Source organism: Lachnoclostridium sp. An181, assembly GCF_002160325.1.
Lineage (GTDB): Bacteria > Bacillota > Clostridia > Lachnospirales > Lachnospiraceae > An181.
The window spans coordinates 1-57,671 of the sequence record NZ_NFKJ01000010.1 but is presented as its reverse complement, the minus strand read 5'-3'; the positions used below and the strand labels follow the sequence as shown (position 1 = coordinate 57,671).

General features: G+C 44.5%; 43 protein-coding genes and 3 riboswitches (1 of these 46 running past the window's edge). Of the genes, 34 read left to right on the top strand and 9 right to left on the bottom strand.

Features of this window, described 5'->3' with window-relative positions; all coding sequences use genetic code 11:
* The 5 genes in view from B5F18_RS07755 to B5F18_RS07735 are tightly spaced (at most 38 nt apart) and all read left to right on the top strand, a layout consistent with a single transcriptional unit that may run on beyond the window.
* Window positions 1-115: the final stretch of an SCP2 sterol-binding domain-containing protein gene (locus tag B5F18_RS07755; RefSeq protein WP_087157113.1), read on the top strand. 212 nt of this gene lie to the left of the window's left edge; only the last 115 of its 327 coding nucleotides appear in the window; its start codon lies beyond the left edge, outside the window; its stop codon occupies window positions 113-115.
* A 38-nt stretch (window positions 116-153) separates the two neighbouring features.
* On the top strand, window positions 154-1,095 hold the full coding sequence (locus B5F18_RS07750; protein WP_087157112.1) for an alpha/beta hydrolase: 942 nt from the start codon (window positions 154-156) through the stop codon (window positions 1,093-1,095).
* 5 nt (window positions 1,096-1,100) lie between these two features.
* Window positions 1,101-2,501 carry a condensation domain-containing protein gene (locus B5F18_RS07745; protein WP_087157154.1) on the top strand — a complete coding sequence of 467 codons (1,401 nt, stop codon included), beginning with the start codon at window positions 1,101-1,103 and terminating at the stop codon, window positions 2,499-2,501.
* 13 nt (window positions 2,502-2,514) lie between these two features.
* Window positions 2,515-2,742: an acyl carrier protein gene (locus tag B5F18_RS07740; protein WP_087157111.1), complete on the top strand. Its 228-nt coding sequence runs from the start codon at window positions 2,515-2,517 to the stop codon at window positions 2,740-2,742.
* A gap of 21 nt (window positions 2,743-2,763) precedes the next feature.
* Window positions 2,764-4,272, top strand: coding sequence for an AMP-binding protein (locus B5F18_RS07735; RefSeq protein ID WP_087157110.1), 1,509 nt, complete (start codon window positions 2,764-2,766; stop codon window positions 4,270-4,272).
* 103 nt (window positions 4,273-4,375) lie between these two features.
* On the opposite strand, the gene B5F18_RS07730 is transcribed toward B5F18_RS07735, so the two are convergent.
* A complete protein-coding gene (locus B5F18_RS07730) occupies window positions 4,376-4,795 on the bottom strand; it encodes a PPC domain-containing DNA-binding protein (protein WP_087157109.1) in 420 nt (139 codons plus the stop codon).
* Window positions 4,796-4,998: 203 nt separating this feature from the next.
* Window positions 4,999-5,117, top strand: a riboswitch (cobalamin riboswitch).
* Window positions 5,118-5,273: 156 nt separating this feature from the next.
* On the opposite strand from B5F18_RS07730, the gene B5F18_RS07725 reads away from it, so the two are divergent.
* Genes B5F18_RS07725 through B5F18_RS07700 form a run of 6 tightly spaced genes read left to right on the top strand, consistent with a single transcriptional unit; the run spans window position 5,274 to window position 15,375 of the window.
* On the top strand, window positions 5,274-8,054 hold the full coding sequence (locus B5F18_RS07725; RefSeq protein ID WP_162607564.1) for an Ig-like domain-containing protein: 2,781 nt from the start codon (window positions 5,274-5,276) through the stop codon (window positions 8,052-8,054).
* A gap of 26 nt (window positions 8,055-8,080) precedes the next feature.
* Entirely contained in the window at window positions 8,081-10,762 is a 2,682-nt protein-coding gene (locus B5F18_RS07720; protein ID WP_087157107.1) for a hypothetical protein, read from the top strand.
* On the top strand, window positions 10,759-11,529 hold the full coding sequence (locus B5F18_RS07715) for a DUF4430 domain-containing protein (RefSeq protein ID WP_087157106.1): 771 nt from the start codon (window positions 10,759-10,761) through the stop codon (window positions 11,527-11,529). Before B5F18_RS07720 ends, B5F18_RS07715 begins: the two co-directional genes overlap by 4 nt.
* Window positions 11,529-12,422, top strand: a complete 894-nt coding sequence (locus B5F18_RS07710) for an energy-coupling factor transporter transmembrane component T (RefSeq protein ID WP_087157105.1) — start codon at window positions 11,529-11,531, stop codon at window positions 12,420-12,422. The genes B5F18_RS07715 and B5F18_RS07710 overlap by 1 nt, the downstream gene beginning before the upstream one ends.
* Window positions 12,395-14,080 (top strand): ABC transporter ATP-binding protein, encoded by a 1,686-nt coding sequence (locus B5F18_RS07705; RefSeq protein WP_087157104.1) that lies wholly within the window; start codon window positions 12,395-12,397, stop codon window positions 14,078-14,080. The genes B5F18_RS07710 and B5F18_RS07705 overlap by 28 nt, the downstream gene beginning before the upstream one ends.
* Window positions 14,053-15,375 carry an ECF transporter S component gene (locus tag B5F18_RS07700; RefSeq protein WP_087157103.1) on the top strand — a complete coding sequence of 441 codons (1,323 nt, stop codon included), beginning with the start codon at window positions 14,053-14,055 and terminating at the stop codon, window positions 15,373-15,375. Before B5F18_RS07705 ends, B5F18_RS07700 begins: the two co-directional genes overlap by 28 nt.
* 32 nt (window positions 15,376-15,407) lie before the next feature.
* On the opposite strand, the gene B5F18_RS07695 is transcribed toward B5F18_RS07700, so the two are convergent.
* On the bottom strand, window positions 15,408-15,743 hold the full coding sequence (locus B5F18_RS07695; protein WP_087157102.1) for a winged helix-turn-helix transcriptional regulator: 336 nt from the start codon (window positions 15,741-15,743) through the stop codon (window positions 15,408-15,410).
* Window positions 15,744-15,854: 111 nt separating this feature from the next.
* On the opposite strand from B5F18_RS07695, the gene B5F18_RS07690 reads away from it, so the two are divergent.
* From B5F18_RS07690 to B5F18_RS07670, 4 genes are all read left to right on the top strand, one after another.
* Window positions 15,855-16,421, top strand: coding sequence for a flavin reductase family protein (locus B5F18_RS07690; RefSeq protein WP_087157101.1), 567 nt, complete (start codon window positions 15,855-15,857; stop codon window positions 16,419-16,421).
* Between the two features lie 692 nt (window positions 16,422-17,113).
* Entirely contained in the window at window positions 17,114-18,058 is a 945-nt protein-coding gene (pfkB, locus tag B5F18_RS07680; protein WP_087157100.1) for a 1-phosphofructokinase, read from the top strand.
* A complete protein-coding gene (locus B5F18_RS07675; protein WP_087157099.1) occupies window positions 18,033-19,946 on the top strand; it encodes a PTS fructose transporter subunit IIABC in 1,914 nt (637 codons plus the stop codon). The genes pfkB and B5F18_RS07675 overlap by 26 nt, the downstream gene beginning before the upstream one ends.
* A gap of 12 nt (window positions 19,947-19,958) precedes the next feature.
* Window positions 19,959-20,705, top strand: coding sequence for a DeoR/GlpR family DNA-binding transcription regulator (locus B5F18_RS07670; protein ID WP_087157098.1), 747 nt, complete (start codon window positions 19,959-19,961; stop codon window positions 20,703-20,705).
* Window positions 20,706-20,768: 63 nt separating this feature from the next.
* On the opposite strand, the gene B5F18_RS07665 is transcribed toward B5F18_RS07670, so the two are convergent.
* Complete coding sequence (locus B5F18_RS07665) at window positions 20,769-21,575, bottom strand: DUF6612 family protein (RefSeq protein WP_087157097.1); 807 nt, start codon at window positions 21,573-21,575, stop codon at window positions 20,769-20,771.
* Between the two features lie 260 nt (window positions 21,576-21,835).
* Here B5F18_RS07665 and B5F18_RS07660 point away from each other — a divergent pair, with 260 nt between their 5' ends.
* From B5F18_RS07660 to pepV, 3 genes are all read left to right on the top strand, one after another.
* Window positions 21,836-22,624: a RelA/SpoT domain-containing protein gene (locus tag B5F18_RS07660; protein WP_087157153.1), complete on the top strand. Its 789-nt coding sequence runs from the start codon at window positions 21,836-21,838 to the stop codon at window positions 22,622-22,624.
* Between the two features lie 96 nt (window positions 22,625-22,720).
* Entirely contained in the window at window positions 22,721-25,453 is a 2,733-nt protein-coding gene (gene ygjK, locus B5F18_RS07655) for an alpha-glucosidase (protein WP_087157096.1), read from the top strand.
* Window positions 25,454-25,569: 116 nt separating this feature from the next.
* A complete protein-coding gene (gene pepV, locus B5F18_RS07650; protein WP_087157095.1) occupies window positions 25,570-26,934 on the top strand; it encodes a dipeptidase PepV in 1,365 nt (454 codons plus the stop codon).
* 76 nt (window positions 26,935-27,010) lie between these two features.
* Here the strand turns inward: pepV and B5F18_RS07645 are convergent, their stop codons facing one another.
* Window positions 27,011-28,153 (bottom strand): DUF4317 domain-containing protein, encoded by a 1,143-nt coding sequence (locus B5F18_RS07645; protein WP_087157094.1) that lies wholly within the window; start codon window positions 28,151-28,153, stop codon window positions 27,011-27,013.
* A 134-nt stretch (window positions 28,154-28,287) separates the two neighbouring features.
* Between B5F18_RS07645 and B5F18_RS07640 the strand changes: the two genes are divergently transcribed.
* Together B5F18_RS07640 and B5F18_RS07635 are read left to right on the top strand one after the other, a co-directional pair.
* The gene (locus B5F18_RS07640) at window positions 28,288-29,037 is read left to right on the top strand and encodes a Tim44 domain-containing protein (protein ID WP_087157093.1); all 750 of its coding nucleotides are present in this window, start codon (window positions 28,288-28,290) and stop codon (window positions 29,035-29,037) included.
* Window positions 29,038-29,096: 59 nt separating this feature from the next.
* A riboswitch (glycine riboswitch) is annotated at window positions 29,097-29,190 on the top strand.
* Between the two features lie 157 nt (window positions 29,191-29,347).
* Window positions 29,348-30,712: an alanine/glycine:cation symporter family protein gene (locus B5F18_RS07635; RefSeq protein WP_087157092.1), complete on the top strand. Its 1,365-nt coding sequence runs from the start codon at window positions 29,348-29,350 to the stop codon at window positions 30,710-30,712.
* Between the two features lie 55 nt (window positions 30,713-30,767).
* Here the strand turns inward: B5F18_RS07635 and sdaAA are convergent, their stop codons facing one another.
* Window positions 30,768-31,643 (bottom strand): L-serine ammonia-lyase, iron-sulfur-dependent, subunit alpha, encoded by an 876-nt coding sequence (gene sdaAA, locus B5F18_RS07630; RefSeq protein WP_087157091.1) that lies wholly within the window; start codon window positions 31,641-31,643, stop codon window positions 30,768-30,770.
* 9 nt (window positions 31,644-31,652) lie between these two features.
* Complete coding sequence (gene sdaAB / locus B5F18_RS07625) at window positions 31,653-32,321, bottom strand: L-serine ammonia-lyase, iron-sulfur-dependent subunit beta (RefSeq protein WP_087157090.1); 669 nt, start codon at window positions 32,319-32,321, stop codon at window positions 31,653-31,655.
* Window positions 32,322-32,462: 141 nt separating this feature from the next.
* Here sdaAB and B5F18_RS07620 point away from each other — a divergent pair, with 141 nt between their 5' ends.
* The gene (locus B5F18_RS07620) at window positions 32,463-33,392 is read left to right on the top strand and encodes a type II CAAX endopeptidase family protein (protein WP_162607563.1); all 930 of its coding nucleotides are present in this window, start codon (window positions 32,463-32,465) and stop codon (window positions 33,390-33,392) included.
* Between the two features lie 542 nt (window positions 33,393-33,934).
* Window positions 33,935-34,270: a cyclic-di-AMP receptor gene (locus B5F18_RS07615; RefSeq protein WP_087157088.1), complete on the top strand. Its 336-nt coding sequence runs from the start codon at window positions 33,935-33,937 to the stop codon at window positions 34,268-34,270.
* Window positions 34,271-34,298: 28 nt separating this feature from the next.
* Here B5F18_RS07615 and B5F18_RS12500 read toward each other — a convergent pair whose 3' ends face one another.
* Together B5F18_RS12500 and B5F18_RS07605 are read right to left on the bottom strand one after the other, a co-directional pair.
* On the bottom strand, window positions 34,299-35,459 hold the full coding sequence (locus tag B5F18_RS12500) for a sensor histidine kinase (protein ID WP_162607562.1): 1,161 nt from the start codon (window positions 35,457-35,459) through the stop codon (window positions 34,299-34,301).
* Between the two features lie 745 nt (window positions 35,460-36,204).
* Window positions 36,205-36,867: a response regulator transcription factor gene (locus tag B5F18_RS07605; RefSeq protein ID WP_087157086.1), complete on the bottom strand. Its 663-nt coding sequence runs from the start codon at window positions 36,865-36,867 to the stop codon at window positions 36,205-36,207.
* 283 nt (window positions 36,868-37,150) lie between these two features.
* Here B5F18_RS07605 and B5F18_RS07600 point away from each other — a divergent pair, with 283 nt between their 5' ends.
* From B5F18_RS07600 to B5F18_RS07545, 12 genes are all read left to right on the top strand, one after another.
* A complete protein-coding gene (locus B5F18_RS07600; RefSeq protein ID WP_087157085.1) occupies window positions 37,151-38,080 on the top strand; it encodes a DMT family transporter in 930 nt (309 codons plus the stop codon).
* Window positions 38,070-38,792 (top strand): hypothetical protein, encoded by a 723-nt coding sequence (locus B5F18_RS07595; protein ID WP_087157084.1) that lies wholly within the window; start codon window positions 38,070-38,072, stop codon window positions 38,790-38,792. Before B5F18_RS07600 ends, B5F18_RS07595 begins: the two co-directional genes overlap by 11 nt.
* A complete protein-coding gene (locus B5F18_RS07590) occupies window positions 38,770-39,213 on the top strand; it encodes a S24/S26 family peptidase (protein ID WP_087157083.1) in 444 nt (147 codons plus the stop codon). Before B5F18_RS07595 ends, B5F18_RS07590 begins: the two co-directional genes overlap by 23 nt.
* A 44-nt stretch (window positions 39,214-39,257) precedes the next feature.
* Window positions 39,258-39,399: riboswitch (FMN riboswitch) on the top strand.
* A 103-nt stretch (window positions 39,400-39,502) separates the two neighbouring features.
* Window positions 39,503-40,129, top strand: coding sequence for an ECF transporter S component (locus B5F18_RS07585; protein WP_087157082.1), 627 nt, complete (start codon window positions 39,503-39,505; stop codon window positions 40,127-40,129).
* A 24-nt stretch (window positions 40,130-40,153) separates the two neighbouring features.
* The gene (locus B5F18_RS07580; protein ID WP_087157081.1) at window positions 40,154-41,005 is read left to right on the top strand and encodes an energy-coupling factor transporter ATPase; all 852 of its coding nucleotides are present in this window, start codon (window positions 40,154-40,156) and stop codon (window positions 41,003-41,005) included.
* Window positions 40,990-41,847, top strand: a complete 858-nt coding sequence (locus tag B5F18_RS07575; RefSeq protein ID WP_087157080.1) for an energy-coupling factor transporter ATPase — start codon at window positions 40,990-40,992, stop codon at window positions 41,845-41,847. Before B5F18_RS07580 ends, B5F18_RS07575 begins: the two co-directional genes overlap by 16 nt.
* A complete protein-coding gene (locus B5F18_RS07570) occupies window positions 41,844-42,668 on the top strand; it encodes an energy-coupling factor transporter transmembrane component T family protein (RefSeq protein ID WP_087157079.1) in 825 nt (274 codons plus the stop codon). The genes B5F18_RS07575 and B5F18_RS07570 overlap by 4 nt, the downstream gene beginning before the upstream one ends.
* Before the next feature lie 18 nt (window positions 42,669-42,686).
* On the top strand, window positions 42,687-43,451 hold the full coding sequence (gene truA, locus B5F18_RS07565) for a tRNA pseudouridine(38-40) synthase TruA (RefSeq protein ID WP_087157078.1): 765 nt from the start codon (window positions 42,687-42,689) through the stop codon (window positions 43,449-43,451).
* Window positions 43,448-44,665 (top strand): glycosyltransferase family 4 protein, encoded by a 1,218-nt coding sequence (locus tag B5F18_RS07560; RefSeq protein WP_087157077.1) that lies wholly within the window; start codon window positions 43,448-43,450, stop codon window positions 44,663-44,665. The genes truA and B5F18_RS07560 overlap by 4 nt, the downstream gene beginning before the upstream one ends.
* Window positions 44,666-44,767: 102 nt before the next feature.
* Window positions 44,768-45,424, top strand: a complete 657-nt coding sequence (locus B5F18_RS07555; RefSeq protein ID WP_087157076.1) for a PHP domain-containing protein — start codon at window positions 44,768-44,770, stop codon at window positions 45,422-45,424.
* A gap of 152 nt (window positions 45,425-45,576) precedes the next feature.
* On the top strand, window positions 45,577-47,805 hold the full coding sequence (locus tag B5F18_RS07550) for an FIVAR domain-containing protein (RefSeq protein ID WP_087157075.1): 2,229 nt from the start codon (window positions 45,577-45,579) through the stop codon (window positions 47,803-47,805).
* 252 nt (window positions 47,806-48,057) lie between these two features.
* The gene (locus B5F18_RS07545) at window positions 48,058-54,825 is read left to right on the top strand and encodes a glycoside hydrolase family 2 TIM barrel-domain containing protein (RefSeq protein WP_087157074.1); all 6,768 of its coding nucleotides are present in this window, start codon (window positions 48,058-48,060) and stop codon (window positions 54,823-54,825) included.
* Window positions 54,826-55,237: 412 nt separating this feature from the next.
* Here the strand turns inward: B5F18_RS07545 and B5F18_RS07540 are convergent, their stop codons facing one another.
* Window positions 55,238-57,025 carry an aminopeptidase P family N-terminal domain-containing protein gene (locus B5F18_RS07540; RefSeq protein ID WP_087157073.1) on the bottom strand — a complete coding sequence of 596 codons (1,788 nt, stop codon included), beginning with the start codon at window positions 57,023-57,025 and terminating at the stop codon, window positions 55,238-55,240.
* Between the last annotated feature and the right edge of the window lie 646 nt (window positions 57,026-57,671).

Sequence of the window (57,671 nt, the reverse complement as noted above, 5' to 3'; positions counted from 1 at the left end):
AAAGATTGCGTCAGGAAAACTGGATCCAATTTTGGCGGTTACTCTTGGAAAACTGAAAGTGGAAGGAAACATTGATAAAGCGCTGAAGTTAAAATCATTTCTTGGAACCAAATAACAAACAGATCGTGTCCAGGGAACAGAAATGGAGGGGCTATGGGAAAGTTATTAGGATGTGCCCTGAAAGGGGCGGGAATTTTGGCAGCGGCAGAACTTGGAGCGTCCGCCTACTTTTACAGGCGCACCATGAAACGGGGAAATGCAAAGACAGACCGTACCATCAAAATGGCCGGCACGGACTGGGCGCAGTATTTCCCCTTGATTGAGAAGAAAAAAGAATGGATGTTGGAACAACCCCATGAGGATGTATATATTCGTTCTCATGATGGACTTCGACTTCACAGTACATATTTTAAAGGCAGAGAAGGACGCAAGATTGTCATTTGTTTTCACGGGTATACAAGTGAAGGGATGAGTGATTACATCGGGCTGTCCGAATATTACCTCAAAAGAGGTTTCAGGATGCTGCTCGTGGACGAGCGGGCGCATGGGAAGAGCGATGGAGTGTACATCGGATTTGGATGTCTGGACAGAAAAGATGCGCAAAGGTGGATCAGATGGGCCATTGAAAAAATCGGTGAGGACTGCGAGATTTTTCTCCATGGAATTTCCATGGGAGGTGCCACTGTGCTCATGGCAAGCGGATTAAATCTTCCTGTGCAGGTGAAAGGGATTATCTCGGACTGTGGATTTACCTCCCCGAAAGAAGTGTTCAGCCATGTGCTGAAAACAATGTATCACATTCCTGCATTTCCGATGATACAGATTGCGGATAAAGTAAATAAAGAAAGGGCAGGGTATGGGCTGGATGAGTGCAATGCAGCAAGGGAGGTAAAAAAGGCTCAGGTTCCGATATTGCTGATACATGGGGATAAGGATACGTTTGTGCCGTGCAGTATGTGCGAGCGTATCTACGAAAACTGTGCGGCGCCTGTGAAGAAGAAACTGATCGTAAAAGATGCTGCTCATGCCGAGAGTTATTATAAGGACACAAAGGCCTATGAGGAGGCTCTGGATTCATTTATAGGAGGGATTTAAAAATGATGAGGAAAAGAAAAGGATATCCGGTATATCCGCTCACTGCTGCCCAGAAATTTCACTTCTTTTACCAGAACTACTGCCCGAAAAAAGAGGTGGTGAACATTGGAACGAGCTTGACGATCCAGGTGGAGCTTGACTGGGATGTGCTGAAAAAATCCATCTATAAAGCTTATGAAAGATGCGAATCCATGCGTCTGCGCTTTGCGCTTGACAAGGAAGGAACTTGTTATCAGTATGTGGTGGACAAAGAGGAAAGGGATATTGAGTACGTTGATTTTTCTGGAAAAACAATGGAGGAGGCAGAGGAGATCATGCGAGGGTGGACACAGGTACCGTTCAAACTTGAGGATTCTCCGATGAACCGGATCGTGATGATCCACACACCGGATGGATTCAACGGAATTTATCTTCTCGTGGACCACAAGACCATGGACGCACAGTCTTTGATCTGCTTTATGAAGGACATCATTGAGCTCTACTGCAATGAGATGTATGAGGGCGTACCTTATCCAAAGGATATGAGCTCCTACATTGAACAGTTGAAAAAAGACCTTGCCTATGAGGCAGGAAGCAAGGCACAGGAAAAGGATACGAAATTTTTTGAGAAGATCATTGAATCTTCCGAGCCGATCTACAATGGCCTGCGCGGTCCAAAACGCCTTCTGGATGCAAGAAAAGAGACGAAAAATCCAAATCTTCGGGCAGCGGTGGATGTGTCCGACTCTGTGGACTCTGCGCTTGACATCTTCCATCTGGAGGAGGAGCCTACAAAACGGTTGATGGAGTTTTGTGAGAAATATCACGTATCCCTTGTCTGTCTTCTGATGATGGGGCTGCGTACCTATTTCCAGAAGATGAACGGAAACGATGATGTGTCCATCAACTCAACCATTGCAAGGCGCGCCACACTCAAGGAAAAAAAGTGCGGAGGGACAAGGATCCATTCCTTCCCGTTCCGCACCATTATTTCCGAGGACAGAACTTTTTTGGATGGGGTCTATGAGATCCGTGAGAAACAAAACGAGATGTTTCGTCATGCCAACTATGATCCGGTTGCGTATTTTGCACACCGTGGCAAAGTTTATCCGCAGGAAAACGGGCGTACATACGAGCCGATGTCCCTGACTTATCAGCCGTTGACACTCAAGGAGAAGGGGCTGGATAAACTGGGAGATATCCGCTATAAAACCAAATGGTATCCCAATGGAGCTACGACACAAGGAATGTACCTTACCGTGATGCACAGACCGGATGACAATGGTCTGGATTTCAGCTTTGAACATCAGAAAAAAGCAGTGTCCAGGGAGGAGCTGGAGTACTTATATTATTACCTTTGCAGGATTATGTTCAAAGGTGTGGAGAATCCGGATCTGACAGTCGGTGATATCATCAAATTAGTTTAAGGAGAGAGGAAAGATGTACGAAAAATTAGTAAATATCATGTGTGAATATGTGGATGTGGAGCCGGAAAATATTCATCCGGAATCCAGGTTTATGGAAGATCTTGGATTTACATCCTTTGACTTTATGAGCATGCTTGGAGAAATTGAGGAAGAATTTGACATTGAAATCGAACAGGGCATGGCCGTGGATATCCGCACGGTGCAGGAGGCTGTGGATTACCTGGAAAAATTGACTGCATAGTGCAGAGAAAGGGAATTAAAGATGGTTTGCAGTACGATTCGTGAGATTTTAGTACGCACAGAGGAAGAATTTGGACAGGAAGATGCAGTGCGCTACAAAGTGGGGAAAAATGAGATTGAGGCCAAAAGCTATTCAGAACTTAGAAGAGACAGTGAAAGTTTTTCGCGTTCACTGGAAAGTCTTGAAGAGCAAGGCAGTCATATTGCCATAATCGGAATGACATCCTACACTTGGCTGTGCGCATATTTCGGCATTGTGAACGGTGGCAGCGTTGCAGTTCCTCTGGATGTGTCGCTGCCTGCAGAGGAGGCGTGCGAGCTTTTGGACAGGGCAGATGTGACAACGCTTGTGGTGGATGAAGTGCGGGGAGATGTGGCCGCACTCGCAAAAGAGAAGTGCCCGAAACTGAAATATATGATTTCCATGCAAAAAGAGACGGGAGATGAGAAGTCCTTTTCATTCTGGCAGCTTGTCCGTGAGAATAAAGGGAAACACGACTTCTGGCCAAAGCCGGACAATCTTTGTACTATTATGTTTACTTCCGGCACCACCGGAAAAAGCAAAGGAGTGATGCTGACGCAAAAGAATATGGCACAGAATGCGACGTGCCTGGATATGAAAATTCCTAAGCGAACAGTACTTCTTTCCGTACTTCCGATTCATCATGCCTATTGTCTTAGCATGGATATTTTAAAAGGGATCTCACTGGGCGCCGTAATCTGTGTCAATGACTCTTTGATGCGCGTGGCAAAAAATATGAAACTTTTCAAACCGGAGATGATATTGATGGTTCCCCTCATGATCGAGACATTGGCAAAGAAGATGGAGGATGTGTCCGGGCTGCCGAAAAAACTGGTGAAGAATATGATCTTTGGAAAGCAGTTCCATACCATCTGCAGCGGAGGGGCTTATTTAAATCCTGCGTACATTGACATGTTTGCAGAGTATGGCATCACGATTCTCCAGGGATATGGGATGACGGAGTGTTCTCCGGTCATCAGCAACAATGTAAGCTGGAATATCAAAAAGAAATCCGTGGGAAGGCTGATGCCAAACTGTGAGGCAAAGATCGTGGATGAAGAAATATGGGTGAGAGGCAGCAGCGTCATGCAAGGATATTACAAGATGCCAAAGGAGACGGAGGAGACACTTGAGGACGGCTGGCTTAAAACCGGGGATCTGGGATATGTGGATGAGGACGGCTTTCTGTTCCTTACAGGAAGGAAGAAAAACCTGATCATCACAAAGAACGGAGAAAATGTATCTCCGGAAGAGCTGGAGAACAAGCTTTCCGAGGCAAGGATTGTGCAGGAAGTTCTTGTAAGGGAAAATTTAGGAGTCATTGAGGCAGAGATTTATCCGGATTATGAGTATGTAAAAAAGAAAAAGATAAAGGATGTAAATCAGACGCTCCAGGATTTGATCGACGACTATAACAGGGGGGTGCCTGCTCATAAAAGGATTTACGGTTTGAAAGTAAGGGACACGGAGTTTGATAAGACGCCGTCAAAGAAAATAAAAAGATATTAACTATGAGAAGGTAAAAAGATGATGTGGAAATTTTTGTGGATTTCCCATCATCTTTTGATTTTATATGTGGAAAAAGACCTATAATACAGCTGGTTTTTACGTGTTAAAATTTCAATAGATTAAGTCCAACATGTTCATCAAAACATCGGTCTACTTCCCCGTCAATGATGCGAATCACCATTTCGCAGGTGGCGCTTACAACTGCCCGGTTTAAATGGCCTCCGAACACTTCCCCCTTTTCATTTCCAGCGCTCATGTGCACATGGGAATAGAATTCGCCGTTCATGGACGTGATGGTTCCGGTCAGGGAGACAATCTCAAAATCACCAAAGAATTCATTGGCGTGGTACTGTTTTTCCTCGGTTTTAAATACACCGACCGTGAATTCTCTTACTGCGCCAAGGGCGCTGATATCGGCGAGTCTTATCTTCTCTTTGAGGGCGATTTCTTTTAATGAATCTAAAATTTCTTCGCCTTTGTCGATTCTGGCGATGATGGTGTCTTTGAATTTTCTGTATTCCATATTTATTACTCCAATCCCAGGTTGTATAAGTATTCTGGCTATATTATAGGCGCGGAAAAGAGGTGTGTCAAATCATATCCTTTCGCAAGGTTGACCGCAGTGAAAAAACATTGACAAATAAAGGAAGAACAGGTAGACTGATAGCGCATATGAAAACGAAAAATCAATAGCTGTACAGATACAAACGTATGCATCTGCATACAGGAAGTCCGGTTAGATCCCGGCACAGCTTTATCCCTACTGTAATGAGGACGAAAGCCGTAAAACCACTGGGAAGATCCCGGGAAGGGCGGCGAGTAGGTTTGCACTTGAGTCAGGACACAAGTATCTGGGACGCACAAAAAAGAGTATCCGGAGGCATAAAGCGGATGTCTATTTTTTGTACCTTTTTTTCGGTTATGACAGGAAAAAACTGTTATAAGAGATGCAGATCAATGCCGGAAGATGGCGAAAGAAAAAGAAAGGAAAAGAGGAGACTATGAGAGCAGCAAAAAAAATGTTAAGACAAATGAGCGTATTCCTGCTGATGTTTGTCATGGTGATCGGTGTGATGACAGTGACTGTCAATGCAAATGCAGAAAAAACACCGCTTGGCCATGTGGTGGTCAGTGTGGAAAAATTTTCAATCGGACAGGGATATATGGCAGAGCCCATGATCGTGCCGTTTTATGAGGATACCAACGGAGCAGGACTGCTCATGCAGGTGTTGGAGGCGAACGGATTAGAGGCAAGTTATACCGGAAAGATTGAGAGCGGATTCTATTTAAGTTCCATCAAAGATACAAACGGGGACAGAACTGCCATATTCAATAACACCATAAAAAAAGTAATGGAAGACGATGGGGTGACACCGGACAATCCAAGAGAGTCAGACAATCTGGGAGAGTTTGACTACACATTCGCGTCCGGATGGCTGTACACGATTGACAATGTAAGGGCAGGATATGGGCTTAGCGATCTGACTCCACAAAATGGGCTGACGGACGGAAGTGTTCTCAGACTGCAGTTTTCCGCATATGGTTTTGGCGCTGACTTAGGTATCGACAATGGGGGATATGGGGAATATCTGCCGGTTGTGGACAGGGATGAACTGACAGCCCTGATCGCGCAGACAAAAGATAATTGGGAAGTTTTAAGCGCAAATCAACAGGTCATGGCAGCTTATGAGAAAGCAGTGGAAGTGATTTCCAACACAGAAAATGATTCAAACGTGACACAGAAGGCTGCCGAAACTTTAAAAAAGGCGCTTGAGGACGCGGCAAAACCGGATACAGAAGAACTGATCCAGACAGTAAAGTCCAAGATCGCACAAAAGTATGTGGGAACATTGAGTCCATGGGGAATCATTGATGCGTGCGGAGACAACAACAGAGATGCCCTGACGTCAAAAGAAGAATTTTTGCAGTCAGCGCTTGGAATTTTTAAACAAGATTCCCCGCTTGCCACGGATATAGAAAAATATATTATGGCAGTCAGCGCTCTTGGGGTGAATGCAAGGGCTGTACCGGACGGGGATCATACATTTGATGCTATAGAAAAAATGGCTCAGGTGTTCAACTCTGTTTACAATGAAGAAACACAGAGCATTGCGGTCAATTCCCTGATTTTTGCGCTGAATGCTTATGACAGCGGGGCATATGAGATTCCAAAGGAACAGGAAATCAACACAAGGGACGGTCTTATCCGTCTGATCCTTGACAAGCGCAAAGAAGACGGAGGATGGGCGTTCTACGGATCAAAATATGACCCGGATATGACGGGGATGGCTCTGCATGCACTGGCTCCGTACTATACTGCATCCAGCGCAGAGGAAGCCGGAATCGAACAGGAAACCTATCAGGCTGTCAAAGCAGCAGTCGATCAAGCGGTATCTGTATTGGCAAATGCATATCAGGAAAACGGAACATTTGGTGGAAGAAGTGCAAATTCTAACAGTCTTGCGATTGTGATGGCAGCGTTCCATGCACTTGGCATTGATTCCCATGAGGATCCAAGGTTGATCAAAGACGGTGTGAGCGCAATGGACAGCCTTTTGACCTTTGTGGTGGATACACAGGACGGATTCAAATGGATGTTGTCCAATAGTTCGGAAAATGCCATGGCCACGGAACAGGGCTACATGGCCTTGATCTCTTATGTGAATATGAAAGAGACAGGAAAACCTTACAATATCTATAACTGTGGCGTAAAGATCATTCCCCCTTTGAAAGTGGATGTAACAGGAGTTGTACTCGACAAAGACAGCGCGGTTGTGGAAGTGGGAGAAAGTCTTAAGCTGAATGCATCCATTTTCCCGGAAAATGCAACGAACAAAAATCTCATCTGGACGAGCAGCAATGAAAACGTTGCCACTGTGGATGCAAACGGATTTGTAAGCGCAGGAAGAATTGCAGGGGAGACTGTGATCACTGTGACAACAGAAGATGGAGCATTTTTCGCATCCTGCAAGATCCAGGTGAAGAATACAGCGCTTGAAAATGCGAAAGATACAGCATTAAAAGAAATCAATGATTACAAACATGCAGATGATTACAGACAGGCAGAAAAAGAACAGTTAAAAGTGATCATTGAAGATGCATCCAAAAAGATTGCAGGTGCAGTATCGGAAGAAGAAATAAACAGCATTGTAGAAAATGCCAAGACACAAATGGACAAATTGAAAACGGATGTGCAGTGGAAGGAAGAAGGAAACAAAACAGTCGTCAATAAAGAGTACGGTGCATCCATCAAAGGAGAGGACATCAGGGAAGGGATGGACCTTCAGGTTTCTCCTTTGAAAGTGACGGATGCGGCGGTAAAAGCAATGCAGAGGGAAATCCCTTCTACACAGGCGTTGGTAAGTCTTTATGAATATCAATTGCTGGATCATGGAAAAGAGGTAACGCTTACAGCGCCTGTAACACTGACGTTTCAGGTGGATGAAAAGTATAACGGAATGGAGCTTGAGGTACTTCGATGGGCGGATGGAAAGGTAGAAAAGCTCTACGGAAAAGTAGAGAACGGCATTCTTAGTGTGACAACAGATAAACTGGGAAGTTTCGCGGTTGTCGTGGATGCACAGACGATAAAACAGCCTTCAGGAACGGATGAGAGAACTCCTGTTACAAAGGGCGATGCAAGTGTGACCAAACAGACACAGACAAAAAACAAAACAATGTCATCCATAAAAACCGGGGATGAAAGTCAGGCGATGTTGTTTATTTTGATGGCAGGAGCCGCGCTTTTGACGGTGTTGTCAAAAAGAAGAAAAGCGCTGTAAATCTTTTTTGATTGTAGGGGGAAATGATGAAAAAAAGAAATCAAAGAGCAGCAGCCCTGACATTGGGAGTGCTGCTCGCAGCAGGAAATCTATTTTCAGTGTTATCTGTCAGTGCCAAGGATGAGTCTGCCAACAGTCAGGTCATTACAGGGACAAAAGACATTCCAAGTGCAGAAGGTGTAACAGGGACCAGTGATCTTTCTGACTTGGAAACCGTGACAGGCACGAGGGAACCTTCCATAGAGGAAGGGGAGGAGTCCTTGGGAAAATACGGGGAAAGGCAGGCCATGAGCGCTGCCATGGCAAAAGAGTATCTGGATCAGATATCCGCCTATATCCTCTCCACTGTGGAGAATCCGGTATGCTCTTCCACAGGAGGGGAATGGGCCGTTTTGGGCCTGACAAGGTACGGCACCATTACAGAGACATTCAAACAGAAATATTTGAACAATCTGTACGATTATATTGAAGAAAAACACGGCGTATTGTCCACAAATAAATATACGGAATACTCCAGAGTTGTCTTGGCTCTCACAGCCCTTGGGGAAGATGTACGCGATGCATCCGGCTATGATCTTCTATCTTGGCTTGCAAGGCTGGAAAAGGTGTGTTTCCAGGGCGTAAATGGGCCAATCTGGGCGCTGATCGCTCTGGACTGCGGGGATTATGAAATTCCAAAGTTGGATGAAAGCGAAAAGAAGAGCTATACACAGTCCACAAGAGAAAATCTGATCAGAGCTATTCTGGATGGAAGAAATGAACATGGACTTTGGGAGAGCAGCGGGGCCGAGGCTGACATGACAGGAATGGCACTGCAGGCTCTGGCAAATTATTATGACGGTGAACACCCGGAAGTCGTGGAAACAGTAGACCAGGTTCTCCTTCAATTGTCTGCCATGCAAAACGAAGACGGCAGTTATGGCAGCATTGAGAGCGATGCACAGGTACTCATCGCCATGACGGCGCTTGGCATTTCCGTGGAAGATGGCAGGTTTGTCAAAAATGGCCATACAGTGCTGGATGGAATGATGAGCTATTATCTTGGAGAAGGTGCGTTTGAGCATGTGCACTCCGAAGGAGCAGATGCGATGGCCACGGAGCAGGGGATGTGCGCGCTCACTGCCTATTACCGTTTTATCACAGGAGAGAATTGGCTGTATGATATGAGCGATGTAGAGAGGACGCAGAAGCCTGCCATCACAGAAGAAGAATTTTTAAGAAGGGTAGCTGCACTGCCGTCCCAAGTTCACATGGATGACAAAGAGGAAATCGAATTTTTGTTAAGGGAACTAAAGCGTCAGAGCTCGCTCAAGAACCCGGAAGATATAAGAAAAAAATTAGAAGATTTCAAAAAACAGACAGAGGATCTGGAGCGGACAATAAAAAAACTGGACGAAGATATTTGGAGCAGGATCGATCCGCTAAAGATCGACCTGACAGAAAAGGTCATGATAGAAAGCCTGAAAAAGAGGTATGATAGTCTGGACGACAAAGACAGAAAATATGTGACATACAGACAAGATCTTTTCCGGGCAGTGTCGATCATCGGAAGTATTCAAAAAGGAATGCTCCCAAAGGAAGTTTTTGAAAACATTGCCACAACCGGCGATACATTTTGGTATCACGGCGTGATCGAAGGGGAATATTCCTACACAATCTCGATCCATGGAAAGAAAGTGGAAAATAAGGCGGATATGAAAGCTGGTATCACATCCGGGAATAAAGTCGCAGTGATGATGGAAGGAGCCAAGTTTGCCTTTTCCATGGATCAGGAAGGTGCACTTCCGTCAGAGGTCACACTTGCCATTCATACGGACCTTTTGGATGGGACGTATTATGTGTACCGGAGAAATTTGGATACCAATGTCATGAAAGCGATGGAAATGGTGGAGATAAAGGGAGGAATCGTACGTTTTTCCACTAAAGCCGGAGGAGACTTCCAGCTTGTACCAAGGGAAAGTGTAGAGGCATCTGCCAACCCGTCTTTTGCGGTATACCAAATGGGAGAAACAAAAAAAGAACAGCCAAAGGCACCAGTGCAGGTACAGCGCATCCACTCTTTTGATGCGGACAAAGAGGGAAAAACGAAAGAACTGACAGTGACAGGGAATGTCATAAAAAAAGAAGAGTTCGACAAGATAAAAGGGAAAGACGAAAATTATAAGGCTGTCTGCAAAATGGAGGACGGAAAAGAATACAGCTTTACGTTTCATGGCGCGGATATCAAGACTCCAAAAGATTTTCAAACAGGCCTTTCTTTTGACAGTGAACACAAGGAGGAAGTTGCAAAACTGACGGAAGACTTTGTCCTTTTGCAGTTTGAACAGGAAGGAGAGTTTCCAGGAGAAACGCTTGTGGAGGTCCAAGTGGACAAAGAAGATGGAGAGTATCTGTTGTTTTATTATGACGACGAAAAGATGCAGGCAGAATATATCCAGAAAGTGGAAATAAAAGACAAGAAGACGAAATTTATTATCGCAAAAGGCGGAGACTATTTTATTGCGAAACGGTCAAAGACAGGTTCCCTAAAAGAACAGCAAAACGAGATATCCGGGACGGAAACGATAGAGAAGGCATCTGTGGTTCCGAATTTAAAAAGTGATAAGGAAAACCCATATGCATGGGGAATCGTATCGGGCGCGGCCGGCATTGGTATTCTTGGCGGAATTTTGCTGTTTGTATTTGGAAAGAGGCGGAATAGATCATGAAAAAGATAATGAAGATGATTCTGATAGGTATGGTGTTTTTGTTTGTGCTTGGAGGCTGCCAGACGCAGAAACTGGACGGCGGGGTGCAAAAGAAAACAGAAGATGTAAAAGAGCAGAGCACCAAACAGGAACCCGATGCAAATCAGGAAGAGGACTATTTTGATGTATCCGATGCCCGGCAAGACGAGGTTGACTATTCCAAGTATCAGGACAAAAAGGACGGCTCCAAAAGCACTGGGGAAGAAAATCCTTATGTCACCTACAGTGACGGCGCAGACACGAAGGAAGATCAGTATCAGACAGAGTCTGTTCCGGAGGGGAAACCAAATCCTGTAGAGCCGGATGAAGTGGAGATCAATAAGGAAAAGGAATACACCTGCTATCTTACGATTTCCTGCAGCGTACTTTTGGATCATATGGATGCGCTCCCACAGGAAAAGCAAATGCTGGTGCCGGATGACGGTGTCATCTATGCAAAAAAGAAAGTGAAGTTTTATGAAGGAGAGAGTGTGTTTGATGTGCTCAAAAGAGAGACACAGAAAAAGAGGATCCATATGGAATCCTCTTTCACGCCAAAATACAACAGTGCGTATGTTGAGGGAATCAACAATCTGTATGAATTTGACGCCGGAAGATACTCCGGATGGCTCTACAAAGTCAATGGCTGGTATCCGAATTACGGGTGCAGCAGATATCTATTAAAAGACGGCGATGTGGTAGAGTGGCAGTATACTTGCGATGGCGGAAGGGACGTAGGAAGAAACTGATGAGGAACGACACATTTTCCACTTACCACCCAGTGATCAATTTTACATATTTTATACTTGTGGCGGGGCTTTCGATGTTTGTCATGCACCCTGTATTTTTGGGGATTTCCATGACAAGTGGATTTGCATACTATGTGTACTTAAAGGGGAAAAAAGCGCTGAGGACAATGATCTGTTTTTTCGTGCCAATCTTTTTGCTCTCATCCATCGTCAATCCGCTTTTCAACCACAAGGGGATGACGCTGCTTTTCTATCTGAAATCCGGGAATCCAATCACCCTGGAATCCATCCTTTACGGTCTGGCTGCAGGAGTGATGATCGTCAGCGTGCTTGCCTGGTGTTCCTGTTATCAATGTGTGATGACTTCCGATAAATTTATCTATCTTTTTGGAAAGCTCATCCCGGCGCTGTCCTTGCTTTTGGCAATGGTCCTTCGGTTTGTGCCAAAATTTTCAGCTCAGATCCACAAAGTTTCCGATGCGCAGAAATGTATCGGGAGAGATGTATCGAACGGGAAACTGCCTGCAAGGCTGAAAAAGGGGATGAAGATTCTTTCGATCATGGTCACATGGGCGCTGGAAAATTCCGTGGAGACAGCGGATTCCATGAAGGCAAGAGGATATGGACTTCGGGGACGTACACAATTTTCTGTCTACAGATTTGACTCCAGAGATAAAATGATGTTTGCGGGAATGGCAGCGGCAGGGATTTTCCTTGCCGTCATTCTCATTTTTAAAAAGATTTTTGTTTATTATTACCCGATCCTGGTTCTGAATGAACATACGGCTCTGGCCCATTTGGCATACTGTGTGTACGGGCTGTTCTGTTTCCTGCCTCTTGCGGTGAATATTGTGGAGGATATAAAATGGCATTATTTGAAATCAAAAATTTAACATTCCGGTACCCGGAAACCAAATTTGACGCATTAAATGATATCAATCTTGTGATTGAGAAGGGCGAGTTTGTGGTCATCCTTGGGAAATCAGGGTGTGGGAAAAGCACGTTGATCCGGCACTTGAAAAGTACGCTTGTCCCATATGGCAAGCGAAACGGACAAATTTTGTATTTGGGTCAGGAGTTAGGAGAAGTCTCTGCGAGAGTGCAGGCAGGAGAAATTGGATATGTCATGCAAAGTCCGGATAACCAGATCGTGACAGATAAGGTATGGCATGAATTGGCATTTGGCCTGGAAAATATGGGATACGAAAAAAAACGTATCCGCCTTCGGGTCGCGGAGATGGCCAATTATTTTGGCATTCAGAATTGGTTTTCCAAAAATGTGGAGGAGCTCTCAGGCGGACAAAAACAGCTTTTGAACCTGGCTTCCATTATGGCCATGCAGCCAAAGGTGCTGATCCTGGATGAGCCTACTTCCCAGCTGGACCCGATTGCAGCCGGGGAATTTTTGGCTACCATAAAAAAGATCAATACAGAGCTTGGGACAACGATCGTGATCGTGGAGCACCGCCTGGAAGAAGTATTTCCAATGGCAGATAAAGTGCTTGCCCTGGAAAACGGAAAGCAGCTTTGTGTTGGAACGCCAAGAGAAGTGGGGAAAAAACTGGCTGGTCATGATCTGTTCCACGCAATGCCAAGTCCGGTGAAAATATACAATGGGACCGGACAGACAGGAGAGTGTCCTCTGACGGTGAGGCAAGGACGCACTTGGCTTGACACATATTTTGAACCTGAAAAAGAAGAAAGAACCAAAAAAGAGGACAGAGGAAGGCTTTTCAAAAAGAAACAAGGACCTTTTGCAGTCGAGGCAAAGGAAGTATGGTTCCGGTACGATAAAAATCTTCCGGATGTGGTAAAAGATTTGTCCATGCAGGTGCGAAGAGGCGAGCTGTACTGTATGCTTGGGGGAAACGGAACCGGAAAGACAACGACATTATCGCTCCTGGCAGGATTAAAGCGTGCGTACCGCGGGAAAATTTTTCTGTGTGAAAAGGATATCCGAAAAATAAAGGATAAGGAGAAGTTCTGGCATTTTCTTGGCATGCTGCCCCAAAATCCGCAGACACTTTTTGTTGGGAACACATTGGAAGAAGATCTGTGGGAGATGAAGGAAGGACTGCCGTTTGTTGGAAAAGAAGAATTTCTGAAACGTATGCGCATGGTGGTGGAAGATACGGAAATTGCCCATCTTCTTAAGATGCATCCTTATGATCTGAGCGGAGGGGAAGGGCAGCGGGCCGCCCTGGCAAAAGTCCTTCTTTTGGAACCTGAAATTTTATTGTTGGATGAACCGACAAAAGGACTGGATGGGTTTTATAAACAAAAACTAGCTGCTATTTTTGATCGGTTAAAAAGCAGAGGGGTGACGATTTTGATGGTTTCCCACGACGTTGAATTTTGTGCGTCCTATGCAGACACCTGTGCCCTGTTTTTTGACGGAAACATTGTGGCGGCAGAAAAGACAAAAGAATTTTTTGCAGGAAACAGTTTTTATACGACAGCTGCCAGCCGGATGGCAAGACACCTTTTTCCGGAGGCAGTGACAGTGAAGGATGTGATTGAAACATGCAGGAAAAACAGGCGGCAGGAATAGACACAAGGGCAATGCTGCCCATCCTCACAGCAATCTTTGCGGCTGCGGTGCAATTTCTGCCATGGTTCTCTCTCCCAAAACTGAAATACACGGGAGCAGATACAGCATATACCATCTGGAATTTCGAGAAGATGATCCAAACCCTTCAGGCGGGCGCGGACGATCCAAGAGGAATTCCCATGACACTGTTTTCCAAAGGCCAGATAAGCAGACTTTCCTGGAGCGCAGACATCTTGTGCATATCAGCCGTAGTGGTGACTGTTTTTGCCATTGCGGCTGCGTGTCTGGCCTACCGGAAGAAAAAGAAGTCGGCCGGATTTGTAAGAGTGGTATTTGGCGGCTTTGCTGTGCAGTCGATGGCCATTTTCGCAGAAATCGTGTGGATGAATCATCTTTTAAATGGACAGATGGGAAGGAGTACGGATTTTTTTACACTGACGATCCAAAGCAATATACAGGCAACCGCATATCCATGGGCAGTGTTTGTGCTATCGATCGTGATGGGTCTTTTTGCCGGAAAACTTTTAGATACCAAGAGAGAGGAAAAGGGGTATGAGCTTTTGGCAAGGAGCCAAAAGCCGGATAAGGGACTTTCCCGCAGGACAAAAGTGGCGGCCGCCCTCATTCTTTTGGCTATTCCGTTCACGCTTTTTGTTGGTATCTTTTTTCTGAATGACAGGAATGAAGATTTTATTGCACTTTGTATCATTGAGCTTGCCATGGTCCCGTTTTGCATGATATTTGAGGGGAGAAGACCGCAGGCAAGGGAAATCGTAGTGATTGCGGTGATGTCCGCTTTGGCGGTCAGTGCCCGCCTTGCATTTTTTATGCTGCCGCAATTTAAACCGTCCGCAGCTATCATCATTATAACCGGGATTGCTCTGGGAGCTGAGGCTGGATTTCTTACGGGAGTGCTGACCGGATTTGTCTCCAACTTTTTCTTTGGTCAAGGGCCGTGGACGCCCTGGCAGATGTTCGCTTTTGGCATCATTGGATTTCTGGCAGGACTGATCTTTGCAAGAAAGAGGGGAAGAGGGAAACTGTTCCGGCTTTGGACTTGTATCTATGGAGGAGTATCTGTACTGTTTATCTATGGGGGGCTCATGGATACGCAGTCCGTATTCATGAGCTCTCCAAAGTTTTCAAAAGAAGTATTTCTGGCCTATTACATCAGTGGATTTCCGTTTAACCTCATCCACGCAGCCTGTACAGTGGTCTTTTTGTTTCTTCTCCTGGAGCCAATACTTAGAAAACTGGAGCGTGTCAGGAAGAAGTATGGCTTGGCCGAGCCGTAGACAATTTAAGACAAACGATACACAATAATCGCTTACTGATTGCGATGTTCCATGCCCCATATGCATAACTGGTCTAATACTGCCATAAGAGAGTGACCTTTCTCAGAAAGGGAATACTCAACTTTAGGCGGGATTTGTGGATATACCTTGCGGATAATTAAATTGTCGGTTTCCAATTCTTTTAAGTTCTGGCTCAAGGTTTTATCTGATACCTTTTTTAAATAGCGTTGCATTTCATTAAATCGAACAGGTTCATACTCCATCAAGCAGTACAGAATAATGGGTTTATATTTGCCTGCTATAAGAGAGAGCGTATAACTATAACCAGTATCGTCAAAATTGGCGTTTTCTATATCTTTTTTACTCAAATCACTTACCTCTAAGAAAGTACCTTACATTTATGTGGGTACTTTTATTTTACTCGGTGCCATGATATCATATATTCAACTGAAAAGCAATAAAATTAGGAGGCTGATACGATGAGAAAAGATATTAAAACGACAGAAGCTATTTTTCCAATGCCTGTGTTGATGGTAGCAACTTACAATGAAGATGGCAGTGTCAACGTGATGAATGCTGCTTGGGGAACCATGCTGGAAAGAGACCATGTGATCCTGAATTTAACTGAAACACATAAAACTGTTCAGAATATTAAAGAACGGAAGGCATTTACTGTGAGCATTGCAGACGTTTCACACATGATTGAGGCAGATTATTTTGGTGTGGTATCTGGAAATAAAACACCTAATAAATTTGCAAACAGTGGATTGACAGCTTTAAAATCCGAACATGTCGATGCTCCTATTATACAGGAATTCCCTCTGTGCATGGAATGTGAATTTATTGAATATCAGGGTGGCAAATATGGATGCGGTGTTATCGGAAAAGTCGTAAACACAACTGCTGATGAGATGGTCATGGATGGTGATAAGGTTGATATCTCAAAAGTTGATGCGATAGCCTTTGATCCTTATACGCACGGTTACTATAAAGTCGCAGAAAGAGTTGGTGAGGCGTTTAAAGACGGGTTTCAGCTGAAAAAATAATTTTGGGGTGAAATGCATAAAACACAAAGTAAAAGTTACGGTGCCTGATAAAAAACTGTATCCGGTATTGCAGCAAGAGTATTGTGCCGAGCCAAATACGATTGCGGGTGAGCCTAAAATGCCGTTCTGTACATTGGTTCGAAATAATCCGTGCTTTTAGTACTATATAAGTGTAAGAGATAAAGCATATCATTAGTGCTTTATCCTCTGCACTTATTTTTTTTCTATAGGAAAATCCTTTGGACTCCCCTATAGAATAAAAGCCCTCCGGGCAGGATGCACACGCCGCAATAATGTATTTTACCGCTCTGTGGTATTGAGGCGGCGCGCAAAGTGGAGGGCCCCTCATGAATGAGGAGGAGGGGGAGTTGGAGAGGTTCCGGCGCCCAAACGGATAGCAGAGAGTAAAAGACATCAAAGACTGTTCTAATCAGGTTTACTGCCCGGATTGGTTCAAAATAGCCCTCAAAAAGGGTATTTTTTTGTCACAGGAAAGACGGATATTTCCTTTTTCGAATTAACTGCAAAAGTGCGTTGCGTATAAACGATAATAGGGAGAAAAGAAAATCAAAATCAACCAAATTTATGCAATTTAAACTAAAATCATTCACTATATTTGTGGATTAATTTGATTGATTTTGAATGAATTTGAAAGTATAATAAAAACAGAAATTGAACAGGGAGGGAATGACATGATTTATACAGTTACCTTTAATCCTTCGCTGGATTATATTGTTTCTGTGGATGACTTTCAGCTTGGACTTACAAACCGGACCAGCTTTGAAAAAATCTATCCGGGCGGCAAAGGAGTCAATGTATCTATTGTCTTGAAAAATCTGGGGCTGGAAAGTACGGCACTTGGATTTGCGGCAGGATTTACCGGAGATGAAATTATCCGGCAACTGAAAAGTATAGGGATCAAAGCAGAATTTATTCCTGTTGACAAAGGCATCTCCAGAATCAATGTGAAATTAAAGTCCATTGAAGGAACAGAAATCAACGGGAGCGGACCGGATATCAGCGAGGAAAAAGTGGAGATGCTCATGCGCAGGCTGCATAGCTTAAAGGAGGGGGACACCCTGGTGCTTGCGGGCAGTATTCCTCCTTCCATGCCGGATGATATTTATCAGGAAATACTGAATGTATTGGAGGGAAAAGGAATCCAGGTGGTGGTGGACGCCACAAAGGAGCTTCTCACCAAGGTGCTGAAATACCATCCGTTTCTTATTAAACCAAACAACCATGAGTTGGGAGAAATTTTTCACGTAAAGTTGAACACAAGGCAGGAAGTAATCCCGTATGGGAAAAAACTGCAGGAGATGGGGGCCAGAAATGTGCTTGTCTCCATGGCAGGTGAGGGGGCAGTGTTGATTGCAGAAGACGGAAAGATTTTTATGTCCCAGGCTCCGAAAGGAAAGCTGATCAATGGAGTAGGGGCAGGAGACTCCATGGTTGCAGGATTTCTTGCAGGATGGATGGAAAAACAAAACTATGAACATGCATTTTATATGGGGCTGTCCGCGGGAAGCGCCAGTGCTTTTTCCGAATATCTGGCCTCAAAGGATGCGGTGATGAGTGTGTATAAACAGGTTATGAAGGAGGAGAAAAAGGATGAGAATTACGGATTTGCTGGATAAAAGGAGTATCTCTCTGGATGCTGCACCAAAATCCAAAAATGAGGCATTGGATCAGATCGTGGAATTGATGGTCAAAAGCGGAAAGATTGAAGACAAAGAGGCCTATAGAGCGCAGGTTTATGCAAGAGAGGAGGAGAGCACCACAGGAGTGGGCGAAGGAATTGCCATTCCTCATGGAAGATGCGATGCAGTGCGAAGACCAGGTCTGGCAGCTATGGTCATAAAAGACGGGGTGGACTTTGACGCTCTGGATGGAAAACCTGTCACGTTGATGTTTTTGATCGCGGCTCCGAATACAAAAGACAATGTTCACCTTGATGTGCTGAGCAAATTGTCCGTATTGATGATGGATGAGGAATTTGCCCAAAATCTGCGGAACGCAAAGACAGTGGATGAGTTTATGGAGATTGTCGACAAAGCAGACAATGAGAAACAGGATATTGACGAACGGCTTGCAGATACAGGTTCTGCAGTTCAAAGCCAGGTAAAGATTCTGGCAGTGACCTCCTGTCCTACCGGGATTGCCCACACGTATATGGCGGCTGAGGGAATTGAAAAGGCGGCAAAGGCAAAAAACTGTTTTGTAAAAATTGAGACAAGAGGTTCCGGAGGGGCCAAAAATGTGCTGACAGCAAAAGAAATCGAGGAGGCCGACTGCATCATCGTGGCTGCGGACGCACAGGTGCCGATGGACCGTTTTGACGGCAAAAAGGTGATTATCTGTCAGGTGTCAGACGGGATCAGCAAGGCAGATCAATTGCTGGAGAGAGCGGTTTCGGGAGATGTCCCTGTGTATCATGGAGAAAATAAAGAAACAGCGCAGATAAAAGAAGGCAAGTCAGGTTCCGGAGTGGGGCATAGGATTTATACTCAGCTGATGAACGGGGTTTCCCATATGCTGCCGTTGGTAGTGGGCGGCGGTATACTGATCGCCATTGCATTTTTGATCGATGGTCTGTGTGTGGACATGAGTACTCTGGCACCGGAACAAAGAGCAAACTTCGGGACTATTACCGATGCGGCGGCTCTGTTTAAAAATATCGGTGATACTGCATTTGGGTTTATGCTTCCGGTGCTGGCAGGATTTATAGCCATGGCCATCGGAGACAGGCCGGCGCTGGCATTGGGGCTTGTGGGCGGTATGATGGCATCAGGCGGTAAATCCGGTTTTCTTGGAGCACTGGTGGCAGGATTTGTGGCGGGATATCTGATCCTGGGGCTTAGAAAGCTCTGCGAGAAACTACCGCAGGCCCTTGAAAAGATTGCGCCGGTCTTGATCTATCCGGTTGTGGGAATTCTTGTCATGGGGCTTTTTATGACCTTTATCGTGGAGCCGGTGATGGGCGGAATAAACACTGGATTAAATCATGCATTGACAGGAATGGGCGATTCCAGTAAAGTGTTTTTAGGATTGATTCTTGGCGGTATGATGGCGATCGATATGGGAGGACCGTTTAACAAGGCTGCGTATGTGTTCGGAACAGCGGCGATCGCTGCTGGCAACTATGACATTATGGCAGCAGTCATGATCGGAGGTATGACCCCTCCTTGTGCCATTGCGCTGGCAACCCTTCTTTTCAAAGACAAATTTACAAAAGAGGAGAGAAGTACAGGACCTACCAACTTTATTATGGGGCTGGCATTTATTACAGAAGGTGCGATTCCGTTCGCTGCCTCTGACCCGTTTCACGTCCTTCCGTCCTGCATCATTGGTTCTGCGGCAGCGGGGGCATTATCTATGGCCTTCCACTGTACGCTGATGGCACCACACGGGGGGATCTTTGTATTCCCGGTTGTTGGAAATGCAGTAATGTATCTACTGGCTCTTGTAGTCGGAACGGTTGTGTCAGCGGTCCTGCTTGGAATCTTAAAGAAAAAAGTAGTTTAAGGGAGGATACGTATGCTGTCGGAACAAAGATACGATGTAATATTAAAACTTTTGGAAGAAAAAAAGAGTATTACTGTGGCAGAGGTTAAGGATTTGCTGCACACATCAGAATCAACGGTGAGAAGGGATATTACAACGCTTCACAATGCCGGCAGACTGGTAAAAGTCTTTGGCGGAGCTGTGGCGGCAGATAAAAACTATACTGCATATGAACCTACAGTGGCGCAGAAGACAGAAGTAAATAAAGAAGAAAAATTTTTGATAGCCAGATATGCAGCCGCACTTATCGGGACAGAGGATTTTATCTACCTGGATGCGGGCACCACTACCGGGTATATGCTCGAGTATGTGAAAGAGACTCATGCATGTTTTGTGACCAATGCGGTGGCACATGCCCAGAAATTAGCGGCAAAAGGTATCCGTGTCATTTTAGTGGGAGGAGAGCTGAAAAGTTCTACGGAAGCAGTCGTGGGCAGCCAGGCTGTGGAGACATTGAGACAGTACCATTTTACAAAGGGCTTTTTTGGTGCCAATGGCATCAGCAAGAAGGCAGGGTTTACCACACCGGATGCAAATGAGGCACTGATAAAGAAAGTTGCCATGGAGCAGTGTAAGACCAGGTATGTGCTCAGCGACCATTCCAAGTTTGGAGAGATCAGTTCTGTCACCTTTGCTCCGTTTTTGGGAGCAGAGATACTGACGGACAAAGCTGTGGATGGATATGAGGAATGTAAGAATCTTACTGTAGTGGACAGGTGATCTTCAGAAAAAGAAATAAAGAGAAAACAGCCGGCTTGGAGTATTTCCAAACCGGCTGTTCTGTTATTGAATTCCAAGAGAAGCTGCATCAACCTCTGTATATCCGGAGAAGTCAGGCAATGTAATGGAAACTTCTTCGCCCGGATTATTGACAGTAGAGTCCACGGTCAAATTCATGTCAACGGTTTCACCTTCTGCCTCCATGGAGAGAGTCATATTTACTTTGGCCAAAGTATAATATCCGTCTTTGTTGACCGTATAACTTCCATCAACCTTTTCGATATTCATATTCACACCGTCTGTGACACCCTCAAGAGAAGACAATGCTTGTTTTACATAATCATTCATGGATTCCGGGTCCGCCACAAAATCAATCACATAGCTGTCTCCCTCTTTTTTGGCAGTCATTTTTTCCATACTGTCAACAGAGAGGGTGCTTGTATCTACATTCTGTTGAATCTGGCTGACAATTCCATCCATATCGTAAGCGTACTTGATATTTTGCCCAAGCTGGCTAAGATAACAGTAGCCATCGGTGTAGTACATAGTCATCTCTACACTCTCACCGGACATATCCATGGTTGTTTTGGCGTAGTAAGTAAGAGAATCTGTGTTCATTCCGCTCACTTTTGTGTCCATGGAAGTGGTGAAGTCCATGGACTCTTCGCCTTGTGAAAAAGACATCTTTACAACAGAAGTCATATCACTGCTTGTAAGCGCGCTGTTTTTCTCCACAGCCTCCTTATAAATCTTCTTTGCATCCAGCTCCTTTGTGGTGTCTTTGCCGGAATCCTTGGATCCGCATGCACAGAGTGCAAATGCCATTGAGACAACAAGTAAAAAAGCAGTTAATTTTTTTAGTTTTTTCATAAGCTTTCCCTCCCGTTTGTAAATAAAATGTTTTTATCATTATATAGGAATATTACTATCAACACAAGAGTTCTTGTGTAAAAGAAAGAAAAAAAGTTAATAGAATCAAAAATAACTGAAAATAACAAATGCCAAAGTGAGGAGGCATTCTATGAAACATTGACGAAACGAATCTATTGTCCGCAGTTTCAATGTTCCTATATAATATCTTTATTTTGTGGTATACTTACAAAAGATATGAAAAAAATCAGGAGCAGAAAATGATTGGAGAAAAAGAGTTTTTAAGACAATATAACATTTCAGAAGAAGAGTTTCTAAAAGCAGATATAAGCTGGGGACTTTTGGAAGAGATTGAGAGAGATTACATTGCAAAAGAAAATCACCTGCGGGAGATAGGAAAAGATTTTGTGGATGATTATCTCTATGATATCGAACGTGCAGGGATTCATTCTTACCGCTACAGGGTGAAAGACCCGGGACATCTTCTTGAAAAGATCATTCGAAAAAAACGGGAGCGTCCTTCACAGTTTACAGGTCTTCACAGCGACAACTATCACAAATATGTGACAGATTTGATTGGAATCCGTGTTTTCTTTTTGTACCGCGAGGACTGGATCCATTTTCACAAATACATTACATCTGTGTTCGAAAACGACCCAAATCAGTATGTAAAAGACAGAATGAAAGACTTTGACGAGGATGAGACTCATTTTTATATTGCAGAGCGGCCAAAGGTGTACAGAAGGACGGGGGATTCGAGAATTTATGACGAGAATCTCATTGAAATCCGCTCAGATGGAATCTACCGTTCCCTGCACTATATCATCAAGTATAAAGGATATTATATCGAGATTCAGGGTAGGACGCTTTTTGAGGAAGGCTGGAGCGAGATTGACCATGACATTGTATATCCATATTTTAAAGATGATGAAATGTTGACGGATTTTTCAACACTGTTAAACCGGTTGTCCGGGATGGCGGATGAGATGAGTTCTTATTTCAGAAGGATGCGCAATATCAAAGAAAAAATAGACAAAAAAAAGGAATGAAATTTGTATAGTAAAGCGGATTGACTTGATTTTGTAAAGTGGATATACTAATAAGGCAAACCAAAAGAATCATGATTAAAATGATGGAGGAAGATTATGAAACGGAAAGCCTTATGGAAGAAAGTATTGAGTCTGTCATGTGCAGCAGCAGTGACTGCAACGACAATTATCGGGGCAGCGGGCACGATGCAGGTAAAAGCTGCAGACATGAGTAAGGTGGAGGATTTTGCAAACATTCTCAATGTGTATGCAAACCCGGAGGAAGTGCTCTATGGAACATACAGCACAAACAAGTACAACAATTTTGCGGATTTGGGTGCATGGCACGGATATTATCTGCATGAAAAGGATGCGACAAATCTGTACGGTGGATTTGCAGGTCCGGTCATCATTGCAGAGGAATATCCGGTGAACTTATCCGGAGCGATCAGCAAGATTGTTATTTCCGACAAAGATGGAAATGTATACGATTTAGCAAAAGCAAAGGCGGAAGGGACATATTATCCTGGAAAGCTTGTGCAGACATATGAGCTGGATGCATTTAAAGTAAAATTGGAACTTGTCTATGGAAGTGACCGCACAGCATTGATCCGGACGACCATTGAGAATAAGACAGATGCAGATCTGGAGCTTGACATTGCTTGGACAGGCGATATGTATACACAGTTTGGATATTCTGACAGCAACGAGGGACGCACGAAAATGGGCAACAGCCTTGTAGCTACAGAGGACGGAGTACAGGCTGATTTCCAGACAATCCGTTCTACCTGGTGGTATATGACAACCGATGAAAATAAATTCAATATCAGACATTCCGAAGAAATCAGCACAACGGTGGATGAGCAGAAGGATTCTTATGAGACAAAAATGACAGAACCGGTTGTCATCAAAAAAGGTGATTCCTATCAGACCTATGAGACGCAAAGCTGGACCTTTACAAAAGCAGAGGCAGAGGAAGAGGCAAAAAAATCAGCTGACATGCTGAAAAATGCAGATAAATATTTCAAAGATAATGAAACACGTTGGCAGGGCTACCTTGACAAGACATTTGAAGGTAGAGCAGCCACCGGGGATGCATATAAAAAAGCAGCAGTGAAATCTATTGAGACGTTGATGACAAACTATAGAAGTGCGGCAGGAGCTCTTAAACACGGTGGTGTTGTTCCGTCTATGTCCTACCAGTATTTTATCGGACTCTGGGCATGGGATTCCTGGAAACAGGCAGTTGGAACCGCAGCTTTTGACGGAGAGATCGCAAAAGAAAATGTCCGCTCTATTTTTGACTATCAGATTACAAAAGATGATGAGGTCAGACCTCAGGATGCAGGTGCAATTGTAGACTGCATTTTCTATAACCAAAACGAGGCAAGAGGCGGAGATGGTGGAAACTGGAACGAAAGAAACTCCAAGCCGGCACTTGCAGCATGGGCGGTATGGAATGTGTACAAGCAGACAGGAGACAAAGAATTTTTGGCAGAAATTTATCCGAAGCTTGTCGCTTATCATAACTGGTGGTATACAAACAGGGATGTTGACCAGAATGGTATTGCAGAATACGGCGCAATGGTGGATGAACTCCATTATCAGTATAATGATGATGGTACCATCAAGACAGATGAAAACGGAAATAAACTGTTTGATGAGGAGGCAATCATTGAAGCGGCAGCCTGGGAGAGCGGTATGGACAATGCGACAAGATTTGACCAGGAAGGAAACGGAGAAGGGGACATCGGGGTTCATGTATTTGAGAACAAGGATAAGGCTGGAAATGTAGTCGGATACTCCATTAACCAGGAGTCTGTGGATCTGAACGCATATCTCTATGCGGAAAAAGGATTCTTAAAATCCATGGCAGAGATTCTTGGAAAGACGGATGATGTCAAGAAATATGAAGAAGAGGCTGCTTATGTGCGCGACTATGTAAACAATAAAATGTTTGATGATGAGACAGGATTCTATTACGACCTGCAGACCAATGCAGATGGTTCCGAGAAGAAACTGCTCGTAAACCGCGGCAAAGGAACAGAAGGCTGGATTCCGCTCTGGGCAAAAATGTCACCTCAGGACAAAGCGGACAAAGTAGTGGAAAATATGGTGGATGAAAATAAATTCAATCTGTACATGCCATTTCCTACAGCATCCAAAGACAATGACAAATTCAGTCCTGAAACATACTGGAGAGGGCCGGTGTGGATGGACCAGGCAATGTACGGTGTAGAGGCACTCCAGAACTACGGTTTTGATAAAGAGGCAAAGACAATGGCTTACAAACTCTTTGACCACGCCCAAGGCCTTTTGGGAGACGGACCGATTTGGGAAAATTACAGTCCTTTGACCGGAAAAGGACTTCACAGCAAAAACTTCAGCTGGTCAGCAGCGTCCTTCTATTCCCTTTACAGAAATACGCTTGCAGGAAACACAACCACAAGCCAGGAAGGATTTGCAATTCCTGATACTGAGGGAGAAGGAGATAATACAGAACTGAAAGCTGCAAGGAAAAAGCTTGGAGATGCGATCAAGCAGGCTGAGTCTTTGAAAGCAGAAGACTATACGAAAGAATCCTTTGCAGTGTTTGAGAAAGCCTTGAAAGAGGCAAAGGCAGTTTATGCCAATGAAAATGCCACAAAAGAAGAGCTGGAAGAAACATATAAAAATCTGACAGACGCACAGAATGCTCTCGTGCCTGTAGATAAGAAAGAAAACGAAAAGAATCCTTCTAAAGACAACGGGAAGGGCACTCCGACAACCGGAGACAGTACAAATGCAGCCGGAATGATCATGCTTGGCATGGGCGCTTTAGCGGTACTTGCTGCTAGAAGAAAGAGATAAAAAGCGGGCAAAAGGATGTCAAAAAAGAGATGGTTTTGGCATCCTTTTTCTTTGCTTAAATAAAGGATTTATACTATAATATAGACAGTGAGAATAAACAGGGAGGATGATACATCATGGGTTACGAAAAACTGGACAAACGGATGTTGGAATTAAAGGATGAAATTTTTGCATCTGTCAAAGAAAGTGTGGCAATCTTGAGTGTCAAAAGCGAACCGAAAGAAGGCGCACCATACGGAGAAGAAATTCAAAAAGCATTGGTACATACTCTGGAATTGGGGAAAAAATTAGGCTTTAAAACCGGAAATGTGGATAACAGAGTTGGATGGATAGAATACGGAGAAGGCGAAGAGATGGTCGGAGTGCTCGGACATCTGGATGTTGTGCCTCTTGGAGAGGGATGGGAACACGATCCGCTGGGATGTGAAGTTGTGGACGGCAAGATGTACGGACGGGGCGTAGTGGATGACAAAGGGCCTACCATCGCAGCCATCTACGCTATGAAGGCAATCAAAGATCTTGGTCTGCCAATTGAAAGGAGAATCCGTGTACTCTTTGGAACAGATGAAGAGAACGGCTCTTCCTGTGTGAAACATTACATTGCAAACGGAGGAGAAAAGCCAACGGTAGGTTTTACCCCGGATGCAGAGTATCCGGTGATCTTCTGCGAGAAGGGCCAGATGTTCTGGGAAATCGAAAAAGAAGTGACCGAAAAACCTCGTGTAAATGTGATTTCCATCAAAGGCGGGACAGCAAAAAATGTGGTGACGCCAAGCTGCACTATGATTGTGGAAGGAGATTTTGATTTCCCGCAAAAAGATGGTTTCATTGTCACAAAAGAGAATGGAAATACGATCATTGTCTCAAAAGGAAAGGGAGCGCACGGCAGCCTTCCGCATCTTGGAGTAAATGCGGCAATCCAGCTGTTTACAGTGTTGAAAGACATGGATCTTGGCGGTGACCTGCAAAAGATGATCGATTTTGTCATGGACAAGATCAACTTGGAAACAAAAGGAGAATCCCTTGGAATCTGTTATGAAGACGAGGAGACAGGAAATACAAGCCTGACACTTGGTGTTGTGGATTATACGCCGGAAAAAATCTTCTTTACACTGGATATCCGCTATCCAAAGAATGCAGATGCAGGCCTGATGGAGGAGAGGGTAAAGAAAGCAGCAGCGGAATATACACTTGGCGCAAGAATTGAGCAGACAGGAAAATTGGTCTATGTGCCGAAGGATTCTGAGCTTGTACAGAAACTGATGAAGGTCTATAAAGAGGAGACAGGAAGAGATGACGAACCGATCGCTATCGGAGGAGGAACCTATGCCAAGGCGTTTGACAACATGGTGGCATTTGGACCGATATTCCCGGGAGAGCCGGATGTGATCCATCAGCCGAATGAATATGGAGAAGTGGACAGCCTTATGAAGTCATTCCAAATTGTGGCGGCAGCCATGTATGAACTTGCAAAGAAATAAAAGACAGCACGATAGTGTAACCTCAGAAATGTTATGCCCTCTGTCAAGGAGACAGGGGCATAGTAAACAAGAGAGGTTACACTTCTTTTTTTAACGGTACAGTGCGGACATTCATTCCATTGACTTCCACCGCGTCATTAAGTTCGATCACAAGGCAAGGCACACCGTCGATCATCTCTGTGCGCAGAAGATCCGGCCGGTCCGGATTGACCTGCACAGTCACATCCGGGGTTTTGACCTCGAATTTTCTCGTGTTCGCCACGTTGGTGATGAGAAGAGATTCTTTTTCACCCACATAGCTGTCATACTGATGGCTGAAATCCAAAAGCGCATCCTCGTCGGCCCCGTTTTGCTCAAGGATTTTTTTGACTTCCATCTTATCCAGGGTCACAGGTTCCGGAGAGTCCTGGTTGTCAAAGATAATTTCATTGAGTTTTTCGTGGATATTTTTAGCAGTCTCAAAATCGCAGTTTTCCTTCAGGGCATCTTCCACCATGGAATTAAAGGAGTTCTTTTGGCCCACAGCCGGAAGAGGAATATGGCACCCGAGGAACTGGTCAATGAATTCCTGCTGAAATTCCTTTGCGTTTTTGGAATAGTAGAGCAGTCCGTGGATATCCATGTTCCTGTCCGTAAATGCCGGAAAGAGGAAACCAACATCAGGCAGTTCCACGATCCAGTCCCGGATACGGTCTTCAATATTGTTTGTCTCGGCATTATAACAAAGTCCTGCTTTGGAGAGTTTCACCGGACAGAGAGCGCAGAGGATAAACTCGTACACTTCATCCGATGCATCGAACTGTTCCAGATTATCACTTCCCTTATTTGGAATATCATAGGCAGCGTGTATGAGGATAATGTAGTAGTTTTCCCCGTAAGAATAGTGCTCGATCACTTTATCGTAGAAATCCTCGATCAGGATGTCGTCTTTTAGCTGGCTTTTTTTCAGTTCCAGAAGATATGCCTGCGTTCCGTCCGCGCTCTCCTGTTCCAGAGGAAATTCCATGTTCAAAAGATTTTTCCCGATCGTACCGGAGAGGACTTTGCGGAAAATGTCAAAGTATTTAAACATTTCTTCTTCCGGGAGGGAGAGAAATGCTTTTTTCAGTTCTGTCTTTTTATTTTTTTCAGCGTCCACATAGCAGCCGCAGATGCGGGTAATGCTGCAGTTTGCAGGAGTAAACTGTTTTCGGATCTCCAGAACTTCTTTTTTATTCATATGTATGTCACCTCGTTTGTTCATGATCTCTGCACATTATAGCGGAATTTAAAATCCTGTGCAATGAGAAGGGGGATATTCTTTTGAAAAAGCAGAGGAGATGCTATACTAGTGTAAAGAAAAGGGGGAAAGCAATGAGAAGAAAAAGAACGGTGTGTTGTATTTTGATTATCGTGTTTGTCGTTTTTGCATGCCAGTTGACGGCCTTTGCCCGTGCAGGGGGCGGCGGGGGAGGCAGTCACAGCAGTGGCGGCAGTTCTTTGTCCGGCGGTTCTGCACATTCCGGTTACGGAAACTCTTCGGGAAGAGGCGGGCTTATTTCCTCTGTCATCCAGGGGGCAGGGTTTGCTGTGATTGCCTGTGCCGGTACGATTGTCTTTGTATATAAAGTACATAAAGCAAAAAGGGCCACAAAAAAGCAAATCGGAGCATTTGCAAAAGAAGAAGAAAACTGGGAGTATAAGGAACTGCAAAAAAGAGTAGAGGAGGCTTATTTTGAAGTACAGGAGTGCTGGAGGAGAAAGGATGTCAACTATGCAAAGGATTATCTGAGTAAAAATCTGATGGATGAGTTTCAAATGAAAATCGGGTGGATGGATGTAAGAAATGAAGAGGTTGTCCAAAAGGAGGTCACACTTTTGGGCGCAGATCTGTTGGACGCGCACAATGAGAAGGGGGAGGATGCAGATTATGTATGGTATCTGATTCACGGAAAGATGATTGGATATTATGTTGACAAGGACACAAAATTGATTGTGAGGGGCAGTGCAAAGCCGGAAAGTTTCTACGAATATTGGAAATTTGTCAGGGAGGATGGACGCTGGGTTTTGGACAAGATCAAACAGAAAAATGAAATAAGTATTGATCAATTTATTGATTTATAAATTTAACTTGAAAAAGCGGTGAAGTTGTGATAGGATAAATTTGTTCATCCGGGCAAAACGGATGAATCTCTGGAGAGTCTCTGAAAAAGAGCGCCGAAGGTGTAAGACGGCAGGAGCTGTTGATCTCTCAGGCAAAAGGACAGGGCATATCAACTTCATAACTTAAGGATGAAAAGTCATCCATATGAAAATATGCATATGTTCATTTTTAGAGACTGGACCAAAAGGGCCAGTCTTTTTGTGTATGAAGGCACGAAATCCCCTTACGTCGGGGAAATGAAAAAGGAATGAATGAGGAGGTTTTTGACGTATGGAGACTTTAACATCTTTAGTAAGTCAGGCAAGTGATTTTTTGTGGAATGTGATTTTGATCATCATTTTGTGTGGTACCGGAATCTACTATACATTTCGTCTGAAATTTATCCAGGTGAGAAAGTTTAAAGCTGGATTGAAACAGGTATTTGGAGGATTCACGCTCAAAGGACAGAAAGGAAAAGACGGAGAGATGACATCCTTTCAGTCCGTTGCCACAGCCATTGCTGCGCAGGTTGGAACCGGAAATCTGGCAGGTGCTGCCACTGCATTGATCGGAGGAGGGCCGGGAGCTATTTTCTGGATGTGGATGAGCGCATTTTTTGGAATGTCCACGATTTACGCGGAGGCTACACTGGCACAGAAATATAAGACAAAAAAAGACGGGGAAGTCACCGGGGGACCAGTGTATTACATCCGCGCTGCATTTACCGGGAAATTCGGGAAAGTGCTGGCAGGGATCTTTGCGGTGCTGATCATCATAGCTCTTGGATTTACGGGAAATATGGTACAGTCCAATTCCATCGGAAGTGCATTTTATGAAGTGTTTCAGGCAAGAAATATTGAGATTCCACAGCTTGCGGTAGGAATTGTGCTGGCAGTGATCAGTGGATTCATTTTCTTTGGAGGAGTTGGAAGACTTGCCTCTGTGGTAGAAAAACTGGTCCCTATAATGGCCGGTATCTATATTGTGGGAAGTCTGGCTTTGATTTTTATGAATATTACGGAAGTGCCAAATGCGTTTCGTATGATTTTTGTGGGAGCATTCAATCCCAAAGCAGTAGTAGGAGCAGGAGCAGGGATCGCAGTAAGGGAAGCAATCCGCTACGGTGTTGCAAGAGGACTTTTCTCCAATGAGGCAGGTATGGGTTCCACGCCTCATGCGCATGCAAGGGCGAGTGTTGAAAATCCGCATCAGCAAGGTCTTGCAGCTATGATCAGTGTGTTCATCGATACATTTATCATCCTGAACTTAACTGTATTTTCTATTCTGACAACAGGTGTGCTGGACAGCGGGAAGACAGGCACAGCGCTGACTCAGGCGGCATTTACAAATGCTTTTGGAGGAGCTGGAGATATCTTTGTGGCAATCTGCCTTTTCTTCTTTGCTTTCTCAACTATTCTCGGGTGGCATTTCTTTGGAAAGGTCAATGTAGAGTATCTGTTTGGCTCAAAAGCAGGAAAACTATATTCCTTGCTTGTGCTTGTTTTTGTAGTCGTTGGTTCTACTTTGAAAGTGGATTTTGTTTGGTCATTATCTGATTTCTTCAATGGACTGATGGTGATTCCGAACGCTATTGCCCTGTGGGCGCTAAGCGGAGTGGTTGTTGGAATCTACAAAAAATACGGAAAGAAAAAATAATACATAAAAAGATGCGCAATCGGCTTAAAAACCTTGCGCATCTTTTTGCATGAAATTAATTTCCGCAGATATCACAACCAAGGGAACAGCCCGTAGCAGTGCCTGCGCAGCCGCCAAGGGCAGTCTCCCTTAACTCGAACGGCAGGCTTTTTCCGACACGCAGCATGGCTTTTGCCATTTCGTCAAACGGAATCGGGAAACGCACACCTGCAAGTGTCATCTCCGCAGCAGTCAGAGCATTGGCGGCTCCGATGGAGTTTCTTGTCTGGCATGGGGACTCTACAAGCCCTGCGATCGGATCGCACACAAGACCAAGAAGATTGGAAATCGCAAGAGATGCAGCATTTAAACACTGCTCCTCATTACCGCCCATGAGCTCCACGATGGCGCTTGCAGCCATAGCGGAAGCAGATCCGACCTCTGCCTGACAGCCTGCTTCTGCACCGGATACAGAGGCGCTTTTCATAAGCAGATATCCGATGGCTGAGGCGTTTAAAAGTCCTCTGTAGATCATGGAGTCCGGCACCTGTTTGACTTCCTGGTAAGCAAGAAGAACTCCTGGGATCACGCCGGAACTGCCGGCTGTTGGGGCTGCCACGATAAGACCCATGGATGCATTCACCTCCAGAGTGGCGCAGGCGTATGCCATTGCACGGGAAAGAATAGGACCGCAAAGATTATTACCATTTTGCATATTTTCATATATGCCCTTTGCCTGGCCGCCTATGAGCCCGCCGATGGAAGATTTTGGGGTGTCTACTGGAGTTTTTGCCGCATGCTGCATGATCTCCCACACGCGCTCAAGTTTCTTTGTGATTGTCTCTTCGGACGCACCTCCAAGAATTTTTTCCCGGTCAAGCATGGCCCGGGAAATCGAAATATTTTCTTTTTTACACAGCTCAAGGAGCATTTCGCCTGTTAAAAAATCCATGTTCCCCTCCTACATCTGAATGAGCATCAATTCGCGGATGTGCTCATTTTCTTTGATAGCGTCAAGGCTTGCAGCCGGGATGGGCTCGTCCGATTCCACGATGGTGTACGCCTTGGCGCCTTTTTCTTCTCTGAAAAGCCGAAGAAAGGCAATGTTGACTTCATGTTTTGCAAGGCAATTGGTGATATGGGCAACAACACCAGGCTTATCCGTCTGCTGGATGATAAGTGTTGTGTATTCTCCTGTAAAGTCCACATCAATGCCGTCTATCTGGACAATCTTCATCTTCCCGCCGCCAATGGATTCTCCGCGCACAAAAAGGCGGTGTCCGTCTGCGCTCTCCATCAGGATGTCCGCGGTGTTTGGATGATTGACAACCGTTTTTTCATCAATGAGAAACTGATATTCCACGCCCTGTTCATCTGCGTGGGCAAATGCATCCCGAAGTCTTTCATCGTCTGTCTGGAAACCTAAGATTCCGCCAAGGAGCGCTTTGTCCGTTCCATGGCCTTTGTATGTCCGCGCAAAGGAGCCGTACAGCGTAAATGTAACCTTTTGGATCGGATGCTGAAACATCTTTTTTGACAAAAGTGCGATAGCACACGCTCCGGCAGTGTGGGAGCTGGAAGGTCCGATCATGTTTGGACCAATGACATCGAAAATACTGAGGAAATTCATAGTCGTATCCTTTCTGTTTTTCATTTTTTCAGAAATACTATAACATTTTTAGGGCACAGTGAAAAGCCAATATTGCGAACAAGCGCAAGGAGGAGTAAGATAAAACAAAATGACCAAAAAAGAATGATTGGAGAGATGAAGATGGAAAATAAGCGGACGCTCAAATGGTATCATGGAATTTTGGTGTTGGCCCTTGTGCTTGCAAGTATGTTCTTTGTAACACCTATCTTTGCAGGAAGTCTTGGATTTTATGCATCTTTTGTGGGAGAGATGTTTTTCCTTTTAGCATCAGTGTTCACAGTGTTGATTGCAGGAGGGGATTTTAAGAAAGTATTTCCTTTTTCTATGCCAAGGATTTCAAAAGTATTCGGAACACTGATCATGTGGCTTGGCTCATTTCTTGCAGTGATGGGGCTTACCATTCTCATGACTTATTTTTTCCCGGAGGAAGTGACGGAAATCGGCAGCAGCCTGAATGCGCAGTTTACAAGCGTTCCGTTTCTGGCATCCCTGTTTGTAGTGGCAGTAAGCCCGGCTGTATGCGAGGAGGCAGTATTCCGCGGAGTTTTATTGAGGAGCATTTATACAGACCGATGGAAATGGGCAGCAATTTTTATCTCAGGATTGGTGTTCGGATTTTTCCACGGCGGTTTCCGCTGGGTTCCCACTGCGTTTTTAGGATGGGTCCTGGCATATATCTGCCTTGAGACCGGAAATATTTTCTACAGCATGCTGTTCCACTTTGTAAACAATGCAGTGCCGCTTTTTGTGGCTTTTTCCAGCAGCCAGATGCTTACAGAGGCGGCAAGCCAGGAAGCGGCTTTGGAGACGATACCGATCGCCTCTGTGGGAATTTATATGGTGTTTGCAGCAGGCGCTCCTATGCTGCTTTATATCGGCAGTTACCTTCTGCACAAGGGGGATGTGGGGGCGCAAAAGGAATTGTTCGGAAAGGAAAAGCAGACCACATTTATTTTGCTTTTAGTGCTTACCTTTGCGATCGCAGTTGTGGGACTTATCATTTTCTTCACGGGAGTCCGGATGCAGCCGGAGTTGTTCGGGCAGTTTTAAAATTACAACTATGTGTTGAAGGATATTTTCTTAAAAGTATAATGTTGTTATAGAGTTCCTCTGTATTAAGGAGGAATACTGATTGGAACACAGAAAAGAATTTAAAGAGCTGACACTGAAAGACAACTTTATGTTTGGAGCAGTTATGATACAGGAAATATGTTAAGGCTCATTTCAAGGAGAGTTTGAAAGATTTTGAAGAAGTTCCGGATGCGTTAAAAGAAAAGATTATGGAACACTCCTGTCATCTAAAATTTTCATGCCATGTGAGGCATAATTTTAGGAAATAGCAAAATAGACAGGGGAATTCTATGTCAGTAAAAATCAGAACAAAAATATCGCGCGAAATATTGACATAAGATAAAGTTGATGCAAAAATTGAGTTATAAAAACAAAAGTCTGTCAATTGATTGAAGGTTCTCTACAATGATGAACCGGATGAGTCCGTGAAACCGCCTGAGATTAAAAATGTATTTCGCATCACATCTTTGACAGAGATAGAATAATTTTTGGAAAGAATGAAAGAAAAGAGGTGCTGAATTATGAAATTAATGTTTGCAGTCATACACGATGAAGACGCCAATAAGGCAGTAAAGAAATTGAACCAAAACAAACTAGGTGTAACCAAGCTTTCCAGCAGCGGTGGATTTTTAAAAAACGGAAATACAACGTTGATGATAGGAGTGGAGGATGAAAGGGTTGAAGAGGTGATGAAGATCCTGGAAAGTGAGTGTGCCAAGAGAACAGAAGTTGAGATTGCAGCGCCATATCCACCTGGAGGCATTCCGATGCTGAACTACTCAAATGTGCCGATCAAAGTAGAAGTTGGCGGAGCGACTGTGTTTGTGGTAGATGTGGAGGAATTCCGGAAGATATAAAGGAGTGTGGAAAGACAAGCGGGGGTGTCTATCGTATCCTTGGGAGTTTCACATGCATTTTCGTACCTTCTTCCGAAGAGGAGAGGACAGTGATATCCCCGCCATGTTCCCGAATGATAAGCCGGGCGCAGTATAAACCAATTCCCCGAGTCTGCTCATTTTCTCCTCTTTTAGAAACACCAAAATCAAATATGTGAGGAAGTATTTCGGGAGAAATGCCGCAGCCGGTATCCTGAAGGAAAATGGATACCCATGACTGTTCTGTTTTTGCGGACAGAGTGATCTCCCCTTCAAAAGGAGTGAAGTCCAAAGCGTTTATGAAAAGATTTTCCAGTACGCTCTGAAGTCTTTGAAAATCTCCGTATATGAGTGCGTCCTGATTTGGCGGATTCAAAACAAAATAAATTCCGGACGCATCAGCATCTGCTTTGTATATTTGGTAGAAATCTTTGAGGAAGACTGAGAGAAGCAAGGGCTCTTTTTTAGAGGACAGTCTTTCAAGAGTAAGAAAAGTGGAGAGTTCGGATACTCTTTTTTTCAATTCTGCATTTTTTGATTCCATAATTTTCAGATATGGTTCCAATTCTGCGGTTGTGCGTATATTCAAATCCCGCATCATATCCAAATACATGTGCATGGTGGATAAAGGGGCCTTTAAATTGTGAGCTGCATTGGTCAACAGTTTCTGTTTTTCCGCATCCAGAGAAATCTGTTGTTTTGTCCATCTTGCATCAAGAAAGGCCAGGTGTTTTGCAAGTGAGGCATTTCCGACCTGCCTTTGATAACCGAAAAATAGAATTTCCAGACAGTAAAAAAGCAGTAGGAGAAGACAGCAAAAATCTAAATATCTTCCCGGCAGAAGAAAATTTGAAAAATATGTCGACAGCAGTTCAAAAAGGATGGATAACCCAAGGAGAATATTTGCGCATTGGAGAAAATAATGGAGGATGCCTCGGTAAAGTGTCCGGATAGCGGAAAAGATCAGGTATAATGCAAGGAACATTGCACCGGCGCGAACAAAAGAAGTATACTGGTCATAAATGTTTGTGTCTGCAAATGAAAGAAACAGCGGGTGAAAACATGCCAGGGTGCACATGAATAAAGAAAAAAGAGCAGGTATTGGCAGACCTGACTTTTTCCGTTTCAAATTAGAAGGTGTCTGGTCAGAAAGAACGATAAAAAATAACATAAATAAAATACTGCTTTTCCGGAGAAAACTAAGTGCTACCGACGGACAGGAGGTCAACATCCAAAAGAAAGAACTGCCACTGTGAAGGACAAAGAAAAATGCCGCTGCACAGAAACAGGAGATCATCGCCATTTTGTCCCGACATAAATTCGACAGGACAAACAATACGATAAAAATGACAACAGAGCAGAAAAATAAAAGGGAATAGAAAATAAGGCGCAGAAAAATAAAACTACAGATATTTTTGTGCTGTCCAAGAATAGGAAAAGGAAGGAGTTCTTTTTGGATAGAATCGTACAGAGAAGAATTGATCTGAACACAATAAGTCTGGTCAGCAGGCAGAGAGTAAGCCCATCCCCGGGTACACAAAAGAGACCTCCCATTTTTAAAAGGGCGGTTTGGGGATGTGGAAATACATTGTACGAAAACTTGTGAATCGTTTGAAACACCAGGTATCAGCAATGACAGCGGAGTATTGGACTGCTGTTCCACACTGATTTGGTAGGCAGCTTTGCTGTCGAATGTCCGTAAATGTTTCCAGCCATCAAAAAGGGGAATCACTATATGCTCTTTTGGGGCAGTTTCAGAAACAGATAAAATACCATGCTTGTAGGTGATCAGACTGCCCGAAGTTTGGGTATCAACTTTTGTATCCAGTAAAAACAAAACGAAGATGACAGAGACAATCGCAAAAAACGGAAAGAGATGACGTGCAATTGTATGTCTGCAACAGTGTCCGTTTGTTTTATGTTGAAGCAAAAAAATAGCCATCACCCCATTTCGTCTGAATATAAGAATGCTCCGGATAAGCATTCTCCAGTTTTTTTCTCAACTGGACAATATGTACCTGAACCGTATGATTCTTTTTTAAGAATGGCAGTTTCCAGATTCTTTCATACAGTTCCTGCTGAGAAAACGGTTGGTTTGGGTGAAGGGCTAAAAATTTCAGGATGGAAAACTCACTGTCTGTCAGAGGAACCGGTTTGTCAAAAATGGTCACAAAATGCTGTTCCAGATTGATGGCCAAAGGAGGGTAATGCAGGATCTGCAGATTCTGTTTGGTCCTTGCCTGTATCCTCGCCTCAAGTTCGGAGAGCCTGTACGGTTTTGCCATGTAATCGTCTGCACCGCTGGCAAAGCCTTTGAGCAGGTGTTCTTCCTCACCTAAGTTTGTAAGGCAGATGATAGGGATGGAATACTGCTCTTTTATTTCTCTGCAAAAAAGAAATCCATCCATATCATCCAGAAGGATGTCAAGCAGGATGCAGTCAAAAGAGATGCGGGAAAGCAGATCTCTGGCTTCTCTGGCTGTTTTCGCTGTATATACTTCATATCCATGTCCTTCAAGATAAGAAAGATTGATAGCGAGTACGGCCTCGTCGTCATCTACAGATAAAATACGCAGCATTGATCCTCCCTCCTTTCATGCGGCCTTTTGTCGGTAAATGTAGAATCAATATTCGTACATGACTATATCACAAGCACGGTCATATATAAAGAAAACAGAATCACAAGAATTCACAAGAATATACCGGGGGGGGGGTAAAAGGGAGGGGCATATAATAGAAAAATAAAGACAAAAATGTGGAGAATAAAATGATTTTATAAATAATTCATTGCAGTATGAAAACATAGGGAATAAAATAAAAGATTGAATTATATATAAATGAAATACAGGAAGGATAAAAGGAATGAAGAAAATATGGACCAAACCGGCAGTGCGGTGGAGCTTGTGTCTTCTGTGCTGTCTTTTGTGGGGGAGCGCATTTCCGTGCGTAAAAATCGGATATGAATGGTTTCACATCAGTGAAACAGGAAGCCAGGTGCTCTTTGCCGGATACCGGTTTTTTCTGGCAGGAGTGCTGACATTTTTGTTTGGATGGGCAGCTGAGAAGAAAATCCCAAAACTTTCCAAAGATGCAGCGGGTCCAGTTCTTGTGTTTGGATTTTTTCAGACAGCAGTACAGTATTTTTTCTTTTATGTAGGCATGGCCAATACAACCGGAGTCAAGGGATCGGTCATCAATGCGTCCTATGCATTTGTGTCTATCATAGCAGCTCACTTTATTTTGAAAGAAAAGTTAAACTGGCAAAAAGGGGTGGGATGCCTTGTGGGAGTGGCGGGAGTCATCCTTATCAATCTTTCCCCCGGAGCCTTTGGAGAGGGGTTTGCCTGGAATGGGGAAGGAATGATCGTCATCTGTACGACTGTGTATGGGCTGTGCGCAGTCGCGGCAAAATTTGTGGCAAAATACGCGGACGCCATGACTATGACAGCGTATCAGCTCATGTTCGGCGGCAGTGTTTTGACAGTGGCAGGCTTTCTTATGGGAGGAAAGATAGGATATGTTGATGGAAAATCACTGGCACTGCTCATCTATATGGCACTTCTGTCCGCAGTGGCGTTTACACTTTGGACTGTGCTGCTCAAGTATAATCCGGTGGGAAAGGTGACGATCTTTGGTTTCAGCATTCCCATTTTCGGCTCTGTTTTGTCCGCTGTTTTTATGGGAGAAAAGCTTTTTTCGTGGAAAAACCTTGCAGCTCTTTTACTTGTCAGTGCAGGGATCATCATGGTAAACAAAGTTTCAAAAGATAAGGGGGAACATGATGTTTTATAAGATAGCAGATTGTGTGGTGGAGTATGATCCGCTGTATGAAATGATGCGGCGTAAAATGGTGCCGTACCAGTGCGAGAAACAAAAGAGGGATATCGCTATTACAATTTCCGAAGAATTTTGTATGAACAAGCAAAAGGAGAATCCGCATTTGTCCTTGGAGCAGTGTGAATACATTTTTGCGGGGATTCAGTTCTACGGTAAACTTTTAAGATATGGAGGATTTGTGCTGCATGCATCCGCTGTGGTTGTGGATGGGGAGGCATATCTTTTTTCCGCTGACAGCGGAACAGGGAAATCGACCCACACAAAATTGTGGCAGTCTTATTTTGGCGAGGACAAGGCAGTGATCATCAATGATGACAAGCCTGCAATACGGATTGAAAAGGGCGGGTGCATGGTATATGGCACTCCATTCAGCGGCAAGACGGATGAAAACCGGAATCAAAAGGCAGTCCTTCGGGGAATATGTATGCTGGAAAGGGGAGAGGAAAATCAGATCCGCGCGATTTCTCCAAAAGAGGCTTTGCCACTTCTTATGAGGCAGACGCTCCTGCCAGTGCACGAGGATGTTGTGGACGAGTTGTTTTCGATGCTTGATGCGGTTCTGAAAAAAGTGCCGATCTACCGGATGGAGTGCAATATTTCAGAAGAAGCGGCTGTGATGGCTTACAAGACGATGGGAAGAAAGGATGAAGGAAAGACTTGTGGATAGTTTACTGGAGAAGGCTTTAAAAGAAAAAGGGTATATTATCAATGCTCCTGTGGGTGAGAGCATGCTGCCTCTCATACGGCCGGACCGGGATACCGTTGTGCTAAAAAGGTTTGAGGGACAAGCAAAGAAATATGATATTGTCCTGTATAAGAGAGCTAATGCAACATACGTTCTTCACCGTATCCTTGCCATTTTGCCGGAAGGATATGTGCTTTGCGGGGATAATCAGTGGGTGCGGGAGTATGGGGTGAAAAAAGAGCAGATTCTGGCTGTTATGGAAGGGTTTTACCGGGATGAAAAGTATATTGATGTCCATTCAGGAAAATATTGCCTGTATACAAAATTTTGGTGCCTTTCCCTTTCCGCAAGAAAATGTCTGCTGCTTTTGTACCGGATGCTGAACAGGATAAAAAGTACTTGAATAATATACAGGAGAGGATTATAATTAAAAGCTGAAAATATAAAAGGATTCTTCGGGGTCGGGTGAAAGTCCCAACTGGCGGTACAGTCCGCGACCCGTCCGTTCTTTCGGGCGGCTGATTTGGTGATTTCCTTTGTGGGAAAGATTCCAAAACCAACAGTAAAGTCTGGATGAAAGAAGAAACGTACATGCTCAGAAAAAATTTTGAGCCCCGGATTTTGGTATCCGGGGTTTTTGTGATGTATGGCTATTTTCAGAAGAATTCCTTTGAAAAAAAGGAGAGAAAAAAATGAGTACAAAGACAATCAGTCAAAAAAACGGTAACACAAGAACGAAAACCATCGCACAGATATCCATGCTGTCCGCGGCAGCTGTGATATTGATGCTGTTTGAGTTTCCGCTTCCATTTATTGCTCCAACTTTTTATGAGCTGGATTTCAGTGAGATACCGGTCCTTATCGGAGCGTTTGCCATGGGGCCTTTGGCCGGTGTGGTTGTGGAAGGGGTGAAGATTCTTCTGAATTTGGCGATTAATGGCACCATCACGGCAGGGGTGGGAGAACTTGCAAACTTTATTATGGGCTGTGCGTTTGTCGTGCCTGCCGGCCTTATTTACCGTAACAGGAAGACAAGAAAGCATGCAATTTTAGGACTTTGTGCAGGAACCGTGACAATGACCGTGGTTGCGTGTATAATCAATGCATATGTACTTCTTCCTGCATACGGGGCGGCATTTTCCATGCCAGTGGATGCGTTTATTGAGATGGGAAGTGCGATCAACGGAAATATCCACAGCCTTCTTGGATTTGTGATGATCGCAGTGGCGCCGTTCAATCTGATCAAGGCTGTGATAGATTCCGCGGTAGTTGTGCTGATATATAAAAAGATTAGTCCGGTCTTTAAGATGAGCCGGTGATGAATCAAAGGGCAGATGAAAAGAATGGAAATGATAAGAACAGAAAATTTGGTCTATGAATATGAAAAACATGACGATGAGGGCAATGTGGTTGGAATGCAGCGCGCCATCGATGATGTAGGGCTGCACATAAAACCGGGACAATTCATTGCAATCCTTGGACACAATGGATCCGGCAAATCCACGCTGGCAAAGCATATGAACGCTATTCTTGTCCCGACAGGGGGCACGATGTGGGTGGATGGAAAGGATACAAAAAAAGAGGAAAATCTTTGGGATGTGCGCCAGAGCGCGGGCATGGTGTTCCAGAACCCGGACAACCAGATCATCGCCACAGTTGTGGAGGAGGATGTGGGATTCGGTCCGGAGAATTTAGGGGTTCCGACAGAGGAAATCTGGGAACGTGTGGAAGAGAGTTTAAAGTCCGTGGGCATGCTGGAGTACAGACACCGATCTCCGAACAAGCTTTCCGGAGGGCAGAAACAAAGGGTTGCCATCGCAGGGGTTGTGGCCATGCACCCAAAATGTATCGTGCTCGATGAGCCGACAGCCATGCTTGACCCAAACGGAAGAAAAGATGTGCTGAGGACTGTGCACAGGCTGCATGAACAGGAGCATGTGACCGTCATCCTGATCACCCATTACATGGAGGAAGTGGTGGATGCGGACCATGTGATCGTGATGGATCATGGCAAAATTGTCATGCAGGGCACGCCAAGAGAAATTTTTTCTAAGGTGGAAACATTAAAAGAGTATCGTCTGGACGTGCCGCAGGTGACTATGCTGGCACACGAGCTGAAAAAGCGCGGACTTCCGATCAAAGACGGGATTCTGCGCAGAGAAGAGTTGGTGGAAGAATTATGTCGATTAAATTAGAACATATCAATTATATATACAGCGAGGGGACAGCATACGAGAAGGCTGCCATAAAGGATATCTGCCTGGAGATCAAAGAGGGAGAGTTCATTGGCATCATCGGGCATACAGGCTCCGGGAAATCCACGCTGATACAACATTTAAACGGAATTTTAAAGGCCACAAGCGGAGAGCTGTACTGCAATGGGAAAAACATCTACGAGGAAGGATATCCTATGAAGGAGCTGCGCAATTATGTCGGGCTTGTTTTCCAGTATCCGGAACATCAGCTCTTTGAGGTGGATGTGATGAAGGATGTCTGTTTTGGACCGAAAAACCAAGGAATTTCCCCGGAAGAATGCGAAAAGCGGGCCAGGGAGGCGCTGGAGTTGGTTGGGCTTAAGGAAAAATATTACACCCGTTCCCCGTTTGATCTCTCGGGCGGACAAAAAAGAAGAGCAGCTATTGCCGGGGTGCTCGCCATGCATCCACAGGTGCTTGTTCTGGATGAGCCAACTGCAGGACTTGATCCAAAAGGAAGGGACGATATTTTAGAACAGATTTCCATGCTCCACAAAAGGACCAACATGACGGTCATTCTTGTGTCCCACAGTATGGAGGATATCGCAAAATATGTGGACCGCATTATTGTGATGAATAAAGGGGAAGTGATGTATGAAGGAAAGCCAAAAGAGGTTTTTCGCCATTACAAAGAGCTGGAGAAGATTGGTCTTGCTGCTCCGCAAGTCACATATGTGATGAAAGAGCTCAAAGAAAAAGGGATTCCTGTGTCTGATGACGCCACGACTGTGGAGGAGGCTGTAGAAGAAATCTTAAGAGGGATGAAAGGAGCCGTAAAATGATTCGAGATATTACGATCGGACAGTATTATCCTGCCAATAGTATCATCCACCGGCTTGACCCAAGGGTAAAGATTGTCTGTACATTGATTTATATGATCTCACTTTTTGTGATAAACAATGTTTGCGGATATGCGCTGGCGCTTTTGTTTTTGGTCTTTGTCATCAAAGCATCCGGAGTGCCGTTTAAATTTATCGTCAAAGGCTTAAAACCCATTGTCGTGCTGCTGCTCATCACAGTTCTCTTCAACCTGTTTTTAACGGGTACAGGGACCATTTTATTCCAGGCAGGATTTTTAAAGATTACGGACCAGGGGCTGCGCACAGCGGTTTTCATGGCAGTAAGGCTTGTGTTCCTTATTATGGGAGCATCGATTATGACTTTTACAACAACGCCGAATGCATTGACGGACGGTATTGAAAAACTTTTGCATCCATTGAACAAGATCAAAGTTCCTGTGCACGAAGTGGCCATGATGATGTCCATTGCTTTAAGGTTTATTCCGATTCTTCTGGAGGAGACGGACAAGATCATGAAGGCCCAGATTGCAAGAGGGGCTGATTTTGAGAGTGGAAATATCATTCAGAGGGCAAAGAGTATGATCCCGATCCTTGTGCCATTGTTTGTGTCTGCATTCCGAAGAGCCAATGACCTGGCGCTGGCTATGGAGGCAAGATGTTACAGGGGAGGGGAAGGCAGAACAAAAATGAAACCGCTCCTTTACAAAAACAGGGACTATATGGCATATGCGGGAATGATCCTCTACACGATTGCGGTGGTCATCGTGGGCAGAGTTCTTTCGTTCCATGTGTGGATTTTTTAGCCCGGAAGGAAGAAGAACATGAGACGAGTAAAATTAACGGTCGCGTACGATGGGACCAATTATTGCGGATGGCAGATACAGCCAAATGGAATCACCATAGAGGAAGTGTTAAGGCAGATCATTTCCAGGATAACCGGGGAGGATATTTCCATTATCGGAGCCAGCAGGACGGATTCCGGTGTGCATGCACTTGGGAATGTGGCGGTATTTGACACAGAAAGTACAATCCCGCCGGAGAGGATGTCCTATGCTATTAACCGGAAATTGCCGGAAGATATTGTTATTGTAAAATCTGAAGAAGTTCCGACAGACTGGCATCCAAGGTATCAGGACTGCATTAAGACATATGAGTATCGGATCCTGAATGCGAAGACACCGATTCCTACTATGCGCCTGACCCACGAATTTGTCTCCTTCCCGCTGGATGAGAAGAAGATGAAAAAGGCGGCCGCCTATCTTGTTGGCACACATGATTTTGCAAGTTTCTGTAATATACGTACCAATGTGGAAGATACGGTGCGCACTGTATACTCTCTGGATGTGGAAAGACGTGGTGTGGAAATCGTGATCCGTATTACAGGCAACGGGTTCCTCTACAACATGGTGCGGATCATTGCAGGGACACTGATCCGCGTGGGGAGAGAGTTTTATCAGCCTTTGGATGTAAAAGAGATTTTGGAAAAAAGGAAACGCACGGAAGCAGGTGTGACTGCAGCGGCAAGAGGGCTTACTCTTGTTGAAATCCGCTATCCAAAATGGGAGAAAGGCGGCGTTTCTTTATGAGGATACTGAGCATTACAGCCCAAAAACCGGACAGCACGGGGAGCGGCGTCTATATGACAGAGCTGATAAAAAACTGGCAGAAACAAGGGCATGAGCAGGCGGCAGTGGCCGGAGTTTACATAGAAGATAAGGTACAGTTCCCGGAAGGTGTTTGTTTCTATCCGGTATATTTTCATTCGGATGTCCTCCCTTTTTCCATTGCAGGTATGTCGGATGAAATGCCTTATGAGAGCACGAGATACCGGGATTTTGACGAGACCATGCTAGGACAGTTTTCTATGGCATTTCAAAATGTGGTGGACAAGGCTGTCCGGGAATTTGCTCCGGATGTGATCATCTGCCATCACCTTTATCTTTTGTGCGCACTTGTAAGGGAATGGTATCCGGACCGTCTTGTATTTGCAGTCAGTCATGGGTCTGATCTGCGGCAGATTTCTAAAAATGATATGAAACGGGAATTTATCAAGTCGAAAATCCGTGCCTTGGATGGGATTTTTGCTTTGCAGGAAACGCATAAGGAGGACATTGTACGTATTTTCGGAGTAAATGAGGACAAGATAAAGATTGCGGGAGTTGGCTACAATCAGGAAATTTTTTATGCAGGGAGACAAGAAAGGAAAGAAGACCAGTATACGATTGCTTACGCCGGAAAGATCAGCAAAAAGAAGGGCGTGGAAAGTCTTCTTCGTGCAGTGGAAAAACTGCCTTATCCGCCGGAGCGAGTGACATTGAAACTGGCGGGCGGAGCCGGGAATGAAATAGAGTACGAAAAGATTCGCTCTATTGCCGAAAACCAGACATATCGGACAGAGTTTTTGGGGGTGCTTTCTCAGGAAAGATTGGCAGAACTGTTCCGGAAAAGTCATGTATTTGTCCTGCCGTCATTTTTTGAGGGACTGGCGCTTGTAAACCTGGAGGCCATGGCTTGCGGATGCCAGGTTGTATCCAGCAATACTCCGGGAATGAAAGCGTGGTATGACAGTCATGTCCCAGGGCATGAGATTTCTTTTGTAGAATTGCCGCGTATGAAAAATACAGATGATCCGTATCCGGAAGATTTGCCGGAGTTTGAGGAAGAAATTGCAAGGGCAATCACGGAAAAACTGGAGAATAGAACAGCCCGGAAGGTGGATTTGGAAAAGTGTTCCTGGAGGGCAGTGGCAGAATACATTGTGGAAGAAATTCAGAAAAAACGAGAGAAGGCGTGTTTATAGAAAATGACTATAAATATGCCTTTTTATTATAAAAAACAATTAGAAAACAAAACAGGTGAATGCTACCATAAACAGCAGAAATACACGAAAAGGAGAGTCAAAATGTTTATAGATTTGCACATGCATGAAAGTACTTATTCAAAGGACAGTTTTCTCAAACTTGAAGATATGGTTGCCATAGGAAGGAAAAGAGGATTGGATGCGATCTGCATCACAGACCACGATGATATGGGCCTTAAAAAGGCAGCGGAAGAGTACGCAAAAGAAGTAGGTTTTCCTATCTTTGTGGGCATTGAATATTTTTCCCTTCAGGGTGATATCGTAGCGTTTGGAATTGAGGAGTATCCAAAGAAAAGGGTGAGTGCGCAGGCGTTTATCGATCTTGTGAAAAGCCAGGGGGGCATCTGTTTTGCTGCCCATCCTTTTCGGAATAATAACCGGGGGCTGGAAGAAAATTTAAAGATTGTAAAAGGACTTGACGGGGTGGAAGTATTAAACGGCAGCACTATGCCGGAGGCAAATCAAAAAGCAGCGGATTATGCCAAGGAACTGGGACTTGTGGCCGTGGGAGCAAGTGATTGTCACATCCCTGAAAAAATCGGATTTTTTGCAACGTATTTTCCAAAGAAAGTAACGACAATGGAGGAGTTTATCAAGGTCTTTAAAAGCGGGGGATGCAGGCCAGCCTATTATCAGGATGGCGGATACATGATCTGGGATATGAAAACGAAGATACACAAACCATATAAGATTGCATAGAAAGAGAAAATATTAGTTAGTTGATAAAATCTAATAGACAAAAAGGAAATAAGGTTGGAAAAGTGGATGAAAAGAGATATAATAAGGCAAGGGAGTGAATAACAAGAAACTACAAACTGAATTCAAAAAATCAATAGGGAGGTTTGGTGGTTATGAAAAAAAGGATGCAGATTTTGTCAGTAATGCTGACAGCGACGATGATAGGTACGATGACTCCTGCGGTGGGCGTTTCCGCAGAGACCCCGGATGCGGCGGCTCCTGCAGTTGAGGAGACGGCTCCAGTGACGGAAGAAGTGCAAACAGAGGAAGTAAAGGAAGACACTAAAGAGGAGACAGAGACTTCTGCGGAGGAAACAAAAGATGTCAAGGAAGAGACTCCTGCAGTAGAGACAAAAGAGGAAACTCCTAAGGCAGAAGAAAAAGAGCAGGCAGAGCCGAAGGCGGAAACTGTGAAACAGGAGAAACAGGTGAAACCTGTCACAGTGCAGAAACAAGCGTCAAAAGAGGACAAAAAGCCAGCAGCCGCAAAAACAGCAGCGGAGACTGAAATTGGAGCCAGGGTGAAACTTCAGGCAGTTACAAGACAGACAGTGAGTACAGCTGTTTTGGAACTCCAGATCCAGCTTGCAGATAAAATGATCGAAAGAGGAGATGTTGATTCGGCGTACGATAAATATCGGGATGAATTTTATGCAGCATATAAAGATGCAAAAGATATTGTGGAAAAAGTTCATGGCGGAGATACCTCTGTGACGCAGCAAATGGTGGATGCTGCATGGACAAGGTTGCTTCAGGCAGGGAGCCATTTGAGCAGTAAAAAAGGTGACCCGACAGAACTGAAGGCTTTATACGACGAGGCAGCAGCAATCAATCTTGGTGAATATCTCCCGGAGGGACAGGATGCATTTATAGCTGCCAGAGACACCGCAAAGGCAGTGTTGGATGATGCGGGTAACAACAATCAGGAAACAATGGATGCAGCAAAAGATGCACTCCAGGCAGCAATGGACGCGCTTGTAAAGAAACCAAACAAAGATGAACTTGCCGATCTTTTGGAACAGGCAAAGGGAGAATCTCAAAAAGAGTACACAGAAGATAGCTTGAAAAATCTGCAGGATGCCATTGATGCGGGACAGGTCGTATTTGATAATCCGAATGCAACCCAGGATGAGGTGACAGCGGCAGAAGAGGCTTTGCAGAACGCTTTGGATGCTCTCAAACCAGACAAGAGCGGCCTTGAGGATCTGATCGATAAGGCAGAGGGAACGAACAAAGACGATTACACAAGCGACAGTGTAAAAGATTTAGAGGATGCTTTGGATGCAGCAAATAAGGTAAATGCTGATGAAAATGCAACGCTCGATGAAGTAAAAAAAGCAGAAGATGATTTACAGGATGCTTTGGACAATCTGAAACCGGACAAGGGAGATCTTCAGGATTTGATCGACAAAGCAGAGGACACAAACAAAGACGATTATACAGATGAAAGTGTCAAAGATCTGGAAGATGCCTTAGAAGAAGCAAAGGATGTAAACAATAATCCGGACGCTACGGTGGATGAGATCAAAGAGGCAGAGAAAAACCTTGAGGATGCCTTGGACAATCTGAAACCGGACAAAGGAAATCTTGGGGATTTGATCGACAAAGCAGAGGGAACGGACAAAGACGATTACACAGATGACAGCGTGAAAGATTTAGAGGATGCTCTGGATGCGGCGAAGGATGTATACGACAAAGAGGATGCCACATTAGACGAGATTAAAGAGGCAGAGAAAAACCTTGAGGATGCGCTGGACAATCTGAAACCGGATAAAGGAAATCTTGGCGATTTGATCGACAAAGCAGAGGGAACGGACAAAGACGATTACACAGATGACAGTGTGAAAGATTTAGAGGATGCTCTGGACGCAGCGAAGGATGTATACGACAAAGAGGATGCCACATTAGATGAGATTAAAGAGGCAGAGGATAAACTTCAGGATGCCTTGGACAATCTGAAACCGGACAAAGGAAATCTTGGCGATTTGATCGAGGACGCTGAAAACGAAGACAAAAACGATTACGACGATGACGCATGGGATGATCTGCAGAATGCACTGGAAGATGCAAAGAACGTATATGAAAATGAAAATGCTACACTGGACGAAGTAAAAGCTGCAGAAAAGAGTCTGAAAGATGCATTGGCAGCTGCAAAAGAGAATAAAGAAGAGGATAAAAATTCGGGAAAAACTGATAAGAAAGATGACAAGAAGGACAACAAGAACGATAAGGATGACAAAAAAGCTGCAAAGACAGGTGACGCGGCAAATCCGGCTGCAATGGCAGGATTGATGGCAGCAGCTGCAGCAGCGATCGCAGCGTTCAGGAAAAAACAAAGATAATTCATATTATTTTTTCAACCGTTCATTAAAAAGATGAAAGGAGAGAATCTCCTGGTCAGAAGGCGGCATGGCGATAAAAGTCATGCCGCCTTTATACGTGAAGGGGCATTATATAATAGAATATCCGGATATCAAAATAACTCAAGGTAAGAAAAAGAGGATTTTAGCCCAAGAAAAGAGAATTTTTTAAATAAATTCATTTGACAGAGGTTTAGAATAAAGAGGTATTGATTTTAAGGGAGGAGGTTTTTTATGAAGAAAAAGAAGATTTTTTCTGCAGTACTTGCAGGCGCACTTTCCGTTTCCATGGTGATGCCAGGAATCACAGGGCTGGCACAAGGTGTTTCGGATGCAGCCTATGCAAAGGCAGCGTCCGAAGTCACGGAGTGGAACAACAATCCAGGTGTATTTCAGGTAAACCGTGAGAGGGCGCGTTCCACATTTTACCGCTACGATAATCTGGAGCAGGCGTTAAAAGAGGACAGGGACAGTTCGTCTTATTATCAACTCTTAAACGGAGATGATTGGAAATTCAGCTGGGCGGTAAGACCATCTGAACGAATCGGGGAAAAAGATGAGAATTTTAACAAAAAAAACTATGATGACAGTTCCTGGGATAACATTTCTGTACCTAGAAACTGGCAGACATATGTTAATGAGGACGGCTCTTTTAAGTATGATCCGGTAATCTATTCCAACCAGAACTATCCATGGATGAACGCTGAGGGAAAGTCTTACAAAGACTACAAAGTAGGACAGGCCCCTGTGGAATGCAACCCGGTTGGTACATACAGAAAGACATTTACAGTTGACCCAAGTTGGAAAGGAAAGGAAATTTTCATCAACTTTGAAGGAGCAGAATCCGCGATGTATCTCTGGGTGAACGGAGAGTACATCGGATATGCGGAGGACAGTTTCACGAGAAATGAATTTGACATCACGGACGCTCTTGATTTTTCGGAAGGAAATAAAAATGTGATCACTGTGGAAGTGTACCGCTGGTCTGACGGCAGTTATATTGAAAACCAGGACTTCTTAAGACTTTCCGGACTTTACAGGGATGTTTATCTGACAGCAAAGGAAGAGACGGAAATCCGCGATTTCACCATTGTGACAGATTTGGACGAACAGTATGTGGATGCGGATTTGAAGGTAGATGTTGACCTTAGAAATTTTTCGGGCGAAAACCTGGAAGGATATGAGGTAAAAGGATATCTCTACGACAGCGAAGGAAATCTGGTAACCGAGGAGCCTTTATCCGGGGCAGTGGATTTTAAAGGCAAAAGTGAGACAACGGTATCCCTGATCCGTACCATTGAAAATCCTGAAAAATGGACAGCAGAGCACCCAAATCTTTATGAATTGGTGCTTGTACTGGAAAAAAACGGAGAGCAGGTGGAAATGACATCAAACCAGGTAGGTTTCCGTGAAGTGGAGATCACGGATCCTGGCACAACAGATACAAGACTTCGGGTAAACGGAGAAGTCATTACGATCTACGGTGTGAACCGCCATGAAAACGATCCAAAGACAGGAAGATACCTCACAAAAGAAGATATGGAAGAAGAGATCAAACTGATGAAATCTTTGAATATCAATGCAGTGAGGACCGCGCATTATCCGGATGCGCCGGACTTCTACAAGCTCTGCAATGAGTATGGGCTCTATGTCATGGACGAGGCAAATGTAGAGTCCCACAATGGACGAAGCCAGTATTCTGTGCCTGGAAGTATTCCGGGATATATTGAGGCAGTGGAAGACCGTGCAATCAACATGGTGGAACGTGATAAGAATTATCCGTCCGTGATCATGTGGTCACCGGGAAATGAGACAGGCACCGGGGATTCCCTCCAGGCAGCCATTGATTATTTCCAGGACAATGATGACACGAGAGTGGTGCATTACCAGGGATGGAACGACAATCCGGGCGTGGATGTGTATTCCAACATGTACCCAAACATTGACAGCATCAAAACAAACTATACAAAACCATATATTATGTGTGAGTATCTGCACTCCATGGGAAACAGTGCAGGAGGTATGAAAGAGTATTGGGATAAGATCAGAAGTGCCGGCGTACTTCAGGGCGGATTTATCTGGGACTGGGTGGATCAGACATTCAACACTCCGATCGTGGAAGATGGAGAATGGGATGGAGAGTCCACGTTCTGGGGTTATGACGGAGACTGGAATAAAGGAGACTATTCTTCCTGGAAATCCGGGAACAATAACTTCTGTGTCAACGGAATCATCTCTCCTGACCGGACACTCCAGCCAGAGGCATATGAGGTAAAACGTATTTACCAGGCACTTCAGATGAGTTTAAAGGACGGCACACTGGATACGATCGAGATCAACAATGAGAATATTGATACAAACGCCAATGAGTACAAAATGCTCTGGTCACTGGAGAAAGACGGAAAAACGGTGCAAAACGGAGAAATGGAAGTGGATCTGGCGCCGATGACAAAAGGGGAAGTGAAGATTCCTTACACCGTGCCGACAGATGTCAAAGAAGGAGAAGAATATTTCTTAAATATTTCTTTTGTGACAAAAGAGGATTCTGACTGGGCAAAGGCAGGATATGAAATAGCTGCAGATCAGTTTGATCTTGCATTTGAGGCGCAGGCTGCGGATCTTGGACTTGACACAGACAAGATGGATCCATTTGCAGAAACAGAGTGCGAGGAAACAGATTCTTCCATTACCATCCAAAAGGACAACTGGTCTGTTGGATTTGACAAAGAAAAAGGAACGCTCTCTTCTTTTAAAGTAGACGGGAAAGAAATGATCGCGGAAGGTCTTGAGCCGAACTACTGGAGAGCCTACACTGACAATGATGATAAAGAAGCTGTGGACGCCAAATGGATGAAGGCAAACGACACAGCGGTTGTGGATGATGTAGACGTTGTCAAAAATGAAAAATCCATCTATGTGACCATCAGCCGTACGCTCCCGGACTGTTCAGACTCTAAAGATGTATTGACATATACCATCTATTCATCAGGGGATGTGTTTGTAAAGAGTACCCTTGTGCCTGCAACCGGAATGGGAAATCTGCTCCGCGTAGGAAACCGGGTACAGTTAAGCTCTGACCTGGAAAACATGACATGGTATGGACGCGGAGAGTCTGACAGCTACAGTGACAGAAAAACAGGATATGATGTCGGGGTATATGAAAGCACGGTGAGCGATCAGTTCATCAATTTCGTAAAACCGCAGGAAACAGGCAACAAGACGGATGTACGTTTCATGGCCTTTACAGATGAAAGTGGAAAAGGTCTTCTTGTGGATGCCACAGACCACCTGCTGTCCATGAGTGCACTGCACTACACCCAGGAAGATTTAAACAGTGCCAAACATCCATATGAGCTGAAAGGAACAGACAATGTGGTTGTGACCATTGATTACGCGCAGATGGGACTTGGGACTGCAAGCTGCGGCCAGGCAACATTGTCACAGTATCTCCTTCCGGCAAACCAGAATTATACATACACATATCATCTGAAGGCATTGAGCCAGGCATCATCCGACCAGATGATGGAAGAGAGCAAAGTGACTGCCATGGATTATACAAATCTTTTGAGCGGAATCAAGATTGGAGACAAGGATCTTCCAAAATTCAGCAATGATGTGACATCCTACACATACAATGCAAGTTCGCCGGATGGAACCGTACCGGTGGTGAGTGCGACAGCTGCATCCGAGGATGTGAAAGTGGAGATCACACAGGCAGAAAGCTTTCCGGGAACAGCAACCATAAAGGCCACAGCTGCAAACGGATATACAAAGACATATGAAATCAGGCTTGAGAATTCAGGATCCATTCTGCTCTCTGATCTTGGATATGACACGACAAGAAGCACATCCGGATATGCAGGCATTCATGTCAACGAGGACAATGGCGGAGAGGCTTTGGACCTTTGGATCGACGGAGAGAGAACGGTATTTGAAAATGGATTTGGCGTAAATGCGGAATCCTATCTGTACTTTGATATCTCTTCCCTTGACGTGGAGAGACTGCAGGTTTGGGGCGGTATTGACGCTCACAAAAACAAGACTCAGGATGGAGCTTATCTGGCAGTGCTGGTAGATGGAAAAGAAGTGGAGCGCTCCCCTTTGATGAAACATGGGCAGGATGCATACTTCTTTGACATTGATGTGACAGGTGCAAAGGAAGTGTGTCTGTATGCGGACCAGAATATCAAGAATGGACATGATGAGGTAAGCTGGTGCGATGCAAAAGTGATCATGAAAGGATTCTATGAAGAAGACGAGGATAAGCTGGAATTAAATAGCGATGCAACGGTAAAGATGGACCGTGACAACAATATCATCTACAACATCCCGGCAGGAATGACGTTAGGTGAACTAAAAGCCATGGTAAAATCTGTGGAAGGCGGAGTCATCACAATGGAAGACCCATATCAGGCAAGCTTTGACGGGGATGATTCACCGATCGCAACGGATTATAAGCTGAAACTGACTGTGGATGGAACCGTAAAGGATATATTGGATCTGGCAGTCAACGGCGATGTGGACGGCAGTGCAAACGGGACCCTTGGGGAGGATGATATCACGGCAATGTTCGGACACCTTACCGGAAACGCAGCATTTGACACCTTGAATGCATACGCCGCGGACATGAACCAGGATGGAAACGTGGACGTATCGGACCTTGCAATGGTGCAAAATGGTGTGAAGGCAAACCAAGGAACAAAGGCAGACACTGCGTTCACGCTGAAAGCAGAGGATAAGAGCAAAGAAAAAGGAACTGTTGTCATAATGCAGCATGCAAAACAGGCAGAAGGTGATGTGCTTGGCGTGACAGCGGGCAAGACAACCATTACATACGATGCAGACGCATTTGAACCAACAAGTATTGCCATGGCAGAAGGTGTGAACGGTGAGGCGCAGTATAAAGTGACAGAGCCTGGAAAAGTGGACGTATGGTATACGCTGGACAATGCACCAGCAGATACAGACACATGGAAACTGACATTTGCCACAACAGAAAATACTTCCCAGGTGGCATATGAGTTTGGACAGGACACAGCTGCATGTGCAGGAGATGGAACCGGCGTATCCGGCACTGTGGAGGGAACAAGTGTGATTCCACAGGGAGGCATGGAGGCAACTCTTGTGACAAAGATCACACTTTCCGGTGTTCCTTCGGAAATCAATGCAGGAGATACTTTCACAATGACAGCAGCAGTGGAACCGGAAAACGCGACCGATAAATCTGTAGTATTTTCTTCCTCTGACAACCGTATTCTCTCTGTCACAGCGGACGGAGTGGCAAAGGCACTTTCCAGCGGAACTGCAACCGTGACTGTAACTGCAAAAGACGGCTCAGGTGTGAGTGCAACTATAGATGTGACTGTAGGTTCCAAAGTACAGGGCATGGATGTTTACTATCTGACCGGTGACGGTGTGGAAGGCGCTATGGAGGCGACAGAAGACTATGGAGTGATCAAGTATCGCAGCGATTCCTCTTCCGGATGGGGCGGAATCCACATCAACAAGGCGGACACAGGATCAGCAACTTCCACAACACCGATCAGCTTAAATATCGGCGGAACACAGACTGCATTTGAAAAGGGAATCAGCGCGAATACAGACGCAAATATTTCATTTGACCTCTCTTCCTTTGCAGGAAAAGAAGTGCATTTCCAGACATGGGTAGGTATTGATTATATAAAATATAATAAGACAGGAAGAGACGGGGCAGCGTTTAAGTTCTACAAAGATTCTGTATCAGAGGAGAATCTTCTCTACGATGCAGGAAGGATCGGACAGCAGGATGAGGCAAAATTTGTGGACCTTGATTTGACCGGAGTGAATACGCTCATCTGGGTTGCAGAACAGGGAAATTCCAACAGTGACGACTGCGTTGACTGGGCAGACGCAAAAGTGTATGTGGAGGCGGATGCAGAGCCGGCAGAAATTTCCGCACAAGTTTTGGAATATGCGATCGGGCTTGCGAAAAAAGCAGATACCAAGGATGTTATCCCGGCGATTGCACAGGAATTTGAGGCAAGACTTGCAGCTGCAAATGAGATCCTTGACAAAGTCAACAGCGGCGATACAGAAGTGACTCAGGAAGATGTGGACAATGCATGGAAAGAACTCATCGATATCATGCAGTATCTTGAGTTCAAACAGGGGGATAAGACAGACCTTGAGAAGGTGATCGCATTTGCGGAAAGCCTGGATATGAACGACTATGAAGACAATGAGAAGATGGACGCATTCCTGGAGGCTCTGGATGTGGCACGTAAAGTAAGAGATGATGAGAATGCAATGCAGGAAGAGATCGATGACGCGTGGATGGCACTTTTGAAGGCAACAGCAGAGCTGAACCGCAAGATGGCGGATATGACAGATTTAAACAAAGTCATTGAGTGGACAAGCGCACTGGATTTGTCTCTGTATCTGGAAGAAGGACAGGATGTGTTTGCAAAGGCTTTGGAAAATGCAAAAGCGGTTGCAGGGGATATCACTTCCACACAAAAACAAGTGGACAATGCATGGAAGGCGCTCATGGATGCGGCAAGCGCCCTGAGACTGAAACCGGACAAGAGTGCATTGGAAGAGCTGTTGAATACGGCGGAAGGTTACATGGAAAAAGAAGGTGAGTATGAGGCAGCGGCATTTGCAGCATTCAGAACCGCATATGAGGACGCAACAGCAGTTCTGGAGAATGATCAGGCAACAGGTGACGAAGTAAGAGCAGCCGAAAAGAGTCTTGGGGATGCGATCGAAAAACTGAATGAAAATGCTGGAAAAACAGAAGAGCAGAAAGCGCCAAATGCAGATATGGTGGCAAATGCAGATACATCTGCATCTGACAATGTTGCAGATAAAGCGGATACCAACGATAATGACAATACAAAGACAACAGAAACGAAATCCGCAAAAACAGGCGATGTGGCAAGACATGCAATGCTCGCAGCAGCAATGGCGATGGCAGTGTGTGCGGCAGCCATGGCAGGAAGACGTAAATATGATAGAAGATAGGTAAAAGTGGCTTTTCTCAATGTAAGAAATGGAAATCAAAAGATTTCCGAATAAGTAAGAATTAGACTCCCGACCGGGCTTGTAAGCCAAAGTGCTTGCGGCGTGGCCGGGAGTTTTGGTTTCTTGGGAGTGGTAAATTGTGAAGAGTGGCCTGATAATTAGAAAAAAGGTGAAGAAAATGATCCCGTTTGGAAGAGATAAAATTAGTATAAAACCAAACATTCATTTTTATGTGAGAAGTTCTGTTCCATATGAAAGAGAAGATAAATTTACCTGGTAAAATTAGGAGCTATTATGTATGAAATGTAAGTGTGCAAAAGTTTGGATTTATGGCATACAAAAAATGGAACAATATAACCCTTCATTCATAATAAAGGGTGGCGAAAGGTTACCCCTTCGCCACCTGTTAAATTTAGATCGCTCTTGTATATTTTCTCAGGAATTCCAGTTCCTCGCCCTCCAGGTAAGGAGAGATTTTTTCAAATACAAGTGCATGGTAGTTGTTCAGAAGTTCTTTCTCGCGTTCGCTCATCATATCCGGATTGATAGCATCCAAATCCATTGGAACGTAAGTGATCGGTTCAAAGTACATGAACTGTCCGTACTCATTCTGTTCGCCTTTGCAGCAGAGGAGCTCGTTTTCCAGACGAACGCCGTGGGAGCCCTCGATGTAGATTCCCGGCTCGTCCGTAATGATCATGCCTGCCTCGAATGGATGTACTTCCTGTTCTCTTGCAGTCCAGCGGAAACCGGTCGGCCCCTCGTGAATGTTCAAAAGATAGCCAACGCCGTGTCCGGTGCCGTGGTTAAAATTTAATCCTCTGTCCCAGAATGGTTTTCTGGCCAGAATATCCAGGTTCATACCTGTGCATCCATACATAAATTTCGCATCTGCAAGGGAAAGATTGCTGATCGCTACAAGAGTAAAATCATCTTTCATGTACTGCGGAATTTCACCAAGAGCATAGGTTCTTGTGATGTCCGTAGAGCCTTCATAGAAACCGGCACCTGTGTCTGTAAGGAAAATGCCTCCTTCTTTGAGCTCAACGTCTGTTTCTGGTGAGGAAGAGTAGTGGCAAAGAGCCGCGTGCTCTCCAAAGGAAGAAATCGGCTCAAAGCTTGGGCGGATGAAGTTGCCCTGCTCAGCGCGGAACTCGTCCAGTTTGTCGGATGCGCTCATCTCTGTGATGGTCATCTTTCCGACATTTTCTTTTAACCATTTCATAAATTTCAGATGTGCAACACTGTCTTTGATCTGTGCTTTTCTGATATTTTCAATCTCAGTCTCATTTTTGATGGCCTTTAAAAGCAGTTCCGGATTCTGTCTTTCGATTTTCTTAACACCTGCAGGAATATTGTTGTATAGTGCATAGTTGATTCTTACCGGGTCAAGAAGAAGTGTCTTGTCTTCTGGAATGGATTTTACATCTTCATAGATATCGTTGTACGGATGGATCACAACGCCGGCCTCTTTGATGCGCGCCACTGTGTCTGCATCCAGTTTTGTTTCATTGATATAGAGGTCCATTTTATCCATAGTGATAACAGCATAAGAAAGAACAAGAGGGAAAAATTCCACGTCATTTCCGCGGATGTTCAAGATCCAGCAAATATCATCGATCGTTGCAAGTGTGTGCACGTCTGCGCCAACTTCTTTCATGATCTCGCGGATGCGGGCCAGTTTGGACTGTGTGCTCTCGCCTGCATATTTCATCTCCAGGGTAAAGGCCGGCTCCTCGGAAAGTGCAGGGCGGTCCTCCCAGATTTCATCGATTAGATCGCAATCATAGTTGACAGCCCCGCCTTTGGCTGCTGCAATCGCTGCAAATTCCTGTCCTTCGCCCATGGAGATAACACGTCCGTCAAAGCCGATCGTGCCGTTTGCCGGCAATGTGTCTTTTAAATATTGTGCAACAGTCGGAACACCTGGCTCTCCCATTTTAAAAAGCTTGACTCCGGATCCACTCAGCTCTTTTTCAGCCTGTATAAAATAACGTCCGTCTGTCCAAAGACCTGCCTCATTCTGAGTGATGACAGCAGTACCCGCAGAACCGGTAAATCCGGTGATGAATTCCCTGGCTTTGAAATGTTCTCCTACATACTCACTCTGATGGTTGTCTGCGGAAGGCACAACATAGGCATCCATCTTTTTCTCTGCCATCTGTTCGCGCAATTTTGCTACTCTTTCTGCTACGTTCATATATTCGTTCTCCTCCTTTTATCGCAAATGCGTTTTTTTTCCGAAGTTATTATAACATGGGAGCGGGGAGAACACAATGAAAGGAACCATGACAAAAAATTAATGACCAACTATAAGAAATTTAGATTATGACAATAAAAGAATGAAAAAAGGACGCGCGAAAAATGTGAAAAAAAGCGGGAAGGAAGACAGAGTCAACAGCATCATGCACAGCGATCACGACAATGGTTCCTGAGCTTAGATTTGAGCATCTGTTCGGCAATAATTTGAGGGTTGGGAAAAACTTAAGGATTGTTCAAGGATTAGAACGGTGTAGTAGTGTTTTATAAAAATGGCATTTTTATTGTTTGAAATAAAAAATAATAAAATAATAAAAGCCAGATAATTAATAATGAATAGCAAAAATAGTCAAATAGAATATTGTACAAATATAATAGAAAAATATACATAAAAAAGCATAATTGTATGTTAATATTCTTGCAAAATAGGAAAAAGGAAGGTGAAGATATGAGTTAAAAAAAGAAACATAATAATGTCGAAAAGCAATTTGGTAAATAGTCAAGAGTTATTTTAAAAAGATTTTCATACAAAAGGGTAACCTTAATAGACCTACGACGTATTTTTCAAAAAAGGCGTAAGTTAGGAA

Bases quoted from the DNA above. Each gene is read 5' to 3' on its own strand.
- B5F18_RS07750 (WP_087157112.1), top strand. From the start codon at position 154: ATGGGAAAGTTATTAGGATGTGCCCTGAAAGGGGCGGGAATTTTGGCA.
- B5F18_RS07745 (WP_087157154.1), top strand. From the start codon at position 1,101: ATGAGGAAAAGAAAAGGATATCCGGTATATCCGCTCACTGCTGCCCAG.
- B5F18_RS07740 (WP_087157111.1), top strand. From the start codon at position 2,515: ATGTACGAAAAATTAGTAAATATCATGTGTGAATATGTGGATGTGGAG.
- B5F18_RS07735 (WP_087157110.1), top strand. From the start codon at position 2,764: ATGGTTTGCAGTACGATTCGTGAGATTTTAGTACGCACAGAGGAAGAA.
- B5F18_RS07730 (WP_087157109.1), bottom strand. From the start codon at position 4,795: ATGGAATACAGAAAATTCAAAGACACCATCATCGCCAGAATCGACAAA.
- B5F18_RS07725 (WP_162607564.1), top strand. From the start codon at position 5,274: ATGAGAGCAGCAAAAAAAATGTTAAGACAAATGAGCGTATTCCTGCTG.
- B5F18_RS07720 (WP_087157107.1), top strand. From the start codon at position 8,081: ATGAAAAAAAGAAATCAAAGAGCAGCAGCCCTGACATTGGGAGTGCTG.
- B5F18_RS07715 (WP_087157106.1), top strand. From the start codon at position 10,759: ATGAAAAAGATAATGAAGATGATTCTGATAGGTATGGTGTTTTTGTTT.
- B5F18_RS07710 (WP_087157105.1), top strand. From the start codon at position 11,529: ATGAGGAACGACACATTTTCCACTTACCACCCAGTGATCAATTTTACA.
- B5F18_RS07705 (WP_087157104.1), top strand. From the start codon at position 12,395: ATGGCATTATTTGAAATCAAAAATTTAACATTCCGGTACCCGGAAACC.
- B5F18_RS07700 (WP_087157103.1), top strand. From the start codon at position 14,053: ATGCAGGAAAAACAGGCGGCAGGAATAGACACAAGGGCAATGCTGCCC.
- B5F18_RS07690 (WP_087157101.1), top strand. From the start codon at position 15,855: ATGAGAAAAGATATTAAAACGACAGAAGCTATTTTTCCAATGCCTGTG.
- pfkB (WP_087157100.1), top strand. From the start codon at position 17,114: ATGATTTATACAGTTACCTTTAATCCTTCGCTGGATTATATTGTTTCT.
- B5F18_RS07675 (WP_087157099.1), top strand. From the start codon at position 18,033: ATGAGAATTACGGATTTGCTGGATAAAAGGAGTATCTCTCTGGATGCT.
- B5F18_RS07670 (WP_087157098.1), top strand. From the start codon at position 19,959: ATGCTGTCGGAACAAAGATACGATGTAATATTAAAACTTTTGGAAGAA.
- B5F18_RS07665 (WP_087157097.1), bottom strand. From the start codon at position 21,575: ATGAAAAAACTAAAAAAATTAACTGCTTTTTTACTTGTTGTCTCAATG.
- B5F18_RS07660 (WP_087157153.1), top strand. From the start codon at position 21,836: ATGATTGGAGAAAAAGAGTTTTTAAGACAATATAACATTTCAGAAGAA.
- ygjK (WP_087157096.1), top strand. From the start codon at position 22,721: ATGAAACGGAAAGCCTTATGGAAGAAAGTATTGAGTCTGTCATGTGCA.
- pepV (WP_087157095.1), top strand. From the start codon at position 25,570: ATGGGTTACGAAAAACTGGACAAACGGATGTTGGAATTAAAGGATGAA.
- B5F18_RS07645 (WP_087157094.1), bottom strand. From the start codon at position 28,153: ATGAATAAAAAAGAAGTTCTGGAGATCCGAAAACAGTTTACTCCTGCA.
- B5F18_RS07640 (WP_087157093.1), top strand. From the start codon at position 28,288: ATGAGAAGAAAAAGAACGGTGTGTTGTATTTTGATTATCGTGTTTGTC.
- B5F18_RS07635 (WP_087157092.1), top strand. From the start codon at position 29,348: ATGGAGACTTTAACATCTTTAGTAAGTCAGGCAAGTGATTTTTTGTGG.
- sdaAA (WP_087157091.1), bottom strand. From the start codon at position 31,643: ATGGATTTTTTAACAGGCGAAATGCTCCTTGAGCTGTGTAAAAAAGAA.
- sdaAB (WP_087157090.1), bottom strand. From the start codon at position 32,321: ATGAATTTCCTCAGTATTTTCGATGTCATTGGTCCAAACATGATCGGA.
- B5F18_RS07620 (WP_162607563.1), top strand. From the start codon at position 32,463: ATGGAAAATAAGCGGACGCTCAAATGGTATCATGGAATTTTGGTGTTG.
- B5F18_RS07615 (WP_087157088.1), top strand. From the start codon at position 33,935: ATGAAATTAATGTTTGCAGTCATACACGATGAAGACGCCAATAAGGCA.
- B5F18_RS12500 (WP_162607562.1), bottom strand. From the start codon at position 35,459: ATGTTATTTTTTATCGTTCTTTCTGACCAGACACCTTCTAATTTGAAA.
- B5F18_RS07605 (WP_087157086.1), bottom strand. From the start codon at position 36,867: ATGCTGCGTATTTTATCTGTAGATGACGACGAGGCCGTACTCGCTATC.
- B5F18_RS07600 (WP_087157085.1), top strand. From the start codon at position 37,151: ATGAAGAAAATATGGACCAAACCGGCAGTGCGGTGGAGCTTGTGTCTT.
- B5F18_RS07595 (WP_087157084.1), top strand. From the start codon at position 38,070: ATGTTTTATAAGATAGCAGATTGTGTGGTGGAGTATGATCCGCTGTAT.
- B5F18_RS07590 (WP_087157083.1), top strand. From the start codon at position 38,770: ATGAAGGAAAGACTTGTGGATAGTTTACTGGAGAAGGCTTTAAAAGAA.
- B5F18_RS07585 (WP_087157082.1), top strand. From the start codon at position 39,503: ATGAGTACAAAGACAATCAGTCAAAAAAACGGTAACACAAGAACGAAA.
- B5F18_RS07580 (WP_087157081.1), top strand. From the start codon at position 40,154: ATGGAAATGATAAGAACAGAAAATTTGGTCTATGAATATGAAAAACAT.
- B5F18_RS07575 (WP_087157080.1), top strand. From the start codon at position 40,990: ATGTCGATTAAATTAGAACATATCAATTATATATACAGCGAGGGGACA.
- B5F18_RS07570 (WP_087157079.1), top strand. From the start codon at position 41,844: ATGATTCGAGATATTACGATCGGACAGTATTATCCTGCCAATAGTATC.
- truA (WP_087157078.1), top strand. From the start codon at position 42,687: ATGAGACGAGTAAAATTAACGGTCGCGTACGATGGGACCAATTATTGC.
- B5F18_RS07560 (WP_087157077.1), top strand. From the start codon at position 43,448: ATGAGGATACTGAGCATTACAGCCCAAAAACCGGACAGCACGGGGAGC.
- B5F18_RS07555 (WP_087157076.1), top strand. From the start codon at position 44,768: ATGTTTATAGATTTGCACATGCATGAAAGTACTTATTCAAAGGACAGT.
- B5F18_RS07550 (WP_087157075.1), top strand. From the start codon at position 45,577: ATGAAAAAAAGGATGCAGATTTTGTCAGTAATGCTGACAGCGACGATG.
- B5F18_RS07545 (WP_087157074.1), top strand. From the start codon at position 48,058: ATGAAGAAAAAGAAGATTTTTTCTGCAGTACTTGCAGGCGCACTTTCC.
- B5F18_RS07540 (WP_087157073.1), bottom strand. From the start codon at position 57,025: ATGAACGTAGCAGAAAGAGTAGCAAAATTGCGCGAACAGATGGCAGAG.